General features: G+C 72.1%; 55 protein-coding genes, 1 pseudogene and 2 riboswitches (1 of these 58 cut by a window edge). Of the genes and pseudogenes, 36 read left to right on the forward strand and 20 right to left on the reverse strand.

Annotated features, from left to right (window positions below):
* The 3 genes and pseudogenes from AB0L21_RS00005 to AB0L21_RS00015 form a co-directional block, all read left to right on the forward strand.
* A pseudogene (locus tag AB0L21_RS00005) lies at positions 1-201 on the forward strand (cytochrome ubiquinol oxidase subunit I); the annotation flags it as partial.
* The gene (locus AB0L21_RS00010) at positions 198-596 is read left to right on the forward strand and encodes a cytochrome c oxidase subunit 4 (RefSeq protein WP_365698605.1); all 399 of its coding nucleotides are present in this window, start codon (positions 198-200) and stop codon (positions 594-596) included. The pseudogene AB0L21_RS00005 and the gene AB0L21_RS00010, both read left to right, overlap by 4 nt.
* Positions 597-755: 159 nt before the next feature.
* A complete protein-coding gene (locus tag AB0L21_RS00015; RefSeq protein ID WP_365698606.1) occupies positions 756-2018 on the forward strand; it encodes an Ig-like domain-containing protein in 1263 nt (420 codons plus the stop codon).
* Between the two features lie 74 nt (positions 2019-2092).
* Here AB0L21_RS00015 and AB0L21_RS00020 read toward each other — a convergent pair whose 3' ends face one another.
* Positions 2093-2494 (reverse strand): two-component system response regulator, encoded by a 402-nt coding sequence (locus AB0L21_RS00020; RefSeq protein ID WP_030641905.1) that lies wholly within the window; start codon positions 2492-2494, stop codon positions 2093-2095.
* Between the two features lie 166 nt (positions 2495-2660).
* Between AB0L21_RS00020 and AB0L21_RS00025 the strand changes: the two genes are divergently transcribed.
* The 7 genes from AB0L21_RS00025 to AB0L21_RS00055 all read left to right on the forward strand — a co-directional run bounded on the left by AB0L21_RS00025 (position 2661) and on the right by AB0L21_RS00055 (position 12385).
* Positions 2661-3281, forward strand: coding sequence for a heme-copper oxidase subunit III (locus AB0L21_RS00025; protein ID WP_014672235.1), 621 nt, complete (start codon positions 2661-2663; stop codon positions 3279-3281).
* Positions 3282-3343: 62 nt separating this feature from the next.
* Positions 3344-4156, forward strand: a complete 813-nt coding sequence (locus tag AB0L21_RS00030; RefSeq protein WP_365698607.1) for a c-type cytochrome — start codon at positions 3344-3346, stop codon at positions 4154-4156.
* On the forward strand, positions 4153-5211 hold the full coding sequence (locus tag AB0L21_RS00035) for a Rieske 2Fe-2S domain-containing protein (RefSeq protein ID WP_365698608.1): 1059 nt from the start codon (positions 4153-4155) through the stop codon (positions 5209-5211). The genes AB0L21_RS00030 and AB0L21_RS00035 overlap by 4 nt, the downstream gene beginning before the upstream one ends.
* A complete protein-coding gene (locus AB0L21_RS00040) occupies positions 5208-6845 on the forward strand; it encodes a cytochrome bc complex cytochrome b subunit (RefSeq protein WP_365698609.1) in 1638 nt (545 codons plus the stop codon). The genes AB0L21_RS00035 and AB0L21_RS00040 overlap by 4 nt, the downstream gene beginning before the upstream one ends.
* A gap of 121 nt (positions 6846-6966) precedes the next feature.
* Positions 6967-8031 carry an anthranilate phosphoribosyltransferase gene (gene trpD, locus AB0L21_RS00045; RefSeq protein ID WP_365781295.1) on the forward strand — a complete coding sequence of 355 codons (1065 nt, stop codon included), beginning with the start codon at positions 6967-6969 and terminating at the stop codon, positions 8029-8031.
* Between the two features lie 74 nt (positions 8032-8105).
* Positions 8106-8223: riboswitch (SAM riboswitch) on the forward strand.
* A gap of 130 nt (positions 8224-8353) precedes the next feature.
* The gene (locus AB0L21_RS00050) at positions 8354-9715 is read left to right on the forward strand and encodes an aminotransferase class V-fold PLP-dependent enzyme (protein ID WP_365781297.1); all 1362 of its coding nucleotides are present in this window, start codon (positions 8354-8356) and stop codon (positions 9713-9715) included.
* Positions 9716-9766: 51 nt separating this feature from the next.
* Positions 9767-12385: a PQQ-binding-like beta-propeller repeat protein gene (locus tag AB0L21_RS00055; protein ID WP_365781299.1), complete on the forward strand. Its 2619-nt coding sequence runs from the start codon at positions 9767-9769 to the stop codon at positions 12383-12385.
* Between the two features lie 16 nt (positions 12386-12401).
* On the opposite strand, the gene AB0L21_RS00060 is transcribed toward AB0L21_RS00055, so the two are convergent.
* Positions 12402-12683: an Lrp/AsnC ligand binding domain-containing protein gene (locus tag AB0L21_RS00060; protein ID WP_365781301.1), complete on the reverse strand. Its 282-nt coding sequence runs from the start codon at positions 12681-12683 to the stop codon at positions 12402-12404.
* Positions 12684-12723: 40 nt separating this feature from the next.
* The gene (locus tag AB0L21_RS00065; RefSeq protein WP_365781303.1) at positions 12724-13485 is read right to left on the reverse strand and encodes a rhomboid family intramembrane serine protease; all 762 of its coding nucleotides are present in this window, start codon (positions 13483-13485) and stop codon (positions 12724-12726) included.
* A 153-nt stretch (positions 13486-13638) separates the two neighbouring features.
* On the opposite strand from AB0L21_RS00065, the gene AB0L21_RS00070 reads away from it, so the two are divergent.
* From AB0L21_RS00070 to AB0L21_RS00090, 5 genes are all read left to right on the forward strand, one after another.
* Entirely contained in the window at positions 13639-13878 is a 240-nt protein-coding gene (locus tag AB0L21_RS00070; protein WP_014672226.1) for a hypothetical protein, read from the forward strand.
* Between the two features lie 47 nt (positions 13879-13925).
* Complete coding sequence (locus tag AB0L21_RS00075; protein WP_365698614.1) at positions 13926-15269, forward strand: NYN domain-containing protein; 1344 nt, start codon at positions 13926-13928, stop codon at positions 15267-15269.
* Between the two features lie 211 nt (positions 15270-15480).
* Positions 15481-16521 carry an NlpC/P60 family protein gene (locus tag AB0L21_RS00080; protein WP_365698615.1) on the forward strand — a complete coding sequence of 347 codons (1041 nt, stop codon included), beginning with the start codon at positions 15481-15483 and terminating at the stop codon, positions 16519-16521.
* Positions 16522-16759: 238 nt separating this feature from the next.
* Positions 16760-17767 carry an NlpC/P60 family protein gene (locus tag AB0L21_RS00085; protein ID WP_365698616.1) on the forward strand — a complete coding sequence of 336 codons (1008 nt, stop codon included), beginning with the start codon at positions 16760-16762 and terminating at the stop codon, positions 17765-17767.
* Positions 17768-17794: 27 nt separating this feature from the next.
* Positions 17795-18982 carry a hypothetical protein gene (locus AB0L21_RS00090; RefSeq protein ID WP_365698617.1) on the forward strand — a complete coding sequence of 396 codons (1188 nt, stop codon included), beginning with the start codon at positions 17795-17797 and terminating at the stop codon, positions 18980-18982.
* Between the two features lie 263 nt (positions 18983-19245).
* Here AB0L21_RS00090 and AB0L21_RS00095 read toward each other — a convergent pair whose 3' ends face one another.
* Complete coding sequence (locus tag AB0L21_RS00095) at positions 19246-20484, reverse strand: glycosyltransferase family 87 protein (RefSeq protein ID WP_365781305.1); 1239 nt, start codon at positions 20482-20484, stop codon at positions 19246-19248.
* A gap of 148 nt (positions 20485-20632) precedes the next feature.
* Between AB0L21_RS00095 and AB0L21_RS00100 the strand changes: the two genes are divergently transcribed.
* Positions 20633-21775: a glycosyltransferase family 4 protein gene (locus AB0L21_RS00100; RefSeq protein WP_365781307.1), complete on the forward strand. Its 1143-nt coding sequence runs from the start codon at positions 20633-20635 to the stop codon at positions 21773-21775.
* A 51-nt stretch (positions 21776-21826) separates the two neighbouring features.
* Complete coding sequence (locus AB0L21_RS00105) at positions 21827-23449, forward strand: GMC oxidoreductase (protein WP_365698620.1); 1623 nt, start codon at positions 21827-21829, stop codon at positions 23447-23449.
* Positions 23450-23468: 19 nt separating this feature from the next.
* On the opposite strand, the gene AB0L21_RS00110 is transcribed toward AB0L21_RS00105, so the two are convergent.
* Positions 23469-25265 carry an AMP-dependent synthetase/ligase gene (locus tag AB0L21_RS00110; RefSeq protein WP_365698621.1) on the reverse strand — a complete coding sequence of 599 codons (1797 nt, stop codon included), beginning with the start codon at positions 25263-25265 and terminating at the stop codon, positions 23469-23471.
* 307 nt (positions 25266-25572) lie between these two features.
* Between AB0L21_RS00110 and AB0L21_RS00115 the strand changes: the two genes are divergently transcribed.
* The 6 genes from AB0L21_RS00115 (at position 25573) to AB0L21_RS00140 (ending at position 30558) form a co-directional block, all read left to right on the forward strand.
* Positions 25573-26370, forward strand: a complete 798-nt coding sequence (locus AB0L21_RS00115; protein WP_365698622.1) for a metallophosphoesterase — start codon at positions 25573-25575, stop codon at positions 26368-26370.
* Positions 26371-26493: 123 nt separating this feature from the next.
* Positions 26494-26937 carry an SRPBCC family protein gene (locus AB0L21_RS00120; protein WP_365698623.1) on the forward strand — a complete coding sequence of 148 codons (444 nt, stop codon included), beginning with the start codon at positions 26494-26496 and terminating at the stop codon, positions 26935-26937.
* Between the two features lie 44 nt (positions 26938-26981).
* Positions 26982-28151 carry an ArsA-related P-loop ATPase gene (locus tag AB0L21_RS00125; RefSeq protein WP_365781309.1) on the forward strand — a complete coding sequence of 390 codons (1170 nt, stop codon included), beginning with the start codon at positions 26982-26984 and terminating at the stop codon, positions 28149-28151.
* A gap of 55 nt (positions 28152-28206) precedes the next feature.
* Positions 28207-28695, forward strand: a complete 489-nt coding sequence (locus AB0L21_RS00130; RefSeq protein WP_365781311.1) for a DUF5304 domain-containing protein — start codon at positions 28207-28209, stop codon at positions 28693-28695.
* Between the two features lie 67 nt (positions 28696-28762).
* Positions 28763-29716, forward strand: coding sequence for an ROK family glucokinase (locus AB0L21_RS00135; RefSeq protein ID WP_365698626.1), 954 nt, complete (start codon positions 28763-28765; stop codon positions 29714-29716).
* Between the two features lie 98 nt (positions 29717-29814).
* Positions 29815-30558, forward strand: a complete 744-nt coding sequence (locus AB0L21_RS00140) for an endonuclease/exonuclease/phosphatase family protein (protein ID WP_365781313.1) — start codon at positions 29815-29817, stop codon at positions 30556-30558.
* Between the two features lie 6 nt (positions 30559-30564).
* Here the strand turns inward: AB0L21_RS00140 and AB0L21_RS00145 are convergent, their stop codons facing one another.
* Positions 30565-31194 carry a hypothetical protein gene (locus tag AB0L21_RS00145; RefSeq protein ID WP_365698628.1) on the reverse strand — a complete coding sequence of 210 codons (630 nt, stop codon included), beginning with the start codon at positions 31192-31194 and terminating at the stop codon, positions 30565-30567.
* On the reverse strand, positions 31187-31966 hold the full coding sequence (locus AB0L21_RS00150; protein WP_365781315.1) for an alpha/beta fold hydrolase: 780 nt from the start codon (positions 31964-31966) through the stop codon (positions 31187-31189). Before AB0L21_RS00150 ends, AB0L21_RS00145 begins: the two co-directional genes overlap by 8 nt.
* Positions 31967-32083: 117 nt before the next feature.
* Between AB0L21_RS00150 and AB0L21_RS00155 the strand changes: the two genes are divergently transcribed.
* The 4 genes from AB0L21_RS00155 (at position 32084) to AB0L21_RS00170 (ending at position 35938) form a co-directional block, all read left to right on the forward strand.
* The gene (locus AB0L21_RS00155; protein WP_365781639.1) at positions 32084-32845 is read left to right on the forward strand and encodes a lysophospholipid acyltransferase family protein; all 762 of its coding nucleotides are present in this window, start codon (positions 32084-32086) and stop codon (positions 32843-32845) included.
* A 38-nt stretch (positions 32846-32883) separates the two neighbouring features.
* The gene (locus AB0L21_RS00160) at positions 32884-34119 is read left to right on the forward strand and encodes a DUF5931 domain-containing protein (RefSeq protein ID WP_365698631.1); all 1236 of its coding nucleotides are present in this window, start codon (positions 32884-32886) and stop codon (positions 34117-34119) included.
* On the forward strand, positions 34116-34790 hold the full coding sequence (locus AB0L21_RS00165; protein ID WP_365698632.1) for a response regulator transcription factor: 675 nt from the start codon (positions 34116-34118) through the stop codon (positions 34788-34790). Before AB0L21_RS00160 ends, AB0L21_RS00165 begins: the two co-directional genes overlap by 4 nt.
* A gap of 119 nt (positions 34791-34909) precedes the next feature.
* Entirely contained in the window at positions 34910-35938 is a 1029-nt protein-coding gene (locus AB0L21_RS00170; protein WP_365781317.1) for a 6-phosphofructokinase, read from the forward strand.
* Between the two features lie 16 nt (positions 35939-35954).
* On the opposite strand, the gene AB0L21_RS00175 is transcribed toward AB0L21_RS00170, so the two are convergent.
* On the reverse strand, positions 35955-37826 hold the full coding sequence (locus AB0L21_RS00175; protein ID WP_365781319.1) for an anthranilate synthase family protein: 1872 nt from the start codon (positions 37824-37826) through the stop codon (positions 35955-35957).
* 100 nt (positions 37827-37926) lie between these two features.
* On the reverse strand, positions 37927-37983 hold the full coding sequence (locus AB0L21_RS00180; RefSeq protein ID WP_158712480.1) for a trp operon leader peptide: 57 nt from the start codon (positions 37981-37983) through the stop codon (positions 37927-37929).
* A gap of 96 nt (positions 37984-38079) precedes the next feature.
* Between AB0L21_RS00180 and AB0L21_RS00185 the strand changes: the two genes are divergently transcribed.
* Together AB0L21_RS00185 and AB0L21_RS00190 are read left to right on the forward strand one after the other, a co-directional pair.
* Positions 38080-39432, forward strand: a complete 1353-nt coding sequence (locus AB0L21_RS00185; protein WP_365781321.1) for a class II 3-deoxy-7-phosphoheptulonate synthase — start codon at positions 38080-38082, stop codon at positions 39430-39432.
* A 152-nt stretch (positions 39433-39584) separates the two neighbouring features.
* Positions 39585-39809 (forward strand): bacterioferritin-associated ferredoxin, encoded by a 225-nt coding sequence (locus AB0L21_RS00190; RefSeq protein WP_030641969.1) that lies wholly within the window; start codon positions 39585-39587, stop codon positions 39807-39809.
* A 19-nt stretch (positions 39810-39828) separates the two neighbouring features.
* Here AB0L21_RS00190 and bfr read toward each other — a convergent pair whose 3' ends face one another.
* Positions 39829-40341 (reverse strand): bacterioferritin, encoded by a 513-nt coding sequence (gene bfr, locus AB0L21_RS00195; RefSeq protein WP_365781325.1) that lies wholly within the window; start codon positions 40339-40341, stop codon positions 39829-39831.
* A 171-nt stretch (positions 40342-40512) separates the two neighbouring features.
* On the opposite strand from bfr, the gene AB0L21_RS00200 reads away from it, so the two are divergent.
* On the forward strand, positions 40513-41145 hold the full coding sequence (locus AB0L21_RS00200) for a sulfite oxidase-like oxidoreductase (protein ID WP_365698637.1): 633 nt from the start codon (positions 40513-40515) through the stop codon (positions 41143-41145).
* 12 nt (positions 41146-41157) lie between these two features.
* Here the strand turns inward: AB0L21_RS00200 and AB0L21_RS00205 are convergent, their stop codons facing one another.
* From AB0L21_RS00205 to thiO, 6 genes are all read right to left on the reverse strand, one after another.
* The gene (locus tag AB0L21_RS00205) at positions 41158-41676 is read right to left on the reverse strand and encodes a DUF4396 domain-containing protein (protein ID WP_365781641.1); all 519 of its coding nucleotides are present in this window, start codon (positions 41674-41676) and stop codon (positions 41158-41160) included.
* A gap of 74 nt (positions 41677-41750) precedes the next feature.
* Positions 41751-42629 carry a deoxyribonuclease IV gene (locus AB0L21_RS00210; RefSeq protein ID WP_365781327.1) on the reverse strand — a complete coding sequence of 293 codons (879 nt, stop codon included), beginning with the start codon at positions 42627-42629 and terminating at the stop codon, positions 41751-41753.
* Positions 42630-42686: 57 nt separating this feature from the next.
* The gene (gene pknB / locus AB0L21_RS00215) at positions 42687-44654 is read right to left on the reverse strand and encodes a Stk1 family PASTA domain-containing Ser/Thr kinase (RefSeq protein ID WP_365781329.1); all 1968 of its coding nucleotides are present in this window, start codon (positions 44652-44654) and stop codon (positions 42687-42689) included.
* Between the two features lie 117 nt (positions 44655-44771).
* Entirely contained in the window at positions 44772-45566 is a 795-nt protein-coding gene (locus tag AB0L21_RS00220) for a thiazole synthase (protein WP_365698640.1), read from the reverse strand.
* A 3-nt stretch (positions 45567-45569) separates the two neighbouring features.
* On the reverse strand, positions 45570-45782 hold the full coding sequence (gene thiS, locus AB0L21_RS00225; protein ID WP_356341571.1) for a sulfur carrier protein ThiS: 213 nt from the start codon (positions 45780-45782) through the stop codon (positions 45570-45572).
* Complete coding sequence (gene thiO / locus AB0L21_RS00230; protein WP_365698641.1) at positions 45779-46975, reverse strand: glycine oxidase ThiO; 1197 nt, start codon at positions 46973-46975, stop codon at positions 45779-45781. The genes thiS and thiO overlap by 4 nt, the downstream gene beginning before the upstream one ends.
* Positions 46973-47084, reverse strand: a riboswitch (TPP riboswitch). Its footprint overlaps the gene before it by 3 nt.
* A gap of 53 nt (positions 47085-47137) precedes the next feature.
* Between thiO and AB0L21_RS00235 the strand changes: the two genes are divergently transcribed.
* From AB0L21_RS00235 to AB0L21_RS00260, 6 genes are all read left to right on the forward strand, one after another.
* Entirely contained in the window at positions 47138-47488 is a 351-nt protein-coding gene (locus tag AB0L21_RS00235; protein ID WP_365698642.1) for a hypothetical protein, read from the forward strand.
* A gap of 32 nt (positions 47489-47520) precedes the next feature.
* Positions 47521-48753, forward strand: a complete 1233-nt coding sequence (locus AB0L21_RS00240; RefSeq protein WP_365781331.1) for an FAD-dependent oxidoreductase — start codon at positions 47521-47523, stop codon at positions 48751-48753.
* A gap of 65 nt (positions 48754-48818) precedes the next feature.
* Positions 48819-49184, forward strand: coding sequence for an Rv2175c family DNA-binding protein (locus AB0L21_RS00245; protein ID WP_058080226.1), 366 nt, complete (start codon positions 48819-48821; stop codon positions 49182-49184).
* Positions 49185-49265: 81 nt separating this feature from the next.
* Complete coding sequence (gene thiE, locus AB0L21_RS00250) at positions 49266-49916, forward strand: thiamine phosphate synthase (protein WP_365698644.1); 651 nt, start codon at positions 49266-49268, stop codon at positions 49914-49916.
* Positions 49917-50012: 96 nt separating this feature from the next.
* Positions 50013-50936 (forward strand): methylenetetrahydrofolate reductase [NAD(P)H], encoded by a 924-nt coding sequence (gene metF, locus AB0L21_RS00255; protein ID WP_365698645.1) that lies wholly within the window; start codon positions 50013-50015, stop codon positions 50934-50936.
* Between the two features lie 56 nt (positions 50937-50992).
* Positions 50993-51934, forward strand: coding sequence for a hypothetical protein (locus tag AB0L21_RS00260; RefSeq protein ID WP_365781333.1), 942 nt, complete (start codon positions 50993-50995; stop codon positions 51932-51934).
* A 27-nt stretch (positions 51935-51961) separates the two neighbouring features.
* Here AB0L21_RS00260 and AB0L21_RS00265 read toward each other — a convergent pair whose 3' ends face one another.
* The 4 genes from AB0L21_RS00265 to AB0L21_RS00280 form a co-directional block, all read right to left on the reverse strand.
* Positions 51962-53467 carry an NAD(P)/FAD-dependent oxidoreductase gene (locus tag AB0L21_RS00265; RefSeq protein WP_365781335.1) on the reverse strand — a complete coding sequence of 502 codons (1506 nt, stop codon included), beginning with the start codon at positions 53465-53467 and terminating at the stop codon, positions 51962-51964.
* 58 nt (positions 53468-53525) lie between these two features.
* Positions 53526-54128: a DUF4126 domain-containing protein gene (locus tag AB0L21_RS00270; RefSeq protein WP_365698648.1), complete on the reverse strand. Its 603-nt coding sequence runs from the start codon at positions 54126-54128 to the stop codon at positions 53526-53528.
* 681 nt (positions 54129-54809) lie between these two features.
* On the reverse strand, positions 54810-55439 hold the full coding sequence (locus AB0L21_RS00275; RefSeq protein ID WP_365698649.1) for a TetR/AcrR family transcriptional regulator: 630 nt from the start codon (positions 55437-55439) through the stop codon (positions 54810-54812).
* A 47-nt stretch (positions 55440-55486) separates the two neighbouring features.
* Positions 55487-56017, reverse strand: the end of a protein-coding gene (locus AB0L21_RS00280; RefSeq protein WP_365781337.1) for a YhgE/Pip domain-containing protein. Its footprint extends 1554 nt past the window's final position; 531 of the gene's 2085 nt are visible here — the last part of the coding sequence; its start codon lies off the right edge, out of view; its stop codon occupies positions 55487-55489.

The following is a 56017-nucleotide window of genomic DNA, read 5'->3' on the forward strand; positions in this document are numbered from 1 at the left end:
GACGACCCGTGGGGCTACGGCCGCTCGCTGGAGTGGGCGACCTCCTGCCCGCCGCCCCGGCACAACTTCCTCACCCTGCCGCGGATCCGCAGCGAATCCCCGGCGTTCGACCTGCACCACCCTGAGATCGCCGCGCTCGAACAGCTTGAGCACGCCGGTCACGGCACCGCCGTCGCGGGCAGCAAGGAGGCCGGCAAGTGAAGATCCAGGGTCGGATGTTCATCTGGCTGAGCGTCTTCATTCTGATCATGGCCATCGTGTATGGCGTGTGGTCGAAGGAGCCGGCCGGTACCACCGCGCTCTTCCTGGCCTTCGGCCTGAGCGTCATGATCGGCTTCTACCTGGGCTTCACCGCCCGGCGGGTCGACGCGGGCGCCCAGGACGACAAGGAGGCCGACGTCGCGGACGACGCGGGCGAGCTGGGCTTCTTCAGCCCGCACAGCTGGCAGCCGCTCATGCTGGGCTTCGGCGGTGCCGTCGCCTTCCTCAGCATCGCGGTCGGCTGGTGGCTGATCTACTTCGCCGCCCCGTTCATCGTGATCGGCATCTTCGGCTGGGTGTTCGAGTACTACCACGGTGAGAACCGCACCCAGTAGAACCCGCATCAACGCGCCGGGAGCCCGGACCCTCCATCAGGGGGGTCCGGGCTCCCGGCTTTCCGGCTGCTCCGGCGTGTCCTTCCTTTGCCGCAGTGCCGTTCGCTCGTAGGGGTTACCTGCCATGCCGGTAAGCCCTCCATCTCATAGCGTGATCATATGAACCACACTCCGCGGACCCGCACCGTCGTCAGCTGCACGCTGCTGGTGACCGCCCTCGGCGCGGGCGTCACCGCTTGCGGTTCGGACGGCAACCCCCTGTCGGCCAGGCCGTACGACGCAGCGGGCCTGATCTCCTTCAACGGCCCCACCGAAGCGGGGAAGCGGGCCGACCCGGACAAACCCCTGGAGGTGACCGCCAACAGCGACGAGGGCCGCATCACGGACGTCACCGCCCAGGACTCCACAGGGCGCCATGTGGCGGGCGAACTCGCCGCCGACGGCAGCCGCTGGCACAGCACCTCCCCGCTGGCCGCCAACGCCCACTACACGGTCACGGTGAGCACCGAGGACGAGGACGGCGCGCCCGGCCGCAAGGTCCTCACGTTCGACACCAGCCAGCCGACCAGCAAGCAGCGCCTGAACGTCACGTTCGGGCCGGAGAAGGGCACCTACGGCGTCGGACAGCCGATCACGGCCCAACTCGACCACGAGATCAAGGACAAGGCGCAGCGCGCCGTCGTGGAACGGGCCCTCCGGGTGGAGTCCACGCCGGCCGTGCAGGGCGCCTGGCACTGGGTCGACAACAAGGAACTCCACTACCGCCCCAAGGACTACTGGCCCGTTCACGCCACCATCCAGGTCCACAGCAACCTGGACGGCGTCAAGATCGGCGACCGGCTGTGGGGCGGCGCGTCCAAGCCGTTGAAGATCACCACCGGTGACCGGATCGAGGCCGTCACGGACGCCGCCGCACACCAGATGACGGTCTACAAGAACGGCCAGGAGATCAACCAGATCCCCGTCACGACGGGCAAGCCCGGCTTCGAGACCCGTAACGGCGTCAAGGTGGTCCTGGCCAAGCAGTACTTCGTACGCATGCGCGGCACCACGGTCGGCATCGCCGAGGGCAGCGCCGACTCCTACGACCTGCCGGTCTACTACGCCACCCGGGTCACCTGGTCGGGCGAGTACGTCCACGCCGCCCCCTGGTCGGTGGGCGACCAGGGGTACGCCAACGTCAGCCACGGCTGCACCGGTATGAGCACGTCCAACGCCGAGTGGTTCTTCGACACCGTCCGCGAGGGCGACATCGTCAAGGTCGTCAACTCCAACGGCGACGAAATGGAGCCCTTCGGCAACGGCTTCGGCGACTGGAACGTCGACTGGCAGAAGTGGCGTCAGGGCAGCGCCCTCTTCAACGGCAAACCGGAGGGCCCGGCTCCGGGAGACGCGCTACGCATCCAGCCGGCGGCGGCATGATGAAGGGGCGCGGGGAACTGAGCGAAGAGGACCCACCGGCCCGCACTCGCCCACGAACCCGTCGCCCCACCCCGCTAGGCGCCCACCAGTCGTCGCTGACGCAGCAGAGAGGCCAGGGCGGAGGCGAACTCCACCGGATCCACCGGCAGGGTGACCGCCGCGTCGGCCCGGCTCCACGTGGCCAGCCACGCGTCCTGCGGGCGCCCCATGAGCAGCAGCACCGGCGGACAGTTGAACACCTCGTCCTTGATCTGCCGGCACACCCCCATGCCGCCCATCGGCACGGCCTCGCCGTCGAGCACGCAGACGTCGATGCCGCCCTTGTCCAGCTCCCGCAGCACCGCCTGCGGAGTCGCACACTCCACGAACTCGACCAGGGGGACGTCGGGCGCCGGCCGACGCCCGGCGGCCAGCCGTACTTGCTCGCGGGTGTTGGAGTCGTCGCTGTAGACCAGCACCGTGGCGGTCGGCTGCATTGTTCCTCCGAGACGTCGGCGTCGTACGGACAGGACGGGCGGGCCCGTTCCGGCGGATGTTACTCCCGCCATCGTCCCCATGAACACCACGTCAACACCGGTCTCCCGGGTGGCAACACTCCGAACGGCACCCCCCGGAGTGAGCGCGAGATAAGCGACCGACATAATGTCGGTCGTGGCGACAGCAACGACAGTAGAAACCGGGCACGCGCACCCGTCGGTCAACCGGCCGAACCTCACCAGCGTCGGAACCATCATCTGGCTGAGTTCCGAGCTGATGTTCTTCGCGGCCCTCTTCGCGATGTACTTCACCCTCCGGTCGGTGACCGGACCGGCTCACTGGAAGGAGATGGCGGAGGCACTCAACGTGCCCTTCTCCGCCACGAACACCACGATCCTGGTGCTCTCCTCCCTCACCTGCCAGCTCGGCGTGTTCGCGGCCGAGCGCGGCGATGTGAAGAAGCTCCGTGGCTGGTTCATCCTCACCTTCATCATGGGTGCGATCTTCATCGGCGGTCAGATCTACGAGTACACGGAGCTGGTGAAGAAGGACGGCATCTCGCTGTCCTCCGACCCGTACGGCTCGGTGTTCTACCTGACCACCGGCTTCCACGGCCTGCACGTGACGGGCGGTCTCATCGCCTTCCTGCTGGTCCTCGGCCGTACCTACATGGCCAAGAGGTTCACCCACGAGCAGGCGACCGCCGCCATCGTCGTGTCCTACTACTGGCACTTCGTCGATGTCGTCTGGATCGGCCTCTTCGCCACGATCTACCTGATCAAGTAGCCGGGACCGCTCCCGCACATCCAGAAGCACCGACGCAGAAGATCCTGACACCGGGGTAATCCGTGAAAAAGCTCTCCGCACGACGACGCCATCCGCTGGCGGCGGTCGTCGTCCTACTCCTCGCGCTGGCGGCCACTGGGGGGCTGTACGCCGCGTTCGCGCCCGCGGGCAAGGCGCAGGCCGATGAAACCTCCCAGTCCCTGACCATCAAGGAGGGCAAGAAGCTCTACGAGGTCGGCTGCGCCAGCTGCCACGGCACCGGTGGCCAGGGCTCCTCCGACGGCCCGAGCCTCGTCGGCGTGGGCGCCGCGGCCGTCGACTTCCAGGTCGGCACCGGCCGTATGCCCGCCGCCACCTCGCAGGGCGCCCAGGTCCCGCGCAAGAAGAACATCTACACGCAGGCCCAGATCGACCAGCTCGCCGCGTACATCGCCTCGCTGGGCGCCGGCCCGAGCGTGCCCACGAAGCAGCAGTACGGCCCCGCGGGCGCGGACATCGCCAAGGGTGGCGAGCTGTTCCGCACCAACTGCGCGCAGTGCCACAACTTCACCGGCAAGGGCGGCGCCCTGACCAAGGGCAAGTTCGCGCCGGACCTGGAGGGTGTCGCTCCCAAGCACATCTACGAGGCCATGCAGACGGGCCCGCAGAACATGCCGTCCTTCCCCGACACCACGCTGTCGGAGAAGAACAAGAAGGACATCATCGCGTACCTGAACGCGGTCAACGGCGACAAGACCGAGAACCCGGGTGGTCTGGAGCTGGGCGGCCTCGGGCCGGTCAGTGAGGGTCTGTTCGGCTGGATCTTCGGCCTCGGCACGCTCATCGTGGTCGCCGTCTGGGTCGCCGCTCGGACCGCAAAGGCCAAGAAGTCATGAGTAGCCAAGACATTCCAGAAGAGAACCTGCCCGCTGAGCAGGACCACGCGCACGGCGCGGTAGGCATCGCGGACGAGGAGAACCCGTTCGCGGACCCGGGGCTGCCGCCGCACGAGCACCGGATCCAGGACATCGACGAGCGGGCCGCCAAGCGGTCCGAGCGCGTGGTGGCCCTGCTGTTCACGGTGTCGATGCTGGCCACCATCGGCTTCATCGTCGCGTACCTGGCGGTCCCGCACGACAAGTCGGTCTTCGTCTTCCCGATCGGGCACATCAACGCGCTGAACTTCGCGCTCGGTCTGACCCTCGGTGTGGCGCTGTTCTGCATCGGCGCGGGCGCGGTCCACTGGGCCCGCACCCTGATGTCCGACGAGGAGATCGCCGACGACCGTCACCCGATCGAGGCTCCCTCCGACGTCCGGGCGAAGGTCCACGCGGACTTCCGCCAGGGCGCCAAGGAGTCGGCGCTCGGCCGCCGCAAGCTGATCCGCAACACCATGTTCGGCGCGCTGGCCCTGGTGCCGCTCTCCGGTGTCATGCTGCTCGGCGGTCTCGGCCCGGCGCCGGGGACCAAGCTCCGCCACACCATGTGGGCCAAGGGCAAGCGCCTGGTCAACATGAACACGAACCAGCCGCTGCGTCCCGAGGACGTCTCCGTCGGCTCGCTCACCTTCGCCAAGCCGGACGGCCTGGAGGAGCACTCCGAGGAGTTCCAGACGGAGATCGCCAAGGCCGCCCTGATGATCGTCCGGCTCCAGCCGGGCAACATCAAGGACAAGCGCGAGCTGGAGTGGTCGCACGAGGGCATCGTCGCGTACTCGAAGATCTGCACCCACGTCGGCTGCCCGATCTCCCTGTACGAGCAGCAGACGCACCACGTGCTGTGCCCGTGCCACCAGTCCACCTTCGACCTCTCCGACGGTGCCCGAGTGATCTTCGGCCCCGCCGGCCACGCCCTGCCGCAGCTGCGCATCGGTGTGGACAGTGAGGGTTACCTCCAGGCGCTCGGCGACTTCGAGGAGCCCGTCGGTCCTGCATTCTGGGAGCGCGGATGAGTACTTCAGCGAACGAGACCCCCCGCTCTCGCGGGAAGGCACCGGCCGGCGAGCGTCTCGCCGACTGGGCCGACGGCCGGCTCGGGATCTACTCCCTGGCCAAGGCCAACATGCGCAAGATCTTCCCCGACCACTGGTCGTTCATGTTGGGTGAGGTCTGCCTCTACAGCTTCATCATCATCATCCTGACGGGTGTCTATCTGACGCTGTTCTTCCACCCGTCGATGAACGAGGTGGAGTACCACGGCTCGTACGTCCCGCTCCAGGGACAGCTGATGTCCGAGGCGTTCAGCTCGACCCTGCACATCTCCTTCGACGTGCGCGGTGGTCTGCTCATCCGGCAGATCCACCACTGGGGTGCGGTCGTCTTCATCGCCGGCATGTTCGTGCACATGATGCGCGTGTTCTTCACCGGCGCGTTCCGCAAGCCGCGTGAGGTCAACTGGCTGTTCGGCTTCCTGCTGCTCGTCCTGGGCATGTTCACCGGTTTCACCGGTTACTCGCTCCCGGACGACCTGCTCTCCGGCACCGGCGTCCGCTTCATGGAGGGCGCGATCCTGTCCGTGCCGATCGTCGGCACGTACATCTCGTTCTTCCTCTTCGGCGGTGAGTTCCCGGGCGGCGACTTCGTGGCCCGCTTCTACTCGATCCACATCCTGCTGCTGCCGGGCATCATGCTGGGCCTGGTGGTGGGCCACCTGATCCTGGTCTTCTACCACAAGCACACGCAGTTCACGGGTCCCGGCAAGACGAACAAGAACGTCGTCGGCATGCCGCTGCTGCCGGTGTACATGGCGAAGGCCGGCGGCTTCTTCTTCCTGGTCTTCGGTGTGCTCGCGGCCCTCGCGGCCATCGCGCAGATCAACCCGATCTGGGCCATCGGCCCCTACCGCCCGGACCAGGTGTCCACCGGCGCCCAGCCGGACTGGTACATGGGTATGGCCGAGGGCCTGATCCGCGCCATGCCGGGCTGGGAGATCAACTTCTGGGGCCACACGCTGGTCCTGGGCGTGTTCATCCCGCTGGTGCTCTTCGGCGTGATCCTCGGCGCGATCGCGGCGTACCCGTTCATCGAGGCCTGGGTCACCGGCGACAAGCGCGAGCACCACATCCTGGACCGCCCGCGCAACGCTCCGACCCGTACGGCGTTCGGTGTCGCCTGGCTGACCGTGTACTTCGTGATGCTGATCGGTGGCGGCAACGACATCTTCGCCACGCACTTCCACCTGTCGATCAACGCGGTCACCTGGTTCGTCCGGATCGCCTACTTCGTGGCTCCGGTCATCGCGTTCATCGTCACCAAGCGGATCTGCCTGGGCCTCCAGCGCCGCGACCGCGACAAGGTGCTGCACGGCCGCGAGACCGGCATCATCAAGCGGCTGCCGCACGGTGAGTTCATCGAGGTGCACGAGCCGCTCAGCCAGGAGCAGCTGCACACGCTCACCTCGCACGAGCAGTACCAGCCGGCCGAGATCGGTCCGACGGTCGACGAGAACGGGGTCGAGCGCAAGATCCCGGCCTCTCAGAAGCTGCGGGCGAAGCTGTCCAACGCCTACTTCGGCGAGGACAACCAGATCCCGAAGCCGACCGTCGAGGAGTACAAGGAGATCACGAGCGGCCACGGCCACCACTGATCCCCGCGTCGCCACGCCACGCTGAAGGACCCCGTCCGGGTTGCGGACGGGGTCCTTCGCGTGCCCGGGGCTGGATAGGGTGGTGTACGACGCAAGCAGGAATCTGTTCAAGGAGCGGCTGATGAGCGCTGTGACCCCCGCTGGAGGCGACACCGCGGCGGGCCGCTCCTGGCCCGCCCTGCTGAACGGTCTGCTGGACGGCCGGGACCTGTCCGCCGACGACACCGCCTGGGCGATGGACCTGATCATGCGCGGGGAGGCGACCGACGCGCAGATCGCGGGCTTCATGGTGGCGCTGCGGGCCAAGGGCGAGACGGTCCAGGAGATCACCGGACTGGTCCGGACGATGTACGCGCACGCGAACGTCATCGAGGTGCCCGGCCCGGCCGTCGACATCGTCGGCACCGGCGGCGACGGCGCCAAGACGGTGAACATCTCCACCATGTCCTCGATCGTCGTGGCCGGCACGGGGGCCAAGGTCGTCAAGCACGGCAACCGCGCCGCGTCCTCCGCCTCCGGCTCCTCCGACGTCCTGGAGAAGCTGGGGATCAACCTGAACCTGACCCCGCGGCGGGTGGCCGAGGTGGCCGAGGAGGCCGGCATCACCATCTGCTTCGCGGTGCGGTTCCACCCGTCCCTGCGTCATGTCGCCCCCGCACGCGGGCAGTTGGGCATCCGCACCACGTTCAACGTGCTGGGTCCGCTGACCAACCCCGCGCAGGTGCGGTCCCAGGCCGTCGGTGTCGCGGATCCCCGCATGGCGCCGATCGTCGCCGGTGTCCTCGCCGAGCGCGGCAACTCCGCGCTGGTCTTCCGGGGCGACGACGGCCTGGACGAGCTGACCGTCACCGCCTCCTCCCGGGTGTGGGTGGTCCGGGACGGCAAGGTCACGGAGGAGGTCTTCGACCCGCGCGAGGTCGGCATCGACCTGGTCCCCGTGGACGCCCTGCGCGGTGCCGACGCCTCCTACAACGCCGAGGTCGCCCGCCGGCTGCTGGACGGCGAGAGGGGGGCCGTACGGGACGCCGTCCTGCTGAACTCGGCGGCGGCGCTGGTGGCCCTGGAGCCGACGGACGCGCCGCTCACCGAGCAGATCCGCGCGGGCATGGCGCGGGCCGCGGAGTCGATCGACTCGGGCGCGGCCAAGCGCGCCCTGGACCGCTGGGTGGCCGTCAGCAACGCCTGACGCCCCCGGGAGCCGTCCCGCGATCCGGACACGGGTTGCGGGACGACGATCACTTCACGTACGTTCCTGAACCAGGTCATGAGTGACAGTCATGAGGCCCCGGCCGACTGTCCGGCAACCCTCCGTCCGTGGCGGGGTGCCCCGGGTGAAGACCAGGCCGTACGGCAGCAAGGCCTACGGCAAGCGCGGACCCCTCGCATACCAGGGGTCCTGGTCGTTCGAGGGAGCCTTCCGTGAGCAAGCGAATGCGTTAGGGCCGCAGAGCCCCGCCTCCGCACACCCCTTTTCTCTCTTCTCGCGTTCCTGTCACGGGAGTTCCGCCATGTCTGTCTCCACCGCTGCCGCCGACCAGTCCGTTTGCACCCCTCTGCCCGTTCTGGGGCGAGATGTCACCGTCCCGCTGGTCACCGGCGGCGAAGTCAGCTACGCCGCCCTGGACTACGCGGCCAGCGCCCCCGCCCTCCAGCGCGTCTGGGACGACGTCGCCGCGTACGCCCCGTACTACGGCAGCGTCCACCGCGGCGCCGGCTACCTCTCCCAGCTCTCCACCGACCTGTTCGAGAACGCCCGCAAGACGGTCGCCGACTTCCTCGGCTGCCGCCCGGCCGACCAGGTGATCTTCACCCGTTCGACCACCGACTCCCTCAACCTGCTGGCCCGGGCGATCCCGGCGGACTGCCAGGTCTTCGTCTTCGAGACCGAGCACCACGCCTCCCTGCTGCCCTGGCAGGACGCGCGGGTCAGCTACCTCGACGCCCCGCGCACCCCGCGGCAGGCCGTGGAGACCCTGGAGCGGGCCCTCGCCGACCGCGACCCTCACGGCCCGGCCCTGGTCTGCGTCACCGGAGCCTCCAACGTCACCGGTGAGCTGTGGCCGGTGCGCGAACTGGCCGCCGCCGCGCACGCGCACGGCGCCCGCATCGTCCTGGACGCCGCACAGCTGGCCCCGCACCACCCGGTGGACCTCCGTGACCTGGACGTCGACTGGGTCGCCTTCTCCGGCCACAAGCTGTACGCACCCTTCGGCTCCGGAGTCCTGGCCGGCCGCGCCGACTGGCTCCAGGCGGCCGAGCCGTACCTCGCGGGCGGCGGTGCCAGCCGCAAGGTCACCCGGCGCGAGGACGGCGGCGTGGCCGTCGAGTGGCACCAGACCGCGGCCCGCCACGAGGCCGGCTCCCCGAACGTCATCGGCGCCTACGCCATCGCCTCCGCCTGCAAGGCCCTCACCGAGGCCGGCTGGGACACCCTCGTCGCCCGCGAACAGCACCTGATCGCCAAGGTCCGCGAGGGCCTGGCCGACGTGCCCGAGGTACGCGTGCTGTCCCTCTTCGGGGACGACGCCCCGCGCGTCGGCGTCCTCTCCTTCGTCGTCGAGGGCTGGAACAGCTCGCACTTCGCCGCCGCGCTCTCCGCCGAGTACGGCATCGGCGTCCGCGACGGCCTCTTCTGCGCCCACCCCCTGGTCCGCACCCTGCTCGGCAGCGACCCGCAGACCCAGGGCGAGTGCGGCGCCCCCGAGGCGGCCCCCGGCGAGAAGTCCCTCAACGCCATCCGCGTCAGCTTCGGCGCGGGCACGCCGGACGAGCACGTGGAGCGCTTCGTGAACGCCGTCAAGGAGCTGGTGGCCCAGGGCGCGAAGTGGCAGTACCGCACGGAGGACGGCCGCTGCGTGCCGGCGGTCTGAGCAGCGCTATAACCTCCCCTTGACACCACGTCGGACAGGGGGACCCCGTCAGTGCAGCCGCTGCGCGCCACAGACCCGCGCCACATCGGCCCGTACACCACCACGCACAGACTGGGCGCGGGAGGCATGGGCGAGGTCTACCTCGCCGAGTCCCGCACCGGACTGCGGCTCGCGGTGAAAGTCGTACGGGCCGAGCACGCCGAGGACCGCACCTTCCGCGCCCGCTTCCGCCACGAGGTCCGCGCCGCCCAGACCGTCGGCGGCGCGGACACCTACACCGCACGGGTCGTGGACGCCGACACGGCGGCCGAACGGCCGTGGATGGCAACGGAGTTCGTGTCCGGACCGAACCTGCGGGACGCCGTCCTGGACCACGGCGCGCTGCCCGTCCCCGCCGTCCGGATCCTCGGCGCCGCGCTCGGCGAGGCGCTGGGGGCCATCCACGCCAAGGGTCTGGTCCACCGCGACCTGAAGCCGTCGAACATCCTGCTGGGCCCGGACGGGCCCCGGGTCATCGACTTCGGGATCGTCCGGGCGCTGGAGGCCACCTCGCTGACCCGCACCGGCGCGGTCGTCGGCTCGGTCGGCTACGTCTCGCCGGAGCAGATCCGCAACGGCGGCCAGGTCGGCCCGCCCAGCGACGTCTTCTCCCTCGGCGCGGTCCTCGCCTACGCGGCGGCCGGCCGGGAGCCGTTCGGCGAGGGCCGGGACTCGGTGGTCCTGCTGCGCGTCCTCACCCGCGACTTCGACCTGTCCGGCGTGCCGGAGGACATCCGTCCGCTGGTGACGGCCTGTCTGCGCGAGGACCCGCTGGAGCGCCCGGAGCCGGCGGAGGTGGTGGCGGGCGCCGGCTTCACCCCGGACGCCCTGCGCGCCGCCGTCCGCCCGGGCTGGTACGGCCCCGCGGCCCGGCCCCGCCCGGCCCCGGACGACCGCCCCAGCGGCGTGGAGTACCTGGCCCCCCAACCCGCCACCCCCACCGCCGCGGCGGCCCCTGCCGTCCCGGACGGCTCGGCGGTGGCGGCCACTCCTACCGGCTCGGCGGCCGTTGCCCTCCCGGACGACTCGGCCTCCCGCGCCACCCCCTACGGTTCGGCGACTCCCGGCTCGGCGGCCCCGGCGGTAGCCCCGGCGGGTTCGGCCGTCCCCGCCGACGCGGCCGGCGCGGCGGCCCGCGCCGTCCCGGACGGCTCGGCGGTGGCGGCCACTGCTACCGGCTCGGCGGCCGTTGCCCTCCCGGCCGACTCGGCCTCCCGCGCCACCCCCTACGGTTCGGCGACTCCCGGCTCGGCCTCCGCGGCAGCCCCGGCGGGTTCGGCCGTCCCCGCCGACGCGGCCGGCGCGCCGTCCCGCGCCGTCCCGGACGGCTCGGCGGTAGCGGCCACTCCTACCGGCTCGGCGGCCCCCGCGGCAGGCCCGGCCGGTTCGGCCGTCCCTGCCGACCCGACCAGCGCGGCCACCCCTACCGGCTCCGCGGTGGCGGCCGCCCCCACCGACTTGACCACCCCCGGCCGCCGTCCGGGTCCCGTGGCCCCCGGTCGCCGTCGGCTCCTCAAGCTACTCGCCGGGGGAGCCGTCGCCGCGGCCGGGGTGGGGGCCGGTGACTGGCTGTGGGAGTACGGGTTCGGTACCGAGAGCAGTGGCGACAGCGACCGCTCATCGGCGCCGTCGGCCCACGGCACCACCCCCGCGGCGGTGCTGCGCTGGCAGTACGACCTCGGCGGCATCGGCGGTCTGGACGGGGCCTGCTGCGCGCTCTCCCCGGACGGTTCCGTCGTCTACGCGGGCACCTCCGGCGGCGTGCTGCACGCGATCTCCCGGGACGGCTCCAAGCGCTGGAAGGTCCGGCTCGGCGACGACGTCTCCACACCCGTGGCCACCCGGGACGCCGTGTACTGCGTGGTGGGCCTCCACTCCGAGGACACGCGCCGGCTGACCGCGGTGAGCCCGTCCGGCAGCCCGCTGTGGACCCGCACCCTCGGCGACCAGCGGTACGCCGTCCCCGTCCTGCTCGGCCAGGGCGTCCTCGTCTCCGTCGGCGGCACGGACACGGGCGGGCTGCGCTGCTACGCCGCCGACGGCAGCGAGAACTGGACCGCCAGGACCCCGGCCGGCCCCACCGGCACCCCGCTCGTCTCGGCCGGGACGGTCTGCACGGGCAGCTACGGCGACGTCCTGCTGGCGCTGGACGCGCGGGACGGTTCGCGGAAGTGGCAGGTGTCCGCGGGCACCGACGTGACCGCCCTGGCTCTCGCGGGCACGACCCTGTTCACGGACTCCGCCGCCGGACTGGAGGGCTTCCGCGTCACGGACGGCCGGCGGCTGTGGCGCAAGGAGGACGACGGCGGCATCCTGACCGGGGGCAGCCGTACGCTCGCCGTCGGCGCCGAACAGGGTGGCGTGTACGCCGTCCGGGCGGCCGACGGCTCCCGTGCCTGGAGGTACGGCTTCGAGGGCGGCTCGGCCGGTCCCCGGGCGGTGGTGGCCGGTGGCACCGTGTACGCGCGTGCGGGCGAGAAGGTCTGTGCGCTGGACCTGAACGGGACGAAGCGCTGGAGCGCGGTCCTGGGCCGGGACGCGGGCGACGACCAGCACACGCCGGTCGCGCGCGGCGGCCGGCTCTACGTCCCCTCGGGCACCGGGATCGCCGTGGTGGACGTGAGCGGGTAGCCGTCCCTGGTCGTCCCTAGTTGTCGAGGCCGATCGCGAACGCGGCCTCCAGGTCGTGCTGGGAGTAGGTGCGGAACGCGACGTGCGTGTCCGTGGCCTCCACCCCGGGGATCTTGCTGATCCGCCCCGGAATGATCTCGGCGAGGTTCTCGTGCTCCCGCACCCGGACCATCGCGATCAGGTCGTACGTACCGGTGACGGAGAACACCTCGCTCACCGAATCCAGCGAAGCGATCTGCTCCGCGATCTCGGGGATCCGGTCCACGCTGGTCTTGATCAGAACGATCGCGGTGATCACGGCTGTTTCTCTCCCTCGGTGACCGGAGCTGGGGCGGCTTTCACTCTAGTCGCCCGCCCGCCGCCCGCCCGTCGCCCACCACCGCCCTTCCGAGGCCGCCCTTCGGGCCCTTCTTCTTTCCGTATCGCACCCACGCGTAACCGAAGCCCAGCCCGAACCCCACCAGGTGCGCCAGATACGCCACCCCGGGGCCGTCGGAGGCGCGTCCCGCCGCCAGCCACTGCAGGGCCGCCCAGGACGGCAGCACCACCCAGGCCGGGAAGCGCAGCGGCAGGAAGAACAGGAACGGCAGGAGACTGGTCACACGGGCGCGGGGGAAAAGGTAGAGGAACGCTCCGAGGACCGCCGAGACTGCCCCGGAGGCGCCGACGAGCGACTCCTCGGAGGCCGCGTTGGCCGCCGCGTACCCCAGCAGGGCGAGATAGCCGCAGCCGACGTAGAACAGGGTGAACTCCACCCGGCCCATCCGTTCCTCGGTCATCGCCCCGAAGACGAAGAGGAAGAGCATGTTGCCGAGCAGATGCACCCAGCTGCCGTGCACGAACAGCGCGGTGGCCGGGGTGAGCGCGGCCCCGGCCGGGCCGTCGAACAGCTCGGCCGGGACCACGCCCCAGTGCCGGAAGTACGCCCGCTGCGCGGCGAGCAGCGCGTCCCCGGAGCCGTACCCGGGGACCAGTCCGGAGGCCGGGCCGAGGGCGAAGAGCAGACCGCACAGGACGATGAGGCCGTGCGTCATCGGTGCCGAGGTGCCCCGGACCGCTTTGAGTGTCCTGCCGGCCGCCGTGCTCCAGGTGCTGATCATGACTACAGAGCATGACGTAACGGGACGCTTGCTGACAGACCGCCTCGCCGCCGTGGACGGACGGGCGGCGGGCGCCCGCCAGGCCGTAGGGTTACGAGCCACACGCGTCGGGGGACGGCGCGGACCGACACGAGAAGGAAGAGAACAGTCATCATGACGGTTCCCCTGCCGACGGCCACGACACGATGGCGCTGCACGCTGTGCGGCAACCTCACGCGCTTCGACGTGACCCGCTCGTCCAAGGTCGTCGAGTACGTCCACCTCGATCTGGCGGGCGAGCCGACGGTGGAGGAGCGCGAGGTGGTCAGTGAGACCATCGAATCGGTGCGCTGCCGCTGGTGCAACGCGGTGGACCAGGTGGAACTCGTGGACAGGCCGGGCGCCGGCTCCTGAGCGGAGCGGCCCCCGGAGAGGCTTATTCCGGTATTGGGGTGTGACGGATGGTGGAGACCGCAGGCGGGGGGCCGGGCGACGGCACCGCTGAGGTGCTTGACCGTCCGCTGCCCGACGGCGTGCGCAAGCGGGTCGTACAGATCGTGTCGGACGGCTTCGGCGGGCTGACCGTGGCCGAACTGCCCGCCCAGCTCAGGCAGTACGCCCGGTTCGCCCCCAATCGCCGGGCGAAGTTCGCCGGAAACGCGATGGCGGCGGCCCTGGAGACCGATCCCCTGTTCCGGCAGCGGATCGGGGAGCGGTTCAGAGAGGCGCAACCGGAACTCGCCGGCGCCCTCGACGCCGGCTCCCCGCCCCCGGCCGCGGACCCGCTCGACGTGGCGGCCGCGGCCTATGTACTGCGCCCGGCGGGCTGGGTGAAGCTGGTCACCGCGGCCGGCGAGGAGGCCCAGCGCGCGCACGCCGAGCGCGCCGACGAGGAGAACCGGGCCGAGCTGGAGCGGCTGCGCGCGGAACTGGCGCAGGCCCGCGACCACACCCGCGCCGAGACCGAACGGCTGCGTACGGAGCTGGAGTCGGCCCGGAAGGAAGCGGAATCGCTTCACCGCAAGCTGCGCGCCGCCCACAGTGACGTCAAGCGGGGCGAGGCCGCCCTGCGCAAGGCGCAGGGCGAGATGGACGCCGTACGCGCCGAGGCGCAGGCGCAGGTGTCGGCCGCGGAGAGCGAGTCCCGGCGGCTCAAGGCCCGCCTGGCCGAGGCGGAGGCCGCGCTGGAGGCCACCCGCCGGGCGGCCCGGGAGGGCCGCAGCGTGGAGGACATGCGGGTACGGCTGCTGCTCGACACCCTGCTGGAGGCGACCCAGGGGCTGCGGCGCGAACTGGCCCTGCCTCCGGTGTCCGTGCGCCCGGCCGAGACCGTGGACGCCGTCGAACCGGGCCGGATGACCCCGAAGGACATCGCGGCGCGCGCCCTGTCGGAGAACGATCCGGCCATTCTCGACCAACTGCTCGCCCTGCCGCAGGCGCATCTGGTCGTCGACGGCTACAACGTGACCAAGACCGGCTATCCGCAGATGCCGCTGGAGAAGCAGCGGCTGCGGCTGCTGGGCCAGCTCTCCGCGCTCGCCGCGCAGACCGGGGCCGAGGTGACGTGTGTCTTCGACGGCGCCGAACTCGCCGCGCCGGTGCTGCTCGCGCCGCCCCGCGGAGTGCGGGTGCTGTTCTCCAAGCCGGGCGTCACGGCCGACGAGCTGATCCGCCAGCTGGTGCGCGCGGAGCCGCCGGGGCGTCCGGTCATCGTCGCCTCCACCGACCGCGAGGTGGCCGACGGGGTCGCGAAGGCGGGTGCCCGACCGGTGGCCTCTGCGGTACTTCTGAAGCGACTGTCCTGAAGGTCCAACGGGCGTAGGTGATGCCCGAATTGGCCGTATCGTCACGCAACGTAGTGTCAACCGGCTCTCACTGCATGTGAGTTGCGTGCAAAGAATGCACTGTGTGACGAGATTTTTTGCTGTGGGATTTGAACTGATCACAACGAGGTCACTAGGGTCTGGGCTCGAACCTCCGAACGGGTGATCACTCACAAGAAGGAGTTCGTCCTCCGTGGCGTCCCACCGTCGACCCAAGCAGCCGAGTCGCACCCGTGTGACCGTGCTGACCACCGCAGCCGCCGCTGCCGTCGCGCTGAGCGCGAACGCCGCCAACGCCGCCCCCAGCGAGAAGCTGAGCAAGGACGAGGTGAAGGCAAAGGTCGACAAGCTCTACGAGCAGGCCGAGCAGGCGACCGAGAAGTACAACGGCGCCAAGGAGAAGCAGCAGAAGCTGCAGAAGGAAATCTCCACCATCCAGGACAACGTCGCCCGCGGCCAGGAGGAGCTCAACAAGCTGCGCGACGGCCTGGGTTCGCTGGCCACCGCCCAGTACCGCTCCGGCGGCATCGACGCCTCGGTCCAGCTGTTCCTGTCGTCCGACCCGGACGACTACCTCGACAAGGCGTCCACGCTCGACCAGTTGAGCAGCCAGCAGGTCGACGCGCTGAAGAAGATCCAGGACAAGCAGCGCGAACTCGCCCAGGAGCGGGCGGAAGCCACCGAGAAGCTCAAGGACCTCTCCGCCACCCGCACCGAGCTGGGCAACAAGAAGAAGGAAGTCCAGAGCAAGCTCGCCGAGGCGCAGAAGCTCCTGAACTCCCTGACCGCCAAGGAGAAGGCGCAGCTCGCCGAGGAGCAGCAGCGCGCCAACCGCTCCTCCACCGAGCGCGTGGACCTCGGCGACGCCCCGCCCGGATCCGGTTTCGCCCAGGCGGCCTTCTCCGCCGCCCAGACCCGGCTCGGCTCGCCCTACGTCTACGGCGCCACCGGCCCCTCCTCCTTCGACTGCTCGGGACTGACCTCCTGGGCCTACGCCCAGGCCGGCGTCTCCATCCCGCGCACCTCCGAGGCGCAGGCGCAGATCGGTACGAGGATCTACAACCAGAGCGACCTCAAGGTCGGCGATCTGGTCTTCTTCTTCAACGACCTGCACCACGTCGGCCTCTACGCGGGCAACGGCCAGATCCTGCACGCCCCGCGCACCGGCACGGTCGTCCGGTACGAGTCCATGACGACCATCGGTGGCCCGTTCATGTTCGGCGTCCGGGTCTGACACCCGGCGACACGCGGACACGGTGGCGCCCGAACGGGCGAATCGCCGAAACGCAAACTGACTCCACGCCCCGCCGGTGACCTGCGTCAGCGGCGGGGCGTCACCCTGTGTTGACTCCTAGGTCTTTGGTCCGGGGCCGTCCGCACGGCTACTGTCTGCCGCGTTTCCCCGGCGCCGGGGCCTCCCCGTCCCCAGGCGCCGGGGAAACGGTCTGTGTCCGCCAGCAGTTAGGACTGCCGTGGGGTCCCATCGCCGCCTTGCCCCGTCCGGATTCGACCGGGGTGCCGTCGCCCTGTGTGTGCTGTCGGCCGCCGCCACGCTCGGCGCCGTACCGGCGCAGGCGGTACCGGGTGCCGACACCCGGACCGAGGTGGACCGCCTGTACGAGGAGGCCGAGAAGGCGACCCAGGCCTTCGACAAGGCCGACGAGCGCGCCGGCCTGCTGCGCCGGGAGGTCCGGGACGCCCAGGACCACGTCGCCCGGCAGCAGCAGCGCGTCAACGACCTGCGGGAGCAGCTGGGTTCGCTGGCCGGCGCCCAGTACCGCTCCGGCGGCATCGATCCGGCGGTCGCCCTGCTCTTCTCCGCCGACCCCGACGACTACCTGGACAAGGCGTCCACGCTCGACCGCATCGGCGCCCGGCAGGCCCGCCGGCTGGGGGAGTTGCAGTCCGCGCTGCGCGACCTCGCCCAGGAGCGCGCGGAGGCGGCCGGGAAGCTCGCCGAGCTGGAGAAGAGCCGCGAGGCCGTGGCCGCGCACAAGCGGACCGTGGAGCAGAAGCTGGCCCGGGCCCGGCGGCTGATCAACGCCCTGCCCGCCGCCGAACGCGCGGCCTACGACCGGGCCTCCCGCGGCGGCCGCACCGACCTGCCCGACCTGACCGGCGCCCCCGTCCCCGACGGCCGGGCCGCCGCGGCCCTGGCCGCCGCCCGCTCCGCCCTCGGCCGCCCCTATGTGTGGGGCGCCAACGGCCCCTCGGGCTTCGACTGTTCGGGCCTGACGCAGTGGGCGTACGCGCACGCCGGCGTCCAACTGCCGCGCACCTCGCAGGAGCAGCGGTTCGCCGGCCGGCAGGTGCCGCTCTCCCAGGTCCGCCCCGGTGACCTGGTCGTCTACCGTTCCGACGCCAGCCATGTGGCGATGTACGCCGGCAACGGCCAGGTCATCCACGCCCCCCACCCCGGCGCTCCGGTGCGCTACGACCCGGTCGGGATGATGCCGGTCTCCTCGGTCACCCGGCCCTGACCGCCCTCCTCGCCGTACGATCGGGAAATGGCTGGTCGTAGGCGGGCGTGGGAGATCGGGGCCGTGGGGCTCGCTCTGCTGCTGCCGCTGACCGGGTGCGGCGGGCACACGGTGACCGACTCCGCGCGGGCCGAGGTGCAGCGGGTGCTCGACCGGCGCGCGGCGGCCCTGCTCGGCCACGACGAGACGGCGTACGGCGCGACCGGCACCCGCACCGAGTACACCCGGCTGCGCGCCCTCCCGCTGGCCTCCTGGAGCTACCGGGTCACCGCCCTGCGCCGCACCGCCTCCGGCGCCACCGCCGACGCCGACCTGCGCTACCGCGTCGCCGGTTACGACAAGGCCCCCGTCGACGCCCGCCGCACCCTCACCCTGGGCCGCGCCGCCGACGGCCACTGGTACGTCACCGCCGACAAGCCCGCCCGGAAGGCCGGGCAGCAGCTGTGGGACCAGGGCACGGTGACCGCCGTGCAGGGCGCGCACAGCCTGGTCCTCGGCGCCGGGGGGTCCGCCGCCGGCCTGCGGCCGTACGCGCGGCTGGCCGACCGGGCGGTCCCGGCCGTCTCCGGAGCGTGGGGCCGGAACTGGAGCCGCCGGATCGTCGTACTCGTCCCCCCGTCCCTGGAGGGCATGGCGGCGCTGCTCGGCTCGCCCGCCGCCGACTACCGGGGCATCGCGGCCGTCACCACGGGTGAGACGGGCGGCTCCGGCCGGACGCCGGCGGACCGGGTGCTGGTCAACCCGGAGGCGTACGCCGTGCTCGGCGACGCCGGCAGACAGGTCGTCCTCACCCATGAGACGACCCATGTCGCCACCCGGGCGGACACCACCGCCGCCACCCCGCTGTGGCTCTCCGAGGGCTACGCCGACTGGATCGGCTATCTGGGCACCGGCCGCACCCCGGCCGAGATCGCGCCGGAACTGGCCCGGGCCGTCCGGGACGGCGAGGTGCCCGGCGCGCTCCCCGGCGACGAGGACTTCGCCTTCACCCGCGAGCCGGCCCGGCTGGCGCGGGCCTACGAGGGCGGCTGGCTGGCCTGCCGGATGATCGCCGAGCGGTGGGGCGCGGACCGGCTCGGCGCCTTCTACCGGGCCGTCGGCGCCCACGGGAAGCGGGCGGGCGCGGTGGAGGAGGCACTTCAGAAGGTGCTCGGGACGACACCGCGGGAGTTCACCGCGCGCTGGCGCGCCTACGTCACGACGCGGCTCGGCTGAGCACGCCGATGGCCTCCCGCAGCCGTGGAGGAAGCTCGCCGGGCCTGAAGGAACTCCACGCGGCGGAGCCCGGCGGCGGCTCCCCGCGGCCCCGCCCGGTCAGGGACGGCACCCGGCGGGGCGGCGCCCGCGCCTTCCTGGGTGCGCTGGTCGGGCAGGCCGGCGAGGCGGCGGAGCGCCCGTGCTCCTCCGGGTCACCCTTGCGGGGACCGCCGTACGACTGCCCCTGGCCCACGCCCTCGCCGGACTCGGCCCACCCGGCGTCAGGAGGAGGAGACCGGGGTCTCCTTCGCGCGGGTGGCCTGAGGCGGGAGCGGGGTGGGCGCGGCCGGCGGGACGGTCGCGCGCCACAGCCGGCGGGCCGCCGTGACCGTGGCCGCGATCAGCAGGCCGTTGCGCACCACCAGCAGCGTGACGCCGTACCAGTCGCTCGTCACCACGTGCGAGAAGCCCAGCGGGAACTCCAGGACCGTCACGAAGGACGCGAGGACGGTCAGCAGCGCGGGCGGTCCCATGCGGCTCGCCCGGTACGAGAGGCAGACGGCGGCCAGGCCGATCAGCCACACCAGGTACTGCGGGCTGATCACCCGGCTGGTCACCGTGAAGAGCAGCACCGCCGTCAGCGCCGCGTCGGCGAGGGTGTGCGGCGCGAACCGGCTCGCGCGCAGCCGCCACAGCAGCAGCCAGCCGAACGCGGCCCCGGTCAGCGCCAGCGCGGCCGTGCTGACCTGGTCGACGTGCGGGCCCAGGAACTCGATCGAGCCGTAGTTCAGCAGCACCTCGCCCCGCCAGCCGAAGTGCCGGGCCACATGGAAGACCAGGGCGCCCAGCGACTCCACCTCCGTGCCCCGGTCCCGCTGGAAGGTCAGGAACGCGAAGGCGCCCGGCATGGACACCGCGAACAGCAGCGCGAGACCCGCAGCGGTCACCACCGCCGACGCCCACGCCCGCCGCCGCACGGCACCGACCAGCAGCAGCGCCGGCCACACCTTCAGCAGCGCCCCGAAGGCCGTCAGGGCGCCCATCACCCGCGGGTGCCGGGTTCCGGCCAGCAGCGCCGCCACGGCCACCGCGGTCACCATCACGTCGTAGCGGGCGTACACCGTCGGCCCGAGCAGCGGCACGCCCGCCACCCACACCCAGGTCCCGCGCGGCGACCGGTCCGGCCGTCCGCCCGCGCAGCGCAGCAGGGCCAGGACGACGGCGTCGGCGAGGCAGGCCAGCACGAAGAAGGCGTGCGCGTACGACAGGAAGGGCAGGACGCCGGGGGAGAGGACGGGCAGGGCCGCGGCGGGCGGGTACTGCCAGGTGACGTCGTCCAGAGGAAACGTTCCTTGCCGCAGGACCTCGTACCAGCCGCGGTAGATCACCGACACGTCCGAGGTGACGTCCGGGCCCGGGAAGGCGAACACCCGGAACACGAACAGCAGCAGCACCGCACGGGTGACGACCCAGGTCGCCAGCAGCCACGCCAGGGACCGCCCGGCACCCTTCGTCTCCACGTGATCCCCCTGCTGTCCGATTCCCGCGCCGATTCGCCGTGCCGTTCGCATCCGCTGCGAGCGACCATGATGACGTGCACACCTGTGCGCATGCCACAGACTCGGCCGCGCCCGACCGGGAACGCCCCATTCGGTAGGGTCGGCGGCGATGCACAAGACCCTGATCGTGACCAACGACTTCCCGCCCCGGCCGGGCGGCATCCAGGCCTTCCTGCACAACATGGCCCTGCGCCTGGAGCCCGGCCGGCTGGTCGTCTACGCCTCCACCTGGAAGCGCGGCCGGGAGGGCGCCGAAGCCACCGCCGCCTTCGACGCCGAGCAGCCCTTCACCGTCGTACGCGACCGTACGACCATGCTGCTGCCCACCCCGCAGGCCACCCGGCGGGCGGTCGGGCTGCTCCGCGAGCACGGGTGCACGTCCGTGTGGTTCGGCGCGGCGGCACCGCTGGGCCTGATGGCGCCTGCGCTGCGGACGGCCGGCGCCGAACGGCTGGTGGCCACCACCCACGGGCACGAGGCCGGCTGGGCCCAGCTGCCCGCCGCCCGGCAGCTGCTGCGCCGGATCGGCGACTCCACGGACACGATCACCTACCTCGGCGAGTACACCCGCTCCCGGATAGCGGCCGCCCTCACGCCGGCGGCGGCCTCGCGGATGGTGCGGCTGCCGCCGGGGGTCGACGAGAAGACCTTCCACCCGGCGTCCGGCGGCGACGAGGTCCGCGCCCGGCTCGGGCTCACCGACCGCCCGGTGGTCGTCTGCGTCTCCCGGCTGGTCCCGCGCAAGGGCCAGGACACCTTGATCCAGGCCATGCCCCGCATCCTGGCCGCCGAGCCGGACACCGTCCTGCTCATCGTCGGCGGCGGACCGTACGAGAAGGAACTGCGCCGTCTCGCCCACAAGACGGGGGTCGCCGGTTCGGTGCGCTTCACGGGCGCCGTGCCCTGGTCCGAGCTGCCCGCGCACTACGGCGCCGGGGACGTCTTCGCCATGCCCTGCCGCACCCGGCGCGGCGGCCTGGACGTGGAGGGCCTCGGCATCGTCTACCTGGAGGCGTCGGCGACCGGCCTGCCGGTCGTCGCGGGCGACTCGGGCGGCGCCCCGGACGCGGTCCTGGAGGGCGAGACGGGCTGGGTGGTCCGGGGCGGCTCGGTGGAGCAGACCGCCGAACGGATCGTGGCGCTGCTGGCCGACGCCGAACTGCGCCGCCGCATGGGGGAGCGGGGCCGCCAGTGGGTGGAGGAGAGGTGGCGCTGGGACCTGCTGGCGGAGAGGCTGAAGGCGTTGCTCTGAACCCCTGCCGGCGCTCTAGGCGGAACCCGAAAATCCGCCGATGCTGCGCGCATGACAGCAAAACTGACGAGGCGTCACATCCTCGGGGTGGCCGCACTGCAAACCGCCGCCACCCTCGGTCTCACCCGTATCGGTCTCCAGTCCGCGCGGGCCGTCGAACCGGCCGCCGTCGACAACTCCCCTGCGATCGTGGTCGGTTCCGGATACGGCGGCGCGGTCGCCGCCCTCCGCCTCGGCCAGGCCGGCATCCGCACGCTCGTCCTGGAGATGGGCCGGCTGTGGAACACCGCCGGTGCCGACGGCAAGGTGTTCTGCTCCACCAGCGCCCCCGACCAGCGCTCCATGTGGTTCCGCACCCGCACCGAGGCCCCGCTCGCCACCTTCCTCTGGCTGGACGTCGTCAACAGGGCCATCACCCCCTACCCGGGCGTCCTGGACCGCGTGCACTACGACCACATGTCGGTCTACGTCGGCCGGGGCGTCGGCGGCGGCTCCTTGGTCAACGGCGGCATGGCGGTCACCCCGCCCCGGTCCTACTTCACCGAGCAGTTCCCGGCCGTGGACGCCGGCGAGATGTACGGCACGTACTTCCCGCGCGCCCGCGCCATGCTCGGCGTCAACTCCGTCGACCCGGCCTGGTTCGAGTCGACCGAGTGGTACCGGTTCACCCGGACCTCGCGGAAGGCCGCCGCCAACGCCGGCCTGAAGACCACGTTCGTGCCGAACGTCTACGACTTCGACCACATGCGGCGCGAGGCCGCCGGCACCGCGCCGAAGTCCGCGCTCGCCGGCGAGGTCATCTACGGCAACAACCACGGCAAGCGCAGCCTCGACCAGACCTACCTGGCCGCCGCCCTCGGCACCGGCAACGTCACCATCCACACCCTGGAGAAGGTCACGTCGGTCACCAGGGCGGGCGACGGATCGTACGTCGTGACCGCCGACCGGATCGACGGCACCGGCTCCGTCGTGGGGACCCGGCAGTACGGCTGCACCTACCTGTTCCTCGGCGGCGGCAGCCTCGGCACCACCGAACTCCTCGTCCGCGCCCGGGACACCGGCACCCTGCCCGACCTCTCCCCGGCCGTGGGCGCCGGCTGGGGCACCAACGGCAACACCATGCTCGGCCGCGCCAACCACATGTGGGACACCGTCGGCGCCGACCAGGCCACCATGCCCGTCATGGGCATCGACGACTGGGCCAACCCCGACAACCCGGTCTTCGCGGAGATCGCCCCGCTGCCCATGGGCTTCGAGCACTGGATCAGCCTGTATCTCGCGATCACCAAGAACCCCGAGCGGGCGGCGTTCTCGTACGACGCCTCCACCGGCGCGGTGCGGCTCGGCTGGACCGCCGCCCAGAGCGCCGTCTCCGCCGGCATGGCCAAGAAGCTCTTCGACCGGATCAACGCGGCCAACGCCACGATCTACCGCTACGACCTGTTCGGCTCCGGCGGCAAGGTCTTCGCCGACGACTTCACCTACCACCCGCTCGGCGGCTGCGTACTGGGCAGCGCCACCGACACCTACGGGCGGGTGAAGGGATATCCACGGCTGTACGTCACCGACGGCTCGCTCGTCCCCGGGTCGATCGGCGTGAACCCCTTCGTCACCATCACGGCCCTCGCCGAACGCACCATGGCGCGGGTCCTCGCCGAGGACACCGCGCCATGACGCTCTTCCAGGAGGGAGGCTACTTGGCGTAGATCGCCTCGATCTCGTCCGAGTAGTCCTTCGCCACCACGTTCCGCTTGAGCTTCAGCGACGGGGTGAGGTGGCCCGACTCCTCCGTGAACTGGGAGGACAGAATGCGGAACTTCCGCACCGATTCCGCCTTCGACACCGCGGCGTTGCCGTCGTCCACGGCCGCCTGGATCGCCGCGAGCAGATCCGGGTCGTCCTTCAGCGACGCCGCGGTGGAACCCGCCGGCTTGCCGTGCTCGGCGCACCAGCGGCCCAGGAACTCCTCGTCGAGGGTGACCAGCGCGCCCACGAACGGCCGCCCGTCGCCCACCACCATGCACTCCGCGACCAGCGCGTGCGCCCGGATCCGGTCCTCGATCACCGCCGGGGCCACGTTCTTGCCGCCCGCCGTGACGATGATCTCCTTCTTCCGGCCGGTGATCCTCAGATAGCCGTCCTCGTCGAGGGTGCCGATGTCACCGGTGTGGAACCAGCCGTCGGCCAGCGCCTCCGCCGTCGCGCCGGGGTTGTTCCAGTACTCCTTGAACAGGTGCTCGCCGTGCAGCAGCACCTCGCCGTCGTCCGCGATCCGCACCACCGAGCCGGGCAGCGGCTGCCCGACCGTGCCGATCTTCTGCCGGTCCCACGGGTTGAACGCGGTCGCCGCACAGGACTCGGTCAGGCCGTAGCCCTCCAGCACCGTGAAGCCGATGCCCCGGAAGAAGTGCCCGAGCCGCTCGCCGAGGGGGGCACCGCCGGAGATGGCGTACTCGCCCCGGCCGCCCAGGACCGCGCGCAGCTTGCTGTAGACGAGCTTGTCGAAGACCTTGTGCTTGAGCTTGAGGCCGAACGACGGACCCGACGGGCTGTCCAGCGCCTTGCTGTAGGCGATCGCCGTGTCCGTCGCCTTGTCGAAGATCGCGCCCTTGCCGTCCGCCTGTGCCTTGGCCCGGGCCGAGTTGTAGACCTTCTCGAAGACCCGCGGCACACCGAGGATCAGCGTCGGCCGGAAGGCGGCCAGCTCGTCGGTGAGGTTCTTGATGTCCGGGACGCAGCCCAGCTTGATCGGCGCCATCATCGGCGCCACCTGCACCAGCCGCCCGAAGACGTGCGCGAGCGGCAGGAAGAGCAGGACGGAGCACTCACCGGTGCGGAACAGCGGACGCAGCCGCTCCACGACGTTCCCGCACTCGGCGAAGAAGCTGCGGTGGGTGAGGACGCAGCCCTTGGGGCGGCCGGTGGTGCCGCTGGTGTAGACGATGGTTGCCGGGTCGTCGGCCTTGGCGAGCGAGCTGCGCTCCTCCACCGTCGCGTCCGACAGGTCCTGCCCGAGCCGGCCCAGCTCCGCGACGCCCCCGGCCTCGATCTGCCAGACGTGTTTCAGCGCGGGCAGCGACTCGCGCACCGCCTCCACGGCCGCCACGTGGTTGTCCAGTTCCACGATGCAGGCGGTCGCGCCCGAGTCGGACAGGATCCACTGCACCTGCTCCGGCGAACTGGTCTCGTACACCGGCACGGTGATCGCGCCCGCGCTCCAGATCGCGAAGTCCAGGAGCGTCCACTCGTACCGCGTCCGCGACATCAGACCCACCCGGTCGCCCGGCTGCACGCCGGAGGCGATGAGGCCCTTGGCGGCGGTGCGCACCTCGGCCAGGAACTCCCGGGCGGTCACGTCCTGCCAGGCATGGCCCACCTTGCGGGCGATCACGGCGACGTCGGGATGCTGCGCGGCGTTTCTGCGGACGATGTCGGTCAGATTCCCGTCCGCGGGGACCTCGTACAGAGCCGGAAGGCTGAACTCGCGCAAGACTGCTGCTCCTCATAGGGCGCCGGCGCCACGACGTTGTGCGATGCGACGGTGCGGTCCAAGGCTCGGGCAAGTGCTCCGGAACAACATGAGGATTCACATGTTGAAATCCTGAGCACGACTGGACTGCCCGGACGTTACCCGCCGGTATGGCGTCTACGACAGGGGGTCCCGGCGAGATGTTCGCTGCGTCACACACGTGGGCGTTCCTTCGCGCACAGTAGTCCACGGCCGAACCGACCGGCGAGTAACCGCAGGCCGGCCCGGCACTGTTCACCTGGACCGCACACGCCTACGCTTGATCGCCATGGCATCCACACGTTCCGGCCCCCGGCGGACCCGCGTCCATGTGGTCAGTGACGTGCACGGCAACGCCCGGGACCTGGCCCGGGCCGGCGACGGTGCCGACGCCCTGATCTGCCTCGGCGACCTCGTCCTCTTCCTCGACTACGCCGACCACTCACGCGGGATCTTCCCGGACCTGTTCGGCAAGGAGAACGCCGACCGCATCGTCGAGCTGCGCACCGCCCGCCGCTTCGAGGAGGCCCGCGCGTTCGGCGCCCGGCTGTGGGCCGGGATCGGCGCCGACCCGGCCACGGCCATCGAGAAGGCCGTGCGCAAGCAGTACGCCGAGCTGTTCGCCGCGTTCCCCACCCCCACCTACGCCACCTACGGAAATGTCGACATGCCGGCGCTCTGGCCGGAGTACGCCCGGCCCGGCACCACGGTCCTCGACGGCCGGCGGGCGGAGATCGGCGGGTGGACCTTCGGTTTCGTCGGCGGCGGCCTGCGCACCCCGATGCGGACCCCGTACGAGATCAGCGACGAGGAGTACGCGGCGAAGATCGAGGCCGTCGGCGAGGTCGACGTCCTGTGCACCCACATCCCGCCGGAGGTGCCCGAACTGGTCTACGACACCGTGGCCCGCCGCTTCGAGCGGGGCAGCCGGGCCCTGCTGGACGCCATCCGCCGCACCCGGCCGCGGTACGCGCTGTTCGGGCACGTGCACCAGCCGCTGGCGCGCCGGATGCGGATCGGCGCCACCGAGTGCGTGAACGTGGGGCACTTCGCCGGGACCGGCACGCCGTGGGCACTCGAATGGTGAGGCCCGGCAGGCGTGGTGAAGGCGGCGGGCCGGCGGCGCGGTAGCCTTCACGCTGCACACACGTGCGCAGCCCGGCGCACACGAACCTCTCCCACCCGGCCCGCATCTGGAGGAGCCACGGCGATGGCGGAACACACCAGTTCGAGCATCACGATCGAGGCGGCTCCGGCCGACGTCATGGCGGTGATCGCCGACTTCGCGCGCTACCCGGACTGGACCGGTGAGGTGAAGGAGGCGGAGGTCCTCGCCGCGGACGAGCAGGGCCGCGCCGAGCAGGTCCGCCTCGTCATGGACGCCGGCGCCATCAAGGACGACCAGACCCTCGCCTACACCTGGACCGGCGAACACGAGGTCTCCTGGACCCTCGTCAAGTCCCAGATGCTCCGTTCCCTCGACGGCTCCTACCTCCTGAAGCCGGCCGGCGCGGATGCCACCGAGGTCACCTACCAGCTCACGGTCGACGTCAAGATCCCCATGCTGGGCATGATCAAGCGCAAGGCGGAGAAGGTCATCATCGACCGGGCGCTGGCGGGTCTGAAGAAGAGGGTCGAGTCGGGGGAGAAGTAGACACCTCCGTTTACGTCCCGCGTACGACGGTACCGTTCACCGTCATGCGCACCATCCTGATCACGGGCCCCGGCGGCAGCGGTCGTACGACCGTGGCCGCCGCCACCGCGCTCGAAGCCGCCCGCGAGGGCCACCGCACCCTCCTGCTGAGCGCCGACCGCACGGACACCCCCGGCACGGCCCTGGGCACCGCGACAGGACCGGTCCCCACCGAGACCGCCCCGCACCTCAGCGCCTGGCGGCCCGACGCCGCCGAACGCTTCCGCCAGGACCTCACCGCCTTCCAGACCCGCGCCGCGAACGTCCTCGACCTCCTCGGCGCCGCCCGCCTGGACGCCGAGGAGGTCACCCCGCTGCCCGGCGCGGAGGAACTGTCCTTCCTGCGCGCGCTGCGGGACGCGGCCCTGTCCGAGCGCTACGACCTCCTCGTCGTCGACCTGCCGCCCCTCCCGCAGGCCCTCGCCCTGCTCGCCCTGCCCGAGGAACTGCGCCGCTACCTGCGCCGCCTCCTGCCGCCCGAACGGCAGGCCGCCCGCGCCCTGCGCCCGGTCCTCGGCAGGCTCGCCGGCGTCCCCATGCCCGCCGACTGGCTGTACGAGACGGCGGCCCGCTGGGACGTCGAGCTGGCCGCCGTCGAGACCGTCCTGACCGACCGGAACACCGCCGTACGCCTGGTCGCCGAACCCGGCCCGGCCGGCGCCGACGCCGTCCGCACCGCCACCCTCGGCCTGGCCCTGCGCGCCCTGCGCACCGAGTCCCTGATCGCCAACCGCACCCTGCCCGAGACCACCGACGGCTGGCCGGCCTCGCTGCTGGCCCAGCAGCGCAAGACGCTCGCCGACTGGCAGGAGTCGTACGACGTCCACCCCGTCCCGCACCTCGGCCGCGACCCGCACGGCCCGGACGACCTCACCGCCCTCGCCGTGCCCGGCGTCAACCCGGCGACCACCCCGGTCGGGTGGCCTGTCACGGACCGGCTCGCCGAGGACGGCGTGCTGGTCTGGCACCTCCCGCTGCCCGGCGCGATACGGGACGAGCTGGACCTCATCCGGCGCGGCGACGAACTCCTGATCACCGCGGGCCCGTTCCGCCGGATCGTTCCGCTGCCCTCCGCCCTGCGCCGCTGCACCGTCGCCGGCGCCGGACTGCGCGACGGCGAGCTGCGCGTCCGGTTCGCCCCGGACCCGGATCTGTGGCCCGCCGCCGGACGGTGAACGGATACGCCCGTTCGGGTAACGTCGTAAAGGCGAACCGTAGTCAGGAGCCGCCATGAGCGAAGAGCGTCCCGCACCCGACCCTTCCCCTCAGGAGCCGGCGAAGGCGACCGACGCCGACGCCTGGGCCACGGCCGCCGCCGAGGACTTCGCCGCCGAGCAGGCCCGCCGCCGCGCCGAGCACGGCCCGCCGCCGGGCTCGGCGGCCGAGGAACTGAAGAAGCTCGTGGACACGGTGGCCGACAAGCTGGCCGGCCTTCAGTCACCGCTCCTCGGCGGCCTCGCCGGACCCGCCGCCCAGCAGGTGGTGCGGCAGGTCGTCCAGCAGGCGAAGGCCGCCGTCGAGCCCGTCATAGACCGCAACCCGGACGTCTTCGACCACCTGGCCGCGGCCGGCGGCGAACTGCTCGCCGCCTACCGCTCCGCCGTCCAGGCCCAGGAGCGACGCTGGACCGCCGGCCCGGCCGACCCGGCGCGGGACCGGCGGGACCCGCGCGACCCGGGCGAGGGCACCGGCCCAGGGGAACGCATCGACCTGGACTGAAACCCTCGCACGGCAGGGCCTCGGGTACGGTTGGCCGTAGCGGGGCTCGACCGAAACTGAGGGATTCATGGGACTCACCATCGGCGTCGACATCGGCGGCACGAAGATCGCGGCCGGCGTGGTCGACGAGGAAGGCAACATCCTCTCGACCTTCAAGGTGCCGACCCCCACCACGCCCGAGGCCATCGTGGACGCCATCGCCTCGGCGGTGGAGGGCGCGCGCGCCGGGCACGAGATCGTCGGCGTGGGTATCGGCGCGGCCGGTTACGTCAACCGGCAGCGCTCCACGGTGTACTTCGCGCCGAACATCGACTGGCGCAACGAGCCGCTCAAGGAGAAGGTCGAGGCGCGCACCGGCCTGCCGGTGGTGGTCGAGAACGACGCCAACGCCGCCGCCTGGGGCGAGTACAAGTTCGGCGCCGGCAAGGGCCACCGCAACGTCATCTGCATCACGCTCGGCACCGGCCTCGGCGGCGGCATCATCATCGGCAACAAGCTGCGCCGCGGCCACTTCGGCGTGGCCGCCGAGTTCGGCCACATCCGGATGGTGCCGGACGGTCTGCTGTGCGGCTGCGGCTCGCAGGGCTGCTGGGAGCAGTACGCCTCCGGCCGCGCCCTGGTCCGCTACGCCAAGCAGCGCGCCAACGCCACCCCGGAGAACGCCGAGCTGCTGCTCTCACTGGGCGACGGCACCCCGGAGGGCATCGAGGGCAAGCACATCTCCATGGCCGCCCGCCAGGGCGACCCCGTCGCCGTCGACTCCTACCGCGAGCTGGCCCGCTGGGCCGGCGCCGGCCTCGCCGACCTGGCCTCCCTCTTCGACCCGTCCGCGTTCATCGTCGGCGGCGGCCTGTCCGACGAGGGCGAGCTGGTCCTCGACCCCATCCGCAAGTCCTACAAGCGCTGGCTGGTCGGCGGCAACTGGCGCCCGGTCGCCGACGTGATCGCGGCCCAGCTGGGCAACAAGGCGGGCCTGGTGGGCGCGGCGGACCTGGCCCGGGAGCCCGACCCGATCATGTAGCGCCCGAAGGGGCGCGGGGAACGGCGCGACCAGCCACGAAGCCGCGGCAGTCGCCCACGCACCTCGCGCCCCGACCCGGTGGGCGTACATTGATCCACATGGAGCTGCTCCCCAACTCCCGCACGGAGCCCAACGGTTCCGCGGTCATCAGGGTCCTGAGCTACAACATCCGCTCGATGCGCGACGACACCGCCGCCCTCGCCAGGGTGATCACCGCCTGCGCCCCCGATCTGGTCCTCGTCCAGGAGGCCCCCCGCTTCTTCCGCTGGCGCAAGAAGCTGGCGCGGCTCGCGGCGGCCTCCGGCCAGGTCATCCTCACCGGCGGCGCCACGGCGGCGGGACCGGCGATCCTGTGCTCCCTCCGCGCCACCGTCGAACGCACGGAGGACGTCCTCCTCCCCCTCACCCCCGGCCTCCACCGACGCGGCTTCGCCACGGCGGTGGTCCGCTTCGGCGGCGCCCGCCTCGGCGTGCTCAGCTGCCATCTCTCGCTCCAGCGGGACGAGCGGCACGACCAGGGCGGCCTGCTCCTCGACCGCCTCGCCGGACTCGGTGCCGAGCACGTCGTCGCGGGCGGCGACCTCAACGAGGGCCCCGACGGCCCCACCTTCCGCAGGCTCGCCGAGACGCTCCAGGACTGCCGTACGACCGCTCCCTGGGGCGGCGAGTTCACCTCCACGCCGGCCGACCCCCACCAGCGCATCGACGCGATCTTCGCGACCAAGGGCATCGAGGTGCTGGGCTGCGGGGTGCCCCTGGACCAGCCGGGGGTGCGCGAGGCGGACCTCAGGGCGGCCACGGACCACCTCCCGGTCCTCGCCGCCCTCAGAATCCCGGCCTGAGCCGGCTCAGACCACCGCGCCGCGCCCCGGGTCGTCGTCCTCCTCGTCGTCCGTCCGCATCCGCGTCACCAGCGTCACGAAGCCGCCGAGGAACCCGCCGATGCCGAGGGTCGTCAGCCACCAGGTCATGTCCCAGCCGAGCAGCACGGCCAGCAGGACCAGCAGCGGGCCGCCGACCACGCCGAGCCAGGCGAACCGGGCGGTCGTGTCCGCGGTCGGCAGCGGGGGCGGCTCCGGCGGCACGAAGTGGCCCTCGTCGTCCTCGTCGAAGTCGTCGTCGGACGGCTCGGGCGCCGTGTAGTCCCGCGGGCCGATGCCGGGCGCGAAGGAGACCGAGCCGCCCAGCGGCCGGGCGGGCTGCCGGCCCGCGGAGTCCTCCGGGTCGCCGCGGGACTCGCTCTCCTGGTCCTTCACCGCGTTCTTCTCCAGCAGCGCGAGATCCTCGACGGGCTTGAAGGGCCGGGAGCCCGGCGGGTCCGGCGGCTCCTCGCCGTACCCGGCGACGATGGCGCGCCAGGCGGCGTCCTCGTCGAACGGCACTTCCTGCCGGTCCGGCTCGTGGGCCTCGTGGCCGCCCTGGTCCTCGCGGTCCTCGCGGCCCTCGCGGTCCTCACGGTCGGAGTCGTGCTCAGCCAACTGCGGCCGTCCCTTCCTTGCCGACACTGCGTGCGAGCCGGCCGATGAAGGCGAGGCTCTCCTCGAAGATCCGGTCCGCGTCCCTGTCCAACGTCGCGACGTGGTAGCTGTGTTCCAGCACGATCTCCGTGACGTCCGTGGCCGACACCCGGCTCAGCACCCGCGCCGAGTCGGCCGCCGGGACGACATGGTCCTGGGCGCTGCGCAGCAGCAGCAACGGCTGGGTGACCTGGGGCAGCTCGCCGTCCAGCCGGCGCAGGAACACCCGCAGCGAGTGCGCCGCGTGCAGCGGCACCCGGTCGTAGCCCAGCTCCGCCGCGCCCTCCTTCGCGATGTCGCTGGCGATGCCCTTCGTCGTCCGCACCAGATGCCGGGCCACCGGAAGGGCGTACGCCGACAGGCCGTGCACCTTGTTGGCCGGGTTGACGACCACCACGCCCGTGACCCGCTCGCCGTGCCGGGCCGCGAGCCTCAGGGCCAGCGCCCCGCCCATCGACAGGCCCGCGACGAACACCCGGGAGCAGCGCTCGGCGAGCAGCCGCAGTTCGCGGTCCACCTGCGCGTACCAGTCCTGCCAGGTCGTGAGCTGCATGTCCTCCCAGCGGGTGCCGTGGCCGGGCAGCAGCGGCAGGGACACGGTCAGGCCGTGGGCCGCGTGGTGCTCCGCCCAGGGGCGCAGCGACTGGGGCGAGCCGGTGAAGCCGTGGCAGAGGAGAACCCCCACCTCCCCGCCCTCGTGGCGGTACGGCTCGGCTCCGGGGAGAACTGGCATGTGCTTCACCGTACGCGACCGCACTGACACCGACCAGGGTCGTCGGGCCCATTGTCGGTGCTCCGGGTTAAGGTCTCTCCGACGGAAACAGGAGGCACACGGGTGTTGTACGGCACGATGAAGGTCGCCATCGGGGGGCCGCTGAAGGTTGCCTTCAGGCCCTGGGTGGAGGGCCTGGAGAACGTTCCGGCCACGGGCCCGGCCATCCTGGCCAGCAATCACCTGTCCTTCTCGGACTCGTTCTTCCTGCCGGCCGTGCTGGACCGCAAGGTCACCTTCATCGCCAAGGCGGAGTACTTCACCACTCCGGGCGTGAAGGGCCGGCTCACGGCGGCCTTCTTCAAGGGCGTCGGCCAGCTCCCGGTGGACCGCTCCGGGGCGCGCGGCGCCGGTGAGGCGGCGATCAAGAGCGGCATAGAGGTGCTGGAGCGCGGCGAACTCTTCGGCATCTACCCGGAGGGCACCCGCTCGCCCGACGGGCGGCTGTACCGGGGCAAGCCCGGCGGCCTCGCGCGCGTGGCCCTCGCCACCGGTGCGCCGGTCATCCCCGTGGCCATGATCGACACGGAGAAGATCCAGCCGCCCGGCAAGGTCGTGCCGAAGCTGATGCGGCCCGGCATCCGCATAGGCAAGCCCCTGGACTTCAGCCGGTACCAGGGCATGGAGCACGACCGGTTCGTGCTGCGCGCGCTGACCGACGAGGTCATGTACGAGATCATGAAGCTCTCCGGCCAGGAGTACGTCGACATCTACGCGACCGCCGCCAAGCGGCAGATCGCGGAGGCGGCGAAGGCGGCCAAGGAGGCGGAGAAGGCCGAGAAGGCGGCGAAGGCGGCCAAGGAGGCGGAGAAGGCGGGTAGGAAGCAGGCCGAGTCCTAGACAGGGGCACGAGGGGGAGCCGGGGGGAACCGGGGGACATGCCCAAACGTGAGCGCGTCATGCGCATGTCGGTCGAGCTGCCGCTGTGGCGCGCGCTCGCCGGCTACCGCGTCCTGACCATGCTGTACGCGATCGGCCTGTGCGCCACCGCGTACGACCACTTCAGGCGGCCCTGGGTCGCCGTCGCCTACTACGCCGTCCTGGCCGTGTGGACCCTCGCCACCCTGCCCAAGGTGGCGGGCGCGGCGAGCTGCACCCGGCGCTTCCTGGCCGCCGACCTGACCGTCGCCCTCGTCGGCATCCTGCTCACCCCGGTGGCCGACAGCCACGAGCGGATCGCGGGCGGCGGCCCCACCCTGCCGTCGATATGGACGGCGGGCGCGGTGCTGGCCTTCGCCCTCAAGGGCGGCTGGCGCTGGGCGGCCGTCGCCTCCACGGCCGTGGCCGCCGTCAACCTGGTCGAGCGCGGCCACCCCGCCCGGGACACCGTGCACAACGTGATCCTCGTCTGGGTCGCCGCCATCGCCATCGGCTACGTCGTGGAGGTGGCCCGCGCATCCGAGCGCACCCTCGCCCGCGCGCTGGAGATCGAGGCCGCCACCCGGGAGCGGGAGCGGCTGGCCCGGGACATCCACGACGGCGTGCTCCAGGTGCTGGCGATGGTGAAGCGCCGGGGCGCGGCCCTCGGCGGCGAGGCGGCCGAGCTGGGCCGGCTGGCCGGGGAGCAGGAGGTGGCCCTGCGCACACTGGTGTCGGGCGGCCTGGTCCCGGTGTCCCGGGTCTCGGAGGACCTGACGGCCGGCGCCGTGGTCCGCGTGGTGGAGGAGCCCGACGAGGACGACACGGCAGGCCCGGTCGACCTGCGCTCCCTGCTCGCCCGGTACGCGTGCGCCCGGGTCAGCCTCGCCGAGCCCGGCGCCCCGGTGCTGCTGCCGTCGGCCGCGGCCCGCGAGGTGGCCGCCGCGGTCGGGGCCGCCCTGGACAACGTGCGCCTGCACGCGGGACCGGAGGCCCGGGCCTGGATCCTGGTGGAGGACGAGCCGGACGAGATCGTCGTCACCGTCCGGGACGACGGCCCCGGCATCCCCGAGGGCAGGCTGGCGCAGGCCGAGGGCGAGGGCCGGCTCGGGGTGGCCCAGTCGATCCGGGGCCGGCTGCGCGACCTCGGCGGCAGCGCCGAGATCGTCTCCGTCCCCGGGCAGGGCACGGAAGTGGAACTGAAGGTACCGAAGGGCGCCGTGCGGGCGCGGGGGAAGAAGGCGGAGCAGCGATGACACAGCAGGACCCGATCAAGGTCATGGTGGTGGACGACCACCCGATGTGGCGTGACGCGGTCGCCCGTGACCTGGCCGAGTCCGGCTTCGAGGTGGTCGCGACCGCCGGCGACGGCGAGCAGGCGGTCCGCCGCGCCAAGGCCGCCGCCCCCGACGTCCTCGTGCTGGACCTCAACCTGCCCGCCAAGCCCGGTGTCCAGGTGTGCAAGGAACTCGTCGCCCACAACCCGGCGTTGCGCGTCCTCGTCCTCTCGGCGAGCGGCGAGCACGCGGACGTGCTGGAGGCCGTGAAGTCCGGCGCGACCGGCTATCTGCTGAAGTCGGCCTCCACCGGGGAACTGCTGGACGCGGTGCGCCGTACCGCCGTCGGCGACCCGGTGTTCACGCCGGGCCTCGCCGGGCTGGTCCTCGGCGAGTACCGGCGGCTGGCCGCCGAGCCCGCGCCCGCGCCGGACGCCGACGAGCCGGGCGCGCCCCGGCTGACGGAGCGGGAGACGGAGGTGCTGCGGCTGGTGGCGAAGGGCCTGAGCTACAAGCAGATCGCCGAACGCCTCGTCATCTCCCACCGCACGGTGCAGAACCACGTGCAGAACACCCTCGGCAAGCTCCAGCTGCACAACAGGGTGGAGCTGGTGCGGTACGCGATCGAGCGCGGCCTGGACGAGGAGTAGGACCGGCGCCATCCGCTTCCGGCCATGCGCCGGAATCACCCTTCCCGCCTCTCCCGATGTGACCTGAATCACCATTAGCGTGACCGGGTGTCAGGGAACCGCTGCGAAGGGACATTTCCATGCGGGTCGGAGTACTGACCGGGGGCGGCGACTGCCCCGGGCTCAACGCCGTCATCCGGGGCATCGTCCGCAAGGGCGTGCAGGAGTACGGCTATGACTTCGTCGGCTTCCGGGACGGCTGGCGGGGCCCCCTGGAGGGCGGCACCGTCCGTCTCGACATCCCCGCGGTGCGCGGCATCCTGCCCCGCGGCGGCACCATCCTCGGCTCCTCGCGGACCAACCCCCTCAAGGCGGACGACGGCATCCGCCGGATCAAGGGCAACCTGGCCAAGCTGGACGTCCAGGCCCTCATTGTGATCGGCGGCGAGGACACCCTGGGCGTCGCCGCGCGGCTGTCCGGCGAGTACGGGGTGCCCTGCGTCGGGGTGCCGAAGACGATAGACAACGACCTGGCGGCCACCGACTACACCTTCGGCTTCGACACCGCCGTCAACATCGCGACCGAGGCCATCGACCGGCTGCACACCACCGCCGAGTCCCATATGCGGGTCCTCGTCGTGGAGGTGATGGGCCGGCACGCCGGCTGGATCGCCCTGCACTCGGGCCTGGCCGGCGGCGCCAACGTCATCCTCATCCCCGAGCAGCGCTTCGACACCGACCAGGTCTGCGACTGGGTGACCTCCCGGTTCCGGGCGTCGTACGCGCCGATCGTGGTCGTCGCCGAGGGCGCCGTGCCGAAGGACGGCGACATGGTCCTGAAGGACCAGTCGCTGGACTCCTTCGGGCACGTCCGGCTGTCCGGGGTGGGCGAGTGGCTGGCCAAGGAGATCGAGAAGCGCACCGGGAAGGAGGCCCGTACGACGGTTCTCGGGCACGTCCAGCGCGGCGGCACCCCGAGCGCCTTCGACCGCTGGCTCGCCACCCGCTTCGGTCTGCACGCCATCGACTGCGTCCACGACGGCGACTTCGGCACGATGGTCGCCCTGCGCGCCACCGACATCGTCCGCGTCCCCCTCGCCGAGGCGACGGCCCGGCTGAAGACGGTGGACCCGAAGCTGTACCGGGAGATCGGGGTGTTCTTCGGCTGACGGCAGCTCCGGCGGGCTACACGGTCGTGCGGCGCAGCTGACCGATCAGCTCCCGTACGACCGCCGCGCCGTTCAGACTCAGTACCGACTCCGGGTGGAACTGCACGCCCGCGAAGCCGGACCCCCGCAGGGCGTGCACCTCGCCGTTCGCCGCGCGGCTCACCTCGACGCCGTGCGCCGCCAGTTCGCGGGCCGCCGCCTCGTCGCAGCGCGCGACGAAGCTGTTGTAGAAGCCGACCGTCTCCGGCCGCCCGAACAGGTCGATCTCCGTCTGCGCCCCCTGGTACGGCACCTCCTTGCGGACGAGGTCCAGGCCCAGTTCGGCCGCGATCAGCTCATGCCCCAGGCAGACGCCCAGCACCCCGTGCCGGTGCTCGCGGATCACGGTGGCCGCGAGTTCCCGCAGGAACCGCATCTTCGGGTCGGCCCCGTCGCGCGGGTCGCCCGGGCCGGGGCCCAGCACCACCGGCCCCTCGTGCGCGAGCACCGCCGCCCGCAGCCCCGGCTCGTCGTACCGCCGTACCGTCACCCCCAGCCCGCCCGAGCGCAGCACATGCGCCAGCATCGCCGTGAACGTGTCCTCCCCGTCGACCACCAGCGCGTGGCCGGCCGGCTCCGGCGCGCGCCCCTGCATCCGCAGCCAGAACGGCGCGAGCCCGGCCCGGCGGCCGTCCAGTGCGGCCCGCACCCGCGGGTCGTCGGCCAGCAGGGGCCGCTCCCGCTCCGCCCGGGGCCGGGACGGCCGTACCCCGAGGGCGGCCAGCACGCCCGCCGCCTTCGCGTGGGTCTCCGCGACCTCGCCCGCTGGGTCGGAGCCGCGCACCAGCGTCGCCCCCACCGGGACGCGCAGCCGGCCGTCGGCGGAGATGTCGGCGGTGCGGATCAGGATGGGGGAGTCGAGGGTCTGCGCGCCCCCGGAGTCCCGCCCGAGCAGGGCGAGCGCCCCGGCGTAGTACCCGCGTCCGACGCCGTCCCGTCCGAGGGGCTCGTACCGCTCGATCACCCGGCACGCGTTCTGCACCGGCGACCCGGTCACCGTCGCCGCGAACATGGTCTCCCGCAGCACGTCCCGCACGTCCAGGGAGGACTTCCCGCGCAGCTCGTACTCGGTGTGCGCGAGGTGCGCCATCTCCTTCAGCCGCGGGCCGACGACGACCCCGCCCATGTCGCCGACGGTGCACATCATCTTGAGCTCCTCGTCGACGACCATCGACAGCTCCTCGGTCTCCTTGCCGTCGGCGAGGAAGCCGAGCAGGTGCTCGGGGGTCGGACCTTCAGCGGGATAGCGGTACGTCCCGCTGATCGGGTTCATCACGACGGTCCCGCCGCTCATCCGGACGTGCACCTCCGGACTCGCCCCCACCAGCGTCCGGTCCCCGGTGTGCACCACGAACGTCCAGTACGCGCCCCGCTCGCCCTCCAGCAGCCGCCGGAACAGCGCGAGCGCGTCCGCGCGGCCGAAGCCGGGGATCTCGCCCTCGTAGGTGCGCCGGATCACGAAGTTCGCGCCCTCGCCCCGGCCGATCTCCTCGCGCAGCACCCGCCCGACGGTCTGCGCGTACTCCTCGTCGCCCACGTCGAAGCCGCCGCCCTCGACCCGCACGTCGTGCGCGGGGAGCTGGGCGAGGGCCTCGTCCAGGGGCAGCGTGTGCGTCTCCTGCGGGGTCAGCACCAGCAGCGGGGTGCCGTCGTCGCGGACGTCGAAGCCGCGCTCACGGATCTGCCGGAACGGGATCAGGGCGAGACCCTCGTCGGGAAGGTCGGCGAGCCGGTCCCGGCTGGTCACCGGGCCGAGCAGCACCTCCACCAGCTGCTCGTCGTGGCCCGGGGTGCGGCGGCGGAGCAGGGCGAAGGGGCGGGGATCGGACAGCAGGTCCTTGAGGTCCACGGGTCGGGTTCCTTCTCGATCGTCTGACGGAGAGGAACGACCCCGGACACACCGAAGGCCGCCCCTCGGGCGGCCTTCGCGAAGTTCTGGGTGCGCGCGATCAGTGGGCCGCCGGAGAAGCGGTCCACCACCAGTTCTGGGTCGAAATCGCGAACATGCGACGCAGCCTATCGCAGGTCCGCACTGTGTCCGCGGTGTCTCACAAGCTGAGCACCGGCGGGACGCCGCGACATCACCCCGTAATGTTGGGGTCGTGACCGTGAACGCTAAGACCAGCCCGAGCGCTGGCAACACCTGGCGAGACCTGCCCGCGGCGCAGCAGCCCGAGTACCCCGACCCCGAGGCTCTGCGCGCAGTGATCGCGGAGCTGGAGTCGTATCCGCCGCTCGTCTTCGCGGGCGAGTGCGACCAGCTGCGCGCCCGGATGGCGGCCGTCGCCAAGGGTGAGGCGTTCCTCCTCCAGGGCGGCGACTGCGCCGAGGCCTTCGACGCGGTGTCCGCCGATCACATCCGCAACAAGCTCAAGACGCTGCTCCAGATGGGTGCCGTCCTCACCTACGCGGCCTCCGTGCCCGTGGTGAAGGTCGGCCGGATCGCGGGCCAGTACTCCAAGCCCCGCTCCAAGCCGACCGAGACCCGCGACGGCGTGACGCTCCCGGTGTACCGGGGCGACTCCGTCAACGGTTTCGACTTCACCGAGGCCAGCCGCATCCCGGACCCGGAGCGGCTGAAGCGCATGTACCACGCGTCGGCCTCGACGCTGAACCTGGTGCGTGCCTTCACCACCGGCGGTTACGCCGACCTGCGCCAGGTGCACGCCTGGAACCAGGACTTCGTGCGGACCTCGCCGTCGGGCCAGCGCTACGAGCAGCTCGCGCGCGAGATTGACAACGCGCTCAACTTCATGCGGGCCTGCGGCACCGACCCGGAGGAGTTCAAGACCGTCGAGTTCTACGCCTCGCACGAGGCGCTGCTGCTGGACTACGAGTCCGCCCTGACCCGGGTCGACTCCCGCACCGGCAAGCTGTACGACGTCTCGGCGCACATGGTGTGGATCGGCGAGCGCACCCGTCAGCTCGACCACGCGCACATCGAGTTCGCCTCGAGGATCCGCAACCCGATCGGCATCAAGCTCGGCCCGGCCACCACGGCCGAGGAGGCCCTGCAGTACATCGACCGCCTCGACCCCGAGCGGGAGCCGGGCCGGCTGACCTTCATCGTCCGCATGGGCGCCGGCAAGATCCGCGACAAGCTCCCCGAGCTGGTCGAGAAGGTCACGGCGTCCGGTGCGACGGTGGCCTGGGTGACCGACCCGATGCACGGCAACACCTTCGAGGCGGCCTCCGGGCACAAGACCCGCCGCTTCGACGACGTGCTCGACGAGGTCAAGGGCTTCTTCGAGGTCCACAAGGCGCTCGGCACCCACCCGGGCGGCATCCACGTGGAGCTGACCGGCGACGACGTCACCGAGTGCGTGGGCGGCGGCGACGAGATCTTCGTGGACGATCTGCACCAGCGCTACGAGACGGCCTGCGACCCGCGGCTGAACCGCAGCCAGTCGCTGGACCTGGCGTTCCTGGTGGCCGAGATGTACCGGGACCAGTGACCCGGGACCGGTAGCCGCCGTCTTGGGGCGCGGATCACATCCGATCCGCGCCCCTGCCACTTTTGCGGGCGCCGGGGGATGGGTAAGGTTAGGTTTGCCTCACCGGAAATGGGGATGGCAGAAAGAGCGATCCCGTCGGGAGGTGAATCCGCGTGTACGTCTGCAGCTGCTTCGGTGTCACCGAGGACCAGGTCAAGCAGCACGCGGAGAACGGCGCCTGCACCCCGCGCCAGATAGCCTCGGCCTGCAAGGCGGGCACCGACTGCGGCGGCTGCGTCCGGCGCATCCAGGCGCTGCTCGGCCGTGGCGCCTGCCCCCGCCGGGAACTGATCGACCAGCGCGCCCCGGCCCTCGTACCGCTGGACGACGCCGCCTAGCGTCCGCGTCTCCGCGGGCTCAGTGGGTGGTGAAGCCGCCCGTGCCCGAGGAGTCGGGCTGGCTCTGCTCGATGACGGTCGCCAGGTAGAGCGCCTCGCCCAGCTTGTCCACCAGCTCCAGCTGGGTGTCCAGGTAGTCGATGTGGTGCTCCTCGTCGGCCAGGATCGCCTCGAAGACGTTCGCCGACGTGATGTCGTCCTTCTCGCGCATCACCTGGATGCCCCGGCGCAGCCGGTCGATGGCCTCGACCTCGATCTGCCGGTCGGCCTGGAACATCTCGGTCACCGTCTGCCCGACCCGCACATGGAAGAGCCGCTGGTAGTTGGGCAGGCCGTCGAGGAGCAGGATGCGGTCGGTGAGGACCTCGGCGTGCCGCATCTCGTCGAACGACTCCGCCCGCGTGTACCGGGCGAGCTTCGTCCACCCCTTGTGGTCCTGGAGCTTGGCGTGCAGGAAGTACTGGTTGATCGCGGTCAGCTCGGCGGTCAGCTGTTCGTTGAGCAGTTCGATGACCTCGGGGTCGCCTTGCATCGCTGTGGACTCCTTCCAGGTGGACCCGGCCGATAGCGCCGCATGATTGCACCGGTGAGGAAGATCGTCCAGTAAGTACGCACTTAGTAAGTACGTCCTGAGTTGATGGTAATTGCCCGGTTTGGTTGTGGGTGGTCAGGGGCACTGCCCGAGGTCTGTCAGGATGGATACATGGGTCATCCGGTGGAGCGAGAGTCTGGGGCAGCGGCAGGGTCCGAGCTTCCGCCGGGTCAGCGGCTCCAGCGCGGCTGGCCGGTCACGCACTACGGGCCGGTCCCGAAGTTCCGGCCCGAGCGCTGGGAGTTCCGCGTCTTCGGCGCCACCGCCGACGGTGACAAGCACACCTGGAACCACGAGGAGTTCACGGCCCTGCCGTACACCACGGTGGTGGCCGATCTGCACTGCGTGACGAAGTTCAGCATGGTCGGCGCGGAGTGGGGCGGCATCCCGGCCCGCGCCCTCGTGGACCTGGCCCCGCCGGCGCCGGACGTCACCCATGTGATGGTCTGGGCGGAGTACGGCTTCAGCTCGAACCTGCGCCTGACGGACTTCGTCTCCGACCGCACGATCTTCGCCACCCACAAGGACGGCGAGCTGCTCACCGCCGAGCACGGTTTCCCGGTCCGGCTGATCGTGCCCCACCTCTACGCCTGGAAGGGACCGAAATGGGTCCGGGGTGTGGAGTACATGACCGCCGACCGCCGCGGCTTCTGGGAGGAGCGCGGCTACCACAACATCGGCGATCCCTGGAAGGAGCAGCGCTACTCCTACCAGGAGGAGCCCGGGGACGGCCCCGAGCTGTGATTCCCGGCCGGCTCAGTGGTGGTACCGGTGCACCACCGCGTGCCCCTTGCCCCGGCCGATCATCCACTTGTTGACCGGGGCGGTCACCGCGAAGGCGATCACGAACGAGACCGCGAGCGAGACCCAGAACAGCGCGTCGCCCAGCGTGGCGTCCATCGCGGACGGCCAGACCAGGATCACCCCGTTGTCCATCAGCTCCATCACGGCGATGGACAGGGTGTCCGCGGCCAGCGCCACCCGGAAGGCCGTACGGAAGTCGACGCCGGCCCGCAGGACCCCGCGCAGGGTGAGCGAGTAGCCGAAGACGAAGGCCAGGACGATCGCCAGCACCATGGTCGGCAGGTTGCCCCAGCCGAAGGCCGTGCCGACGACCATGCCGAGCACCTCGCCGATGGCGCAGCCGGTGAGGCAGTGCAGGGTGGCCTGGGCGGCCATGGCCCAGGTGGCTGCGGGTGCGTGGTGCTGTCGCTGGTGGTCCGTGCCGGTGTGCCCGTGGTGGTGTGCGTGCGCTGCGTGCGCCTCGTGCCGCATGACTGCCCCCATGTCAGGTGATGGCTCCTGCGCCTGACAGGAACCATATACCCCCTAGGGGTATTCCCCAACGGTCAGTTCCCGCGGAGATTCTTCAGCCGCTCCACGTCCGCCGCGTGCCCCTCCTTGCCGCCGGGCGTCTCGATGATCAGCGGTACGCCCTCGGTCGCGGGGTGGGTCATCAGCGCCCGGAACGGGTCCTCCCCGATGTGGCCGGCGCCGATGTTCTCGTGCCGGTCCTTGTGGGCGCCCACCACATCCTTGGAGTCGTTGGCGTGGATCAGCTTCAGCCGGCCCGGGCCGACGGTGTCCACCAGCAGGTCCAGGGTCTGATGCATGCCGGCCGGCCCGGTCAGGTCGTGCCCGGCGGCGAAGACGTGGCACGTGTCCAGGCACACGCCCAGCTTCGGATGCGCGTCCAGCGCCTCGAAGTACGGCCCGAAGTCCCAGGTCCGCGAGCACAGCGAGGCGCCCTGCCCGGCGGTCGACTCCAGCAGCAGGAACGGGTCGTCGTCGTGGGTCAGCTCCTCCAGCAGCGGCAGCAGACGCGCGCGCACCTGCTTCAGCGCCACCTCCCGCGTCCGCCCGCCGGTGGCGCTTCCGGTGTGCACCACGACACCCAGCGCGCCGATCTCCCGCCCGCGCCGCAGCGAGTGCCGCAGCGACTCCACCGACCGCTCCACGGTCGCCTCGGTGTGCGAACCGAAGTTGATCAGGTACGGCGCGTGCACGTACACCGGGACCGACTCCTCGGCGCATGCCGCGCGGAACGCCTCGTCCTGCCGCGGGTTCCCGGCGGGCGTGGCCCAGCCGCGCGGATTGGCGACGAAGACCTGCACGGTCTCGGCCTTCAGGTCACGGGCGTACGACAGCCCGACGGAGTGCAGGCCACCGGCCACGGGCACATGGCTGCCGACCGGGTTGCGGGGGAGGGGGGACTGAACGGGACTCACCCGTTCAGGGTGTCATGTCCGCCGCCGCGCCCGGACCGCGCTCCCCGGTGAGACCGGTCACCGGATGGTGATCTTGATCGTCGACCCCTTGGGCGCCTTGTCGCCGCCCTCCACCGACTGCTTCTTCACGGTGTCGCCGAACAGGCCGAGCAGCCCCCGGTCCTCGTCCACCTCGAAGCCGGCACCCTCCAGGGCCTCGTGGGCGTCGTCCACACTGTCGCCGACCACGTCCGGGACCTCGACCATCTCCGGGCCCTTGGACAGCGTCAGCGTCACCGTGTCGCCCTCGGCCGCCCGGCGACCCTCGCCCGGGTTCTGCGCGGCGACCTCGCCCTTGTCGTAGTCGGAGTTGATCCGCTCCTCGGCCACCCTCACCTTCAGCCCGGCGTCCGTCAGCTCCTGCTCGGCGCTGGCCAGGTCGTCGCCGGTGACGTCCGGCACGTCGATCGGGCTGCCCTTGCTGACGATCAGCGCGATCGCCGAGCCCGCGTGCCGCTCGGTGCCCGCCTGAGGCGTCGTACCGATCACCGAGCCCCTGGGGACGTCCTCGCTGAACGCGCGGGTGACCATGCCCGGCTCCAGGCCGTCCGCCTTCAGCCGCGCCCGCGCCTTCGCGAGCGACTGCCCCGCCACGTTCGGCACGTTCACCGTCTGCGGTCCCAGCGACACGGTCAGCGTCACCGAGTCGTGGTCCCGGATCCGCGCGCCGGGCGCCGGGTCGCTGCCGATCACCGTGCCGCGCTCGACCGTGTCGCTGTACGCGCGCTTGACCTGCCCGACGTCCAGCCCGGCCGCCTTCAGCCGCTCCCTCGCCTGCGCCTCCGTCTTCGCCAGCAGCGGCGGCACCTTGGTGAACTGGCCGGAGTTGATGTACCAGACCCCGGCGCCCACGCCGAACACCACCAGCACGGCCGCGATCACCGCCAGCACCGCGCGCGGGGGCCGTGCCGGGCGCCTGCGGGGCGGCACGGGCGGGCTCTGGAACCGGGCGGTGCGGTCGATGCCGTCCACAGGGGCGTCCGCGTCTTCATCGACGGGTAGCGGGCGGGATGGGGGTCCCCCCGCGCGAGCGAAGTCGAGCGTGGGGGAGGTGAGCGCGCGCGGGATCACGCTCGTGCGGTCCTCGGCGTTGTCGTGCTCCGCGGTCAGCGCCTGCGGCGGCAGCGCGTCCAGCTGCTCGTCGGTCAGCGACAGGCGGGCCTCGCGCACCTGGGCGAGCAGGGCCACGGCGTCGTGCGGCCGGATCTCCGGGGTGCGCCCGGTGGCCGACGCGACCAGCTCGTCCAGCTGGTACGGCAGGCCGGGCACGAGCGCCGAGGGCGGCGGCACGTCCTCGTGGAGGTGCTTGTAGAGCACCTGGGCCGGGGAGTCCCCGGAGTGCGGCTTGGCGCCCGTCAGCATCTCGTACAGGACCACACCGCACGCGTACACGTCTACGCGCGGATCGGTGGTGCCCTGCTCGATCTGCTCCGGCGCGAGATAGGAGACGGTCCCGAGCACGGCACCCGTCGTGCTGGTCACCGTGTCGACGGAGCGCACCAGCCCGAAGTCGGCGACCTTGACCCGGCCGTCGTCGCCTATCAGCACGTTCTCGGGCTTCATGTCGCGGTGCACGAACCCGGCCCGGTGCGCGGCACCGAGCGCGGCGAGGACCGGCTCCAGGATGTCCAGCGCGGCCCGCGGCTGCACCGCGCCCCGTTCGCGCAGCACGTCCCGCAGGGTGCAGCCGGCGATGTACTCCATCGCCAGGTAGACGTACGACCCGTCGGTCCCCTGGTCGAAGACCTGCACCACGTTGGGGTGGTCGAGCCGGGCGACGGACTTCGCCTCCCGGATGAACCGCTCGACGAACGTCCCGTCGGCCGCGAGCGCCGGGTGCATCACCTTCAGCGCGAGCACGCGGTCCAGGCGGGTGTCCAGGGACCGGTACACCGTGGCCATCCCACCGGCCGCGATCCGCGCGTCGACGCGGTACCGGCCGTCGAGCACCTGCCCGACGAGGGGGTCCTGAAGGGTCGTATCCACGAGAGGGGAGTCTACGAGGGGGCACCGACAGTTCCCGCGCCGAGACCGCTTTCCACCAGCACTGCAGCCGACCTGTGACGCACCCACGACGTCCCGGCCCGGAACCACGGCACCGGTTCAGAACGCGGGACGCTCGGGGTCCAGCACGGCCAGGCCCTCCGCAGGAGACGACGCCTCGGCGAGATACCTACGGGGAATCCGCCCGGCCAGCCGGGCCAGCCGGCCCCCCTCCACCGCGAGCTTCATGGCGGAAGCCATCAGTTCCGGCTCCTGGGCCCGGGTCACCGCGGAGGCGAGCATCACCCCCGCACACCCCAGCTCCATCGCCAGCGCCACGTCCGACGCCGTACCGGCCCCGGCGTCGAGAATCACCGGCACACGCGCGTGCTCCACGATCAGCTGGAAGTTGTGGGGGTTGCGGATCCCCAGCCCGGACCCGATCGGCGACCCCAGCGGCATGACCGCGGCGCACCCCACGTCCTGAAGCTTGCGCGCGAGCACCGGATCGTCGTTCGTGTACGGCAGCACCGTGAACCCGTCGTCGACCAGCGTCTCCGCCGCCTCCAGCAGCTCCACCGGATCCGGCAGCAGCGTCCGCTCGTCGGCGATGACCTCCAGCTTCACCAGGTCCGTGCCCAGCGCCTCCCGGGCCAGCCGGGCGGTCAGCACGGCCTCGCCGGCGGTGAAACAGCCGGCCGTGTTCGGCAGCACCCGGATGCCGAGCTTCTCCAGCACCGACAGCACCGAGCCGTGCACGGAGGGGTCCACCCGGCGCATCGCGACCGTGGTGAGTTCCGTACCGGAGGCGACCAGCGCCCGCTCCAGCACGTCCAGGCTCGGCGCCCCGCCCGTGCCCATGATCAGCCGGGAGGAGAAGGTCAGGTCACCGAGGACCAGGGGATCGTCGGCCATGGCTCAGCCTCCCTGCACGGCGGTGAGGACTTCGACCCGGTCGCCGTCGGCGAGGGCGGTCGTCGCCCACTGCGCGCGCGGGACGACGGTCTCGTTGACGGCGGCGGCCACCCCGCGCGGGGCGGCGGTGAGGGTCCGCACGAGGGTGTCGAGGGCGGTGCCCGGGGCGATCTCCCGGCGCTCCCCGTTGACGGAAATCATGACCGGGCCGTTCATGCGGGCTGCTCCAGCTCTTCCATCGTCTCCATGGGCGCGGTGTCTTCCCCGGGCGCGGTGCCGAAGCGCCGCGGCGTGAACGGACGGGCCTCCTCGGGAAGCTCACCGGTGACCAGGGCGTGCGCCAGCACGTCCCCGGTGACCGGCGTGAGCAGCACGCCGTTGCGGTAGTGCCCGGTGGCCAGCAGCAGCCCGGCCAGCCCGGACGGGCCGAGCAGCGGCGCGTTGTCCGGGGAGCCGGGGCGCAGCCCGGCCCGGGTCTCGGTGAGCGGCAGCTCGGTGATGCCGGGCACCAGCTCGTGCGCGTCGCGCAGCAGTTCGTACACGCCCCCGGCGGTGACCGTCGTGTCCCAGCCCAGCTCCTCGCTGGTGGCGCCGACGACCAGTTCGCCGTTCTCCCGGGGCACCAGATAGACCTGGCTGCCCCGCACCACGGCCCGCACGGTCCGGCTGAGGAACGGCGCGTACCGGCGCGGCACGGTCAGCCGCAGCACCTGCCCCTTCACCGGCCGCACCGCGGGCAGCAGCTCGTCCGGCACCCCCGCGAGACGCCCGCTCAGGCTGCCGGCCGCGAGCACCACCTGGTCCGCGCGCAGAGCGGCGCCGTCCGCCGTGGTGACCCCGGTGGCCCGGTCCCGTACCACGTCCAGCCGCTGCGCCCACGCCCGGTGGAACACCACACCGGCCCGCTCGCACGCGGCCACCAGGGCCGCCGCCAGCCGGCGCGGGTCGATCTGGTGGTCGCCGTCGACCCGCAGCCCGCCCCGCACCCCCGGCGCCAGCATCGGCTCCAGGCGCCGGCACTCCCGCCCCGACAGCCACTCCGAGGCGAGGCCCGAACGCTGCTGGAGCGCGTGCAGTTCGCGCAGGTGGGCACGGTCGTCGGCGTCCAGGGCGACGGCGAGGGTGCCGCAGCGGCGGTAGCCGAGGTCACGGCCGGTCAGTTCGGTCAGCTCGGCCGCGAAGGCGGGGTAGCGGCGGGCCGATTCCAGGTTCAGGGCGAGCAGGGTCTCCTCGCCGTAGTGCAGTTCGGTGACCGCGGCCAGCATCCCGGCCGCGACCCGCGCGGCCCCGCCGCCGGGTTCGGGGTCCACGACGGCCGTGGCGAGCCCGCGCTGCGCCGCGCGCCAGGCCGTGACCAGGCCGATGACTCCGCCCCCGATGACGAGGACGTCGGACGTACGTGACGACATGGGCGTCCAGCCCCTCCCTTCGCCGGCATGACCCGGATCAGGTTCGTACGGTCGGAGGCCGCCAGCCTCCCTCTCAGCCCGGTGCGTCCGGGCTCCCGCGAGTGCTTGTACGGTGGCAACCCTAGCCCGCCGCCCTCCTCACCCGTAAGGGAGCCCCGTTCCATGGCCCGGTCGCTCGACGGACTGATCCTCGCCCCCGTGGCGGACCAAGCCCCAGGTCAGGTGGGTACCCGCACGCGGTTCGCGTACCACGAGAAGGACGGCGAGATCTGGGCCGAGTACGCGGGCGGTGACGTCGTGCGCGGCCATCTGGTCGGCACCCGCGAGGGCGACCGGCTGGACTTCCGGTACGTGCAGCTCAAGACCGACGGGACGACCTCCTCGGGGCACTGCGTGTCCACGGTCGTCGAGCTGCCGGACGGGCGGGTGCGCCTGGACGAGACCTGGGAGTGGGAGTCCCAGGCCGGCTCCGGTACGAGCGTGGTGGAGCAGGTCACCGAGCACGCCCCCTGACTGACGGATCGTCAATTGTCTATGGTGATCGGGTGAGCGAGCAGACAGCGCAAGAGGGCACGGCACCGGGGCGGCGCGTGGTCGTCGTCGGCGCGGGCATGGCCGGGGTGCAGACCGCGGTCGCCCTGCGGGAGCAGGGTTTCCGGGGCGAAGTGACCATCATCGGCGCCGAGCCGCACCAGCCGTACGACCGGCCGCCGCTGTCGAAGGCGGTGCTGCTCGGCAAGGCCGAGGACTCCGCCTTCGAGGTGGACTTCGAGTCCCTCGGGGTCGGGCTGCGGCTCGGCTGCGAGGTGTACGGCGTGCGCCCCGCCGAGCACGAGCTGGACACCGAGACGGGCCCGGTGCCGTACGACGTCCTGGTCCTCGCCACCGGCGCCGAACCGGTCCGGCTGCCCGGCGCCGAGGGCGTGCCCGGCGTGCATCTGCTGCGCACCCTGGACGACGCCGAACGGCTGCGCCCCGTGCTCGCCCGGCAGCACGACATCGTGGTCGTGGGCGCCGGCTGGATCGGCGCCGAGTTCGCCACCGCCGCCCGCGAGGCCGGCTGCGCGGTGACCGTCGTGGAGGCCGCCGGCCAGCCGCTCGCCGGCGCCCTGCCCGCCGAGGTCGCCGCGCCCATGGCCGCCTGGTACGCCGAGGCCGGCGCGGAGCTGCGCACCCACGCGCGCGTGGAGCGCGTCGAGCCCGGCGAGGTGGTGCTGGCCGACGGCACCCGGCTGCCCGCGGGCGCCGTCGTCGTCGGCATCGGTGCCCGCCCCGCCACCGGCTGGCTGGCCGGCTCCGGCATCGAGCTGGGCGTACACGGCGAGGTCCGCACCGACGACCGTCTGCGCACCTCCGTGCCGGACGTGTACGCGGTCGGCGACTGCGCCTCCTTCCCGTCGGCCCGGTACGGCGAACGGCTCCTCGTCCACCACTGGGACAACGCCCTGCAGGGTCCGCGCACGGTCGCCGCGAACATCCTCGGCGAGACCCCGGCGGTCTACGACCCGGTGCCGTACTTCTGGTCCGAGCAGTTCGGCCGCTTCGTCCAGTACGCCGGCCACCACGCCGCGGCCGACCGCCTGGTCTGGCGCGGCGACCCGGCAGGCCCCTCCTGGACGGTCTGCTGGCTCCGCGAGAACCGCCTGGTGGCCCTCCTGGCCGTCGGCCGCCCCCGCGACCTGGCCCAGGGCCGCCGCCTGATCGAGGCGGGCCGGCGGATGGATCCCGGGGCGCTGACCGACCCGGCGCGGCCACTGAAGAACGCCACGGCCGAGTAGCACACCCTCCCCGCCTGGACCTGCCTGACTTCCGACTGTCAGTGGGGGATGGCAGGCTAGGAAGCGTGACCGAGATTGACGCAAAGATCGATGCTCTCGTCCCCGCCTGGCTCACCCTGCCCGACATCGCCGACATGCTCGGTGTCGAGGTGACGCGTGTCCGGCAGCTGGTCAAGGAGGGCCAGCTCATCGCCGTACGCCGTGGTGAGAACAGGGCGCTGCACGTCCCCGCCGCCTTCATCGACGGGGACAAGGTCGTCAAGGGCCTGTCCGGGACCCTGACGCTCCTGCGGGACGACGGCTTCACGGTCGAAGAGATGATCGAGTGGCTCTTCACCCCCGACCCGACCCTCCCCGGCACCCCCGCGCAGGCCCTGAGCGAGAATCGCGGCACGGAGGTGAAGCGCCGCGCCCAGGCGCTCGCCGTCTGAGCCGATCCGCAGCAGGCAGGTGGCGTGCGGGCCGGACGCCCGTACGCCACCGCGCACCACCGACCACGGGGGGACCCACGCATGTCCGACACCGCCCGCGCCGCGCTCGCCGACGCCCGCCTGTACCTCTGCACGGACGCCCGCGAGCGCCAGGGCGACCTGCCCGAGTTCCTGGACGCGGTCCTGGCCGGCGGTGTCGACATCGTGCAGCTGCGCGACAAGGGCATGGAGGCCGCCGAGGAGCTGGAGCACCTGGAGGTCTTCGCCGACGCGTGCGCCCGGCACGGCAAGCTGCTCGCGGTCAACGACCGGGCCGACGTCGCCCACGCCGCCCGCGCCGACGTGCTCCACCTCGGCCAGGGCGACCTCCCGGTTCCCGCGGCCCGAGCGATTCTCGGCGACCGGGTGCTGATCGGCCGCTCCACGCACGCCGAGGCCGAGGCCGCCGCTGCCGCCGTCCAGGAGGGCGTGGACTACTTCTGCACCGGCCCCTGCTGGCCCACCCCCACCAAGCCCGGCCGCCACGCCCCCGGCCTCGACCTGGTCCGCTACGCGTCGGGCCTCGGCACCGACCGCCCCTGGTTCGCCATCGGCGGCATCGACCTGGGCAACCTGGACCAGGTACTGGACGCGGGGGCCCGCCGGGTGGTGGTGGTCCGCGCGATCACCGAGGCGGACGACCCGGGCGCGGCGGCGACGGAGTTCGCGAAGCGGCTGCGGGACGCCCGCTAGAGCCGTTCTGTCCACCTGCTGGACAGGAGAGCGGCAAATCGGGCAAATTCCCGGCGTCCGGTTGGGGGACCGCCCACCCCTGGCTAACCTGCCGGTATGGCCCTCGGAACCGCATCCACCAGGACTGATCGCGCACGCACCGTGCGCGACATCCTCGCCACCGGCAAGACGACGTACTCGTTCGAGTTCTCGGCGCCGAAGACCCCCAAGGGCGAGCGGAACCTGTGGAGCGCGCTCCGGCGGGTCGAGGCGGTCGCCCCCGACTTCGTCTCCGTGACCTACGGCGCCGGCGGTTCCACCCGCGCGGGCACGGTCAAGGAGACCCAGCAGATCGTCGCGGACACCACCCTGACCCCCGTCGCCCACCTCACCGCGGTCGACCACTCCATCGCCGAACTGCGCAACATCATCGGCCAGTACGCGGACGCCGGCATCCGCAACATGCTCGCCGTACGCGGCGACCCGCCCGGCGACCCGATGGGCGAGTGGGTGCCGCACCCCCGCGGCCTGACCTACGCGGCCGAACTCGTCCGGCTCATCAAGGAGTCGGGCGACTTCTGCGTGGGCGTCGCCGCGTTCCCGGAGATGCACCCGCGGTCCGCGGACTGGGACACCGACGTCGCCCACTTCGTGGACAAGTGCCGTGCGGGCGCCGACTACGCCATCACGCAGATGTTCTTCCAGCCGGAGTCGTATCTGCGTCTGCGCGACCGTGTGGCGGGCGCGGGCTGCGACACCCCGGTCATCCCGGAAGTCCTGCCGGTCACCAGTGTGAAGATGCTGGAACGGTTGCCGAAGCTCAGCAACGCCCATGTCCCGGACGCCCTGAAAGAGCGGATCCTCACAGCGAAGGACGATCCGGCGGCGGTACGCTCCATCGGTATCGAGTTCGCCACGGAGTTCTGCGCGCGGCTGCTGGCCGAGGGAGTGCCCGGACTGCACTTCATCACGCTCAACAACTCCACGGCGACCCTGGAAATCTACGAGAACCTGGGCCTGCACCACCCCCCGCAGGCCTAGACCGGCCGCACCGCGATACGACACACTGCGTAGCGGTCACTGGGAGAGGGGCGTACATGGGCTGGACGGTCCTCTACATGGCGTTCGGCGTCGTCGCGCTGTGGTTGCTGGGCGAGGTACTGCTGCAGTACAAGGCGCGGCTGCGCTGGCGCCTCCTCGCCTTCGCCGGCTTCCTCGGCGTCGTGGTGGGCGTGCTGATGCCGTCCGTCATCGTGATCGGGCTGGGCGCGATCGCCTTCGCGGTCGGCCAGACCTACGTCACGCTGTCGTTCCGCCGTGGCTTCGCCTCCGGCTGGGCGGTCAAGCGGCCCGGCCCCGAGGCGACGGCCGGCAGCAAGCGGCGCCGCGGCCGGGCCGACCGGCACGAGCCGGACCCGCAGGGCCCCGACCCCGAGCTCGCCCAGGGCGCCGACGACCGCGACCCCGAGCACGCCGGCGACCACGGGCCCTACGGCCACGGCCAGGCGCATGGCGACTACGACGACTACGACCGCGACGACGTCTTCACCCCGGCCGCCGCCCGCACGGCCGATGCCACCGCCGCCGAGACCACCTCCGTCTACGAGCCGCAGCCCCTGCCCGACGACACCGGCAACTACGGCGTCTACGGCGACCCCGCGCACGCGCACACCGACCAGCAGAACGACCAGCAGAGCTACGCCTACGACTACTCCGGCTACGGCCAGCAGGGCTACGGCTACGACAGCGCGGCCCAGCAGGGCTATGCCAACTACTCCGACCCGTACGTCGGCAGCCAGTCCTACGGCTCCTACGACCAGGGGTACGGCCAGCAGTACGGGCAGCAGCAGGGCTACGCGCAGGACCCGTACGCCACGGGCGGTTACGGCGAGACCCCGGCCGGCGGGGTGTGGGTGCCGCAGCAGCGCACGGACGAGACCTACGGCGGCGAACTCCCGCAGGAGCAGCCGTATCCGCACCAGCAGGACGGACAGCAGCCGCAGCCCGGCGCCGGGTACGACGAGCAGTACCGCTTCTGACGGGCCGGGCGTTCACCGCGCGCCCGTTCACCGGGAGCCGCGGAACTCCGGGCCCTCCACGATCAGTCCGGCCACCAGCGCGCCCGACATGCCGGCGTGCGGGAGGCCGCCGCCCGGGTGGGACCAGCCGCCGACGGCGAACAGGCCCGGTATCGCCGTGGAGTTGGCCGGATGCAGCACTCCTTCCGGCGCGGCCAGCGCGGGCGGCGGCACGGCACCGCCCACGGCTCCCGTCTCCCGCTCGGTGTCCAGCGGTGTGCGGACCTCACGCCACAGCACCCGCTCGCGCAGCCCCGGCACGGCCCGCTCGGCGGCGGCGACCATCCGGTCCGCGAAGGCGGCGGCGGCACCGGGCGCCGCCCAGTCGTACTCCGTCGCCGACGGCACCGTCGCCGTCAGCACCACGCTCTCGTGCTCCTCGTCGGGGCGCAGGGCCGGGTCGTCCGGCCGGTCGACGACGGTCGTCGGCAGGTCGGGCAGCACCCCGTGCCGGAACAGATCCAGATCGCCCTCGCCGCCGGCCGCGTGCACCACCGTGCGGTGCGCCGCGCCGGGCTCCCGTGCCCCGCGCAGCGCCAGGCACACGACCACCCGGCCCGGATACCGGTCCTCCGGCTCCGGCTCGACGGCCTCGGCGCCGTACACCTGACGGTCCGTCAGGTCGCGTAGTCTCCAGGGACCCTGGCCCACCACGAAGTCCGCCTCGGCCACCGTCCCGTCACCCAGCTCCACGCCGGACGCGCGGCCGTCCTTCTCCAGGATCCGGGTGACCTCGGCGCCGAACACGAACGCGACCCGCCGTTTCCGGCACCGCTCGTACACCGCGCGCGCCAGCTCGCGGATGCCGCCGCGCACGTACCAGGTGCCGAAGGCGTGCTCCATGTAGGGCAGCACGGCCGCGCTCGCTGGGGCCGTGGCCGGGTCGACGCCGTACGCGAGCGCGTAGCCGTCCAGCAGCTGTGCCAGCCGGGGGTCGCGCAGTTCCCACTTGCCGATCTCGAACAGCTTGACCACGCGGCGCCTGCTCAGCAGCCGCTTGTACGTGGTGCCCGGATACGGCTCATTGCCGGCCAGCACCTGCCAGTTGGGCCACAGCGGCTCCTCCAGCAGCGGCCGGCGGGTGCGGTCCCAGGCCTCGCGGGCCCGCACCAGGAAGTCGCCCCAGCGCTCACCGGCCCCCGCGCCCAGCGCCTCGTCCAGAGCCGCGACGACGCCCGCGCGGGAAGCGTTGGGCAGGGACACTTGCGTGCCGTCCGCGAAGACGTGCCGTGAGGACGGGTCGACCTGGACCAGCTCGACGCAGTCCTCCAGCGGTTCCTTGCCGGTCTTGATGAACAGGTCGCGGTACACGGCGGGCAGCGTCAGCAGTCCCGGGCCCGTGTCGAAGCCGAACCCGTCCCGCTCGAACCGGCGCACCGCACCGCCGTACGTCTCCGTCCGTTCGTACACCGTCACCCGGTGGCCCGCGACGGCCAGCCGGGCGGCAGCCGCCATCGCGCCCGTCCCGGCGCCGATCACCGCAATCCGTGCCATGCCCGCGACTTTATCGACCGCCACTGACAACCCGGCCGCCGGGCGGCTCCCGCGCAGGTCAGGGGGCCCGTGAGGCGAGGCGCCGCTCCTCCCGGCGCTGGGCCCGGCGGCGCAGGAAGCGGCGGATGCGCGAGACGAGGAACAGCAGGGTCAGCAGCCCGCCGGCCAGCAGGACGGCCGCGATGACCGCCGCCGCCTCCGGATGGAACACCGCGAACGTGACGATGCCCCCGACCCCGAGATCCTCGGCGAGGCTCAGCGCGATGTTGCTGAACGGCTCGGGCGAGGTGTTCACCGCCATCCGCGTGCCGGCCTTCACGGCGTGGCTGGCCAGCGCCGTCGAACCGCCGATCAGGCCGGCCGCCACATCGGAGAGCGAGCCGCTCTGCCCGGCGAGCAGCGCCCCGACCCAGGCACCGGCGAGCGGACGGACCACGGTGTGTACGGAGTCCCACAGCGAGTCGACGTAGGGGATCTTGTCGGCGACGGCCTCGCACAGGAACAGCACACCCGCGACGATCAGCACCTCGGGTCGCTGCAACGTCTCCGGGACGTCGTCGGCGATCCCTGTCGCGCCGAAGAGACCGAGCAGCAGCACCACCGCGTAGGCGTTGACGCCGCTGGCCCAGCCGCTCGTGAAGACCAGAGGGAGTACGGACACGGACGCGATCGTAGCCAGACGGCGGGCCACAGGCGTGGGCACGCGCGCGGACGGCTGAGTACGCGTACTCAGACGGTCAGATGAGTACGCGCGCGGATGGGCCGGGACCTGTGCGAACGGGAGAGTGGAGGCACGGCAGAGGGGCGCGGCCCGGCACCGCCGACACGGGGCGGCGGAACGGCGCCCGCCCCCTGGCCGCTCCTTCCGCCGATCCGTCGGCGGAAGCGAGACACGGGGGCCTCGGGGGAAGACCACCACGGGGGTCCGCGACGGGGGAGCCACCGGGAGGAACGGGGGAGAACGGGGGAGTCCCGGCGGCGGCACGGGGAAGGGGAAGGCGCCGGTCCACAGCGGACCGGCGCCTTCCGCGTACGCCTCTCGGGCCGGGTACGCCTGTCGGGCCGCGCAGGCTTCTCAGGTCGCGTAGGCCTCTCTGGCCGGTTGCGCCTCTGGGGGCGCATACGCCCCTCAAGTCACGCAGGCCTCTCCGCCGCGTAGGCCTCTGTGGCGGCGCAGGCTTCTCAGGTCGCGCATTGCCTCTCCGGCCGCGTACGGCTCTGGCCGCGTACGCCTCCGGGGCCGCGTACGCCTCTAAGGTCGCGTACGCCTCTCAGGCCGGCATGCCCCTCAGATCGCGCACGGCCCTCCAGCCGGGTACGCCTCTCCGGCCGGATGCACCGCTCAGACCTTGCCGCTGACCCGCCCCTGGAGCAGCCGGGACAGGGCCGCGTGCACGTCGTCCAGGGAGCGCTCCGGCTGGAACGACTTCCAGTCCAGCGCGGCCACCAGGACCATGCCGACCAGCGCCGCCGCCGTCAACGGGACATCGATCTCGTCGCTGAACTCGCCGGCCGCCACGCCCTCGCGCAGCACCCCCTCCACCACCGCGACCGCCTCCTGCCGCACCACCATCAGGGTGGACTGCCAGGCCCGGTTGGTGCGCCACAGCTCGGCGACGTACAGCTGGGTGAAGGCCGGGTAGCGGTCGATGAAGACGAGGCCCGCGCGGATCATCGCGTCCAGCGCGTCCACCTTGCCGCGGCCCTCGCGTGCCGTCTGCTCGGCCGCCTCCTTCAGGGAGGCGGTGAGCAGGCCGACGCCGTGCCTGAGCAGCTCCTCGAAGAGAACGGACTTGCTCGCGAAGTTGTAGTAGACCGTGCCCTTCGCGACCCCGGCCCGCTCGGCGATCTCGTCCACCGTGGTCGCGGAGAAGCCCTGCTCGGCGATGAGCGTGACGGCCGCCTCGTAGAGCTTCTGCCGGGTGGCCTCGCGGCGCGTGCTGCCGCCGGCCTTGGCGCTGCTGCTTTCCATGGCCCCGATTCTCACAGGTACGCGCGCGTGCGGGCGCTCGCCCTGGATCACAGGCTCAGCTCCGGGTGCAGCCGGGCCGGCGTCCACACCTGGCGGCGGCGGGCCGCGAGGGCGGTCAGCGCGAGGGCGCCGGCGGTGAACGCGGCGAGCACACCGCACGCCAGCCACACCGGGCCGAGCCCGCCGCCCGTGATCAGCCGGCGCAGCGCCTCCACGATGTAGCTCATCGGCAGGAACGGGTGGATCGCGTTGAAGAAGCCCGGGCTGGTCTGGACGGGGTAGGTGCCGCCCGCCGAGGTCAGCTGGAGCATCAGCAGCGCGAGCACGAGGATCCGGCCGGCCGCGCCGAAGCGGGCGTTCAGCCACTGCACGATCGCCGCGAAGCAGGACGTGACCAGGCACAGGAAGCCGAGCGTGCCGGCCGCGCGCAGCATCTGGAGGCCGACCGCCCAGTGTAGGACGGCCATCAGGGCGGCCACCTGGAGCACGCCCACCGCGACCACCGGCAGCCAGCCGGCGCACGCGATCCGCCAGGCGGAGGCGCCGGCCGCCAGGGCGCGCCGGTTGAGCGGCGGGAT

Source organism: Streptomyces sp. NPDC052721, assembly GCF_040678315.1.
Lineage (GTDB): Bacteria > Actinomycetota > Actinomycetes > Streptomycetales > Streptomycetaceae > Streptomyces.

Coding starts and splice junctions, on each gene's coding strand:
- AB0L21_RS00090 (WP_365698617.1), top strand. CDS start 17,795: ATGGCTGGTCGTAGGCGGGCGTGGGAGATCGGGGCCGTGGGGCTCGCT.
- AB0L21_RS00150 (WP_365781315.1), bottom strand. CDS start 31,966: ATGCCAGTTCTCCCCGGAGCCGAGCCGTACCGCCACGAGGGCGGGGAG.
- metF (WP_365698645.1), top strand. CDS start 50,013: ATGGCCCTCGGAACCGCATCCACCAGGACTGATCGCGCACGCACCGTG.
- thiS (WP_356341571.1), bottom strand. CDS start 45,782: ATGAACGGCCCGGTCATGATTTCCGTCAACGGGGAGCGCCGGGAGATC.
- AB0L21_RS00015 (WP_365698606.1), top strand. CDS start 756: ATGAACCACACTCCGCGGACCCGCACCGTCGTCAGCTGCACGCTGCTG.
- bfr (WP_365781325.1), bottom strand. CDS start 40,341: ATGCAAGGCGACCCCGAGGTCATCGAACTGCTCAACGAACAGCTGACC.
- AB0L21_RS00205 (WP_365781641.1), bottom strand. CDS start 41,676: ATGCGGCACGAGGCGCACGCAGCGCACGCACACCACCACGGGCACACC.
- trpD (WP_365781295.1), top strand. CDS start 6,967: ATGAGCGCTGTGACCCCCGCTGGAGGCGACACCGCGGCGGGCCGCTCC.
- AB0L21_RS00035 (WP_365698608.1), top strand. CDS start 4,153: ATGAGTAGCCAAGACATTCCAGAAGAGAACCTGCCCGCTGAGCAGGAC.
- AB0L21_RS00105 (WP_365698620.1), top strand. CDS start 21,827: ATGACAGCAAAACTGACGAGGCGTCACATCCTCGGGGTGGCCGCACTG.
- AB0L21_RS00070 (WP_014672226.1), top strand. CDS start 13,639: ATGACGGTTCCCCTGCCGACGGCCACGACACGATGGCGCTGCACGCTG.
- AB0L21_RS00200 (WP_365698637.1), top strand. CDS start 40,513: ATGGGTCATCCGGTGGAGCGAGAGTCTGGGGCAGCGGCAGGGTCCGAG.
- AB0L21_RS00260 (WP_365781333.1), top strand. CDS start 50,993: ATGGGCTGGACGGTCCTCTACATGGCGTTCGGCGTCGTCGCGCTGTGG.
- AB0L21_RS00135 (WP_365698626.1), top strand. CDS start 28,763: ATGGGACTCACCATCGGCGTCGACATCGGCGGCACGAAGATCGCGGCC.
- AB0L21_RS00155 (WP_365781639.1), top strand. CDS start 32,084: ATGAAGGTCGCCATCGGGGGGCCGCTGAAGGTTGCCTTCAGGCCCTGG.
- AB0L21_RS00140 (WP_365781313.1), top strand. CDS start 29,815: ATGGAGCTGCTCCCCAACTCCCGCACGGAGCCCAACGGTTCCGCGGTC.
- AB0L21_RS00235 (WP_365698642.1), top strand. CDS start 47,138: ATGGCCCGGTCGCTCGACGGACTGATCCTCGCCCCCGTGGCGGACCAA.
- AB0L21_RS00040 (WP_365698609.1), top strand. CDS start 5,208: ATGAGTACTTCAGCGAACGAGACCCCCCGCTCTCGCGGGAAGGCACCG.
- AB0L21_RS00065 (WP_365781303.1), bottom strand. CDS start 13,485: ATGATCAGCACCTGGAGCACGGCGGCCGGCAGGACACTCAAAGCGGTC.
- AB0L21_RS00275 (WP_365698649.1), bottom strand. CDS start 55,439: ATGGAAAGCAGCAGCGCCAAGGCCGGCGGCAGCACGCGCCGCGAGGCC.
- AB0L21_RS00160 (WP_365698631.1), top strand. CDS start 32,884: ATGCCCAAACGTGAGCGCGTCATGCGCATGTCGGTCGAGCTGCCGCTG.
- AB0L21_RS00115 (WP_365698622.1), top strand. CDS start 25,573: ATGGCATCCACACGTTCCGGCCCCCGGCGGACCCGCGTCCATGTGGTC.
- AB0L21_RS00020 (WP_030641905.1), bottom strand. CDS start 2,494: ATGCAGCCGACCGCCACGGTGCTGGTCTACAGCGACGACTCCAACACC.
- AB0L21_RS00130 (WP_365781311.1), top strand. CDS start 28,207: ATGAGCGAAGAGCGTCCCGCACCCGACCCTTCCCCTCAGGAGCCGGCG.
- AB0L21_RS00265 (WP_365781335.1), bottom strand. CDS start 53,467: ATGGCACGGATTGCGGTGATCGGCGCCGGGACGGGCGCGATGGCGGCT.
- AB0L21_RS00220 (WP_365698640.1), bottom strand. CDS start 45,566: ATGGCCGACGATCCCCTGGTCCTCGGTGACCTGACCTTCTCCTCCCGG.
- AB0L21_RS00125 (WP_365781309.1), top strand. CDS start 26,982: ATGCGCACCATCCTGATCACGGGCCCCGGCGGCAGCGGTCGTACGACC.
- AB0L21_RS00170 (WP_365781317.1), top strand. CDS start 34,910: ATGCGGGTCGGAGTACTGACCGGGGGCGGCGACTGCCCCGGGCTCAAC.
- AB0L21_RS00050 (WP_365781297.1), top strand. CDS start 8,354: ATGTCTGTCTCCACCGCTGCCGCCGACCAGTCCGTTTGCACCCCTCTG.
- AB0L21_RS00100 (WP_365781307.1), top strand. CDS start 20,633: ATGCACAAGACCCTGATCGTGACCAACGACTTCCCGCCCCGGCCGGGC.
- AB0L21_RS00075 (WP_365698614.1), top strand. CDS start 13,926: ATGGTGGAGACCGCAGGCGGGGGGCCGGGCGACGGCACCGCTGAGGTG.
- thiO (WP_365698641.1), bottom strand. CDS start 46,975: ATGTCGTCACGTACGTCCGACGTCCTCGTCATCGGGGGCGGAGTCATC.
- AB0L21_RS00025 (WP_014672235.1), top strand. CDS start 2,661: ATGTCGGTCGTGGCGACAGCAACGACAGTAGAAACCGGGCACGCGCAC.
- AB0L21_RS00120 (WP_365698623.1), top strand. CDS start 26,494: ATGGCGGAACACACCAGTTCGAGCATCACGATCGAGGCGGCTCCGGCC.
- AB0L21_RS00165 (WP_365698632.1), top strand. CDS start 34,116: ATGACACAGCAGGACCCGATCAAGGTCATGGTGGTGGACGACCACCCG.
- thiE (WP_365698644.1), top strand. CDS start 49,266: ATGTCCGACACCGCCCGCGCCGCGCTCGCCGACGCCCGCCTGTACCTC.